The sequence below is a fragment of the Vibrio sp. J383 genome, assembly GCF_023503985.1.
In the GTDB taxonomy this organism is placed as follows: domain Bacteria; phylum Pseudomonadota; class Gammaproteobacteria; order Enterobacterales; family Vibrionaceae; genus Vibrio; species Vibrio splendidus.
Window position 1 is genome coordinate 1,556,863 of record NZ_CP097293.1, and the last position, 57,671, is coordinate 1,614,533.

Sequence of the window (57,671 nt, forward strand, 5' to 3'; positions counted from 1 at the left end):
CTATGACTAACAATATCGCCATTAACATTGACCATTTTTCTGCCATGCGCCTTTTTTTCACTGCAATAGAGAAACAGGTCGATAGCATCAAGGGCTGAAGGGTCTACCTTTGTATATTGTGAAATCAGCTTTATTCTATCTATTATTGCTTTGTCATTCTGATCTGTCATCAATGGCATGATCTGACAGTCGCAGCCCTCTTCTATTTCCCCTTTAGTGATAGACGATATTCGGCTTTGAAACGAAAAGAACCTCTCACGAAGGAAGTCTTCAAGTAGTGCACGGTCTTCGTTATCTTCTGAATCAAAGGATTTCAACGTTGTATACAAGTCCAGACCAAGGCAGTCCAATAGCTTTAGGGCTTTGTAATTACTTGGCTTTACTTTGCTATTTTCCCATCGATTTATCGTTACGACATCTACAGAGCTGAATTCATCATCTAAGTGATTAATGTATGCCGCAAAATCCTTTTGCGTTAACTTCAATTTCTTGCGCGCTTCGCGCAGTAATTGCGGAAATTTCATCATGGTAGAATATTCATCTTTGATTAGTGACATTACGTTCCGATTCGTCAGATAGTCTATTTTATCAATCGTTAATATACAGTAGCTATAATGTTTATTTTTGAATGTGATATTACACTTTTTAGCAGAAGGTTCTGAAAATTTAAATACTTCAAACCCCACGCCCTTCAAGAGTTTCATCATGTTGGGGTCTTTTACTAAAACAGAGTATCTTTTTATATTTTCATTCTGAGAAAGTAACTGTATATCTGAAACTATATGCTCAATAACATGATATTTTGTCTCTGAGTGTGAGCTTATATTAAAATAATTTATGCTTTTGCTTGAATTTAAAGAGCAGGCCATTCTTAGATCTAGCTCTTGAGTTTTTAATGTCTCAAATTGATGGTCTTCAAAGAAAAAGCCTATGTTGTGACTCACAATGTCGCCATCTGTATTGATGAGCTTGTGACCATGTGCTTTTTTCTCACAGTAATAGAGATATAAATCAATTTGGTCCAGTGGCGATATATCGACTTTTGTGAATTTAGAAAGTAGTTTGATTCTGTCGATAACGCCAGTGTCACATGGCTCTGACATTAAAGGCAGTGACTTAAAGTTGCGTTCGCCTTGCTGTTGATTCAGGCCTGATAGAGCTGAAATTCTACTTTGAAATGAGCCATAGGATTCGTTTAAAAACAGTTCGATTAGTGTGTCTTTTTGTTCGGACTTAAAGCTCTTTATTGTCTCAAACAAATCTCCGCCAAGGTACTGTAAGATCTTGAGTGCTTTGTATGTACTAGGTTTTACCTTACTGTTTTCCCAACGATTTATCGTTACGACGTCAACCGCATTAAACTCATCGTCCAGCTGATTTAAGTAGGTTGCAAACTCTGTTTGTGTAAATTGAAGTTCCTTTCTGAAGTTACGTAACAACTGTGAAAACTCACTCATTAAAACATTAACCTTCTGATAATTAACTCAATGTCTTGATTCTAATTTAGACATCAGACTCTCTATTTAACATCTTCAGTAATTTGTTTTTTACGGATGTTAATTGTTCGGATTATTTGAACTGTATGTTGCGCATGTCCCTAACTGGCTGAGTGCCAAATTGGTGACGTCAAATCTATGGCTTTTTGCCTAGACACTTGTCAATCTACTGTGAAGTGCGCGTTAATGTTCAGATACAATCTTGCCTTTTTCTTATCCATTCTATTGTTTCCATTTGCCTCCTATGCGGATACAACGGGTCTTGTTATGGATCTGTCTGTTGACAGCGTGTCTTACGACAACGACCAAGAGGTGGCTTATACGCTTGTTTTAACGAATGAGTCGGATAAAGCTATCGCTGAGTTGGACGTTAAAGATGAGCTGTTAAATATCTTAACGACAGATGATCAAGGAAATAATGTTAACGCGTTCTCGCAAGTTTCGACTCAAGCGCAATACTCCTTCCTGTCATCTCCAGGTGATTACAGTCGCTTCGGAAACTTAGATGCATCAGGTGTGCGTATTGCGGCTGGTGGGTCGGTGACCTATACCATGGTCGCCACCGTTTCTGCCGACGCAGCCGGTACGATTGATAACGTCGCAAGTGCGAGCACTGGACTGTTGGATGCTGTTGAATCAAATACAGAATCCATTCAGCGTGGTGTGTACCAACATGATGTTGTTGTTTCGGTCGATAAGACGAACTATCAACTCAATAACAAACTCACCTATAAGATTAAGGTTTCGAATACTGGCGATACCTTTATTCAGACGCTCGACGTTCAAGATGTCCTTTCAGACATAAAGGCACTCAATATTGAAGGGGCTTTGCAACAAGCCTTTACTGACAACGTTAACTCAGTCAGCAAGGTTGAAGGTAGCAAGAGCGAACCAGGTACCTTCGCCGAATCAGGGGACTTATCAGTAAGTGGTGCGTCGATTGATATTGGCGGGTCTGTGACTTACGAAATTCAAGCGACCGTTGCCGACAGTTTAGTCGGCGACATTGTTAATGACGACATAATTGCTGAAACACGCGATGACTTGGTCACAGTTGATGACGTTATCACTCCACCCACTGAGCCTAGTATCACCCTGACACATACCTTGAACCAATCGGATAGCTACCTAGTCGATGATGAGTTTTCCTATACGGTCACGGTTGCCAACCAAGCAAGTACTGGTATCGCGTACCATTATTCTGTTCAGCAGTTTCTTGCGGATCTTGAAACCGATCTAGGCAACGATGTCAGCAACGAAAAGAATGCAACTGACACGGTTGGTAACCCCTACGATTTTTGGACCAATGAAGTGACCTCGATTGGTTCTCATAGCCTTTCTGAACTCAATGTATCTGGAAAGGAGTCCAACAAGTCACTAGAAGACAAAGTGTCTATCTATCCCGGTGAGCAGATTGTTTATTCCGTTGTAGTGGACGTTAGCCCTGTGTCTATTGGTCAAATTCCCCAAGTTGCAGCCCGAGTGGTTGATGCTGATGGCCTCGCAGATTCTGGCGATGCTTTGGCTAATATTCTTGATTCGAAAGGCGTTCTGACGACGTCATCAAGTCAAATTACACGTAATAAAAACACCACCGATACTACTTATGTCCCGGGGATAGCCGGTGATAACGAAGTAGTTTATGACATTGTTATTTCTAACAAGGACACAGAGTTTTTCGCCAACGATATTGAAGTCATCGATAAATTTGCTTGTATCGTGACAGAACAAGCGGATGGCTCCAACGCTTCAGCATTTTCCGAGTGGAAGCTTGAAGTCGCCGATAGAAGTGGTGATGGCTCGAATTATGGTTCATTTAATTACAATACTTGGACAACAAACGACATCAATTTGAAAGTCGACCTCGCACCTGAGGGTTTCGTTCATTATAAGCTGACCGTAAAAGTGGCAGACACCAGTGTGGGGCAGATTGTTGATGATGGTACCGATGCGGGCTTGTGTTTAGGGGATAACTTAGGCGAGTCAGGCTCTGGTGTCCAAATGCCAAACTCGAAATTAAAAGTCCAAAAGGAAGTGGATTCTCGTTACTACTCAGCTGGCGGTACCCTGAACTACGACATCACGGTAGAGAATAACGGTGACGGCTACGCGATTGATGTACCGGTTTATGATGATTTAGTCTCTGTCATGACTCAGTCTATTAACGATACACCGACTAAAGCATATTTGAGCTGGGTTATTACTGCGAAATCCTATGCCTCTGACGGCTCAATTTCGACAAACAGTGATCCCGGCTTTACTGGTCAAATTGAAGGTAATCAAAGCAATAAACTTATCTTGGACGAGAAGGCTAAGTTGGCCCCACACGATAAGATCGTTTATAGCATTGCAGCGGTCGTAAACCCCATTGCCGATGATGAAATTCGTAATGAAGTGACGGTCGACAGCGTGCTTTATTCTGACAGAGGCTCATACCCACGAGATTACTACTTAGTATTGGATAAGCGTGTTGATGATCATAACGAACAAAGCGCGTATACCGACACCACCAATACTGTCACTTATACGATCAGCATTACCAACCCAGCAGGGAATGGCTTCGCCTCTAACATCAATGTTAAAGATGAAATCAGTACCATAGAAGCGGAGTTACTTCATGAGCCGGGTGAAACCAAGCCCGTGTTCTCTTCGTGGACGATCAATGCAGAAAGAGAGGCAGACTCCCCGTGGGTGAAAGCCGTGACTGACCCAGGGGATTTTTCGGATAACAATGATCTGGATGCCACCGCTCAGATCCCGCCAGGTGCAACGATTACCTATACCATTGTTGGGACACTCGATCGAAATGTCGACAGTGAGATTCTTTGGGGATCATTCACCAATACTGCAACAGTGACGGGGCCTGAAACTAACCTATCGGATACGGTACGCACCTATCCTAGCGAACCGAACCTTGTGGTTGCTAAGACCGCTCGAAACACCGACTTTGTTGTAGGTGAGCGCGCTACGTTCGATATTTATATCTATAACCGAGGCATCGGCTACGCAAATGACGCAACGGTACAAGATAGCATTTCAGCACTTAATTTCTTTGATAGCTGGACAATTGTAGGTTCGACCGACACCGATAAACCGGGTTCTCGTTACGGTGACATTGCTAACGACACTGACATCAATACCGACGTTGATATCACTCCCGGAGGGTGGGTTCACTATGAGGTGAGCGGTATTGTTAAGTCTGACTATGAAGAAGAACAAGTATCGAACCGTGTTGATGTTTACGATCCTATTACAGACCGTGACCACAGCTCTTCCGCTCAGATAGATAACTCACACAGTACCTATGACATCAATGTCTCACTAGCTAAAACGACCGATGTAGTCCGTTACACGCCGGGTGAAGATCTCACCTACACCATCGTTATTGGCAATAATAGCGACACTGATGAGACCGATCTTATCTTCATGGATCGCCTGAGTGAGATCACCACTACGCTAGCGAATGATAAAGATGGTGAAGTAGAAGATGTTCTTGACCAAAACCCGTTTGACTATTGGTCTGTGGATACTGGCTCTGGTTTCGGTCCTCAAACGACTGAAGATGTGGAGTTCCCAGTTTCAATTCCTGCCAAAGACTTTGTCACGGTGCGCATTAAGGCGCATGTCAAAGACAGTGCGGTGTCTAACGGTGTCGCTGACAGAGACGGCGGCATAATCCGCAACGAAGCAGTGCTGATTCATGACGATAATGCCGGTTGTACTGACGATTGTGAGTATGCCAAACGTGCTGTGGCTGAAAACCATCAAGTGCACAACAGTGGCGGAGTAGTTCGTACAACCAATATTAACCGTTACTCCCCGGGCGATGAGTTGACCTATACCATCAAGTACAACTCTCAAGATGGACACGGTTATCGAAACAACGTTGACGTTAACGAACTGATTAATGGCATATCAGTGGAGCTACAAGATGGCAATTCAGGCAATCCATTTTTCGATGATTCGGTAGGTTCAAACAAGTTTACGGTGGCGGTTGCTAAGAGCGACCCTACGAACGCGGGTACAACAGATGGTACCAAAGACGGTGATGTTGCGAACGACACTGACATCGTAACCTCGATTGATATCGATGCTGGCGAAGACGTGACTTACACAGTAACAGGTACCGTAAGACCGGATGCGGTCGGTGATATTCATTATCGAGATACCGTCGTGATTCCCGATGACTACCATTTAGATTTTGATAAAACGACTGATGAAGCGGTGTACGAGCCCGCTCAAACCGTGACCTATCACTTAGTGATTGAGAATGACGGCAAAGGTAACGCTCACGATATTCCAATCGTCGATAACCTCGAAGATATTACGGTCAGCTTAGTGGATGGTAATACAGGACCAGCGTATTCAGATTGGACTATCACATCGATAGCAACTGGAACCGATTCTGAGTATGTGGATGCGGGCGCAGGTGCTGGCAATGTTTACACATCAACCAACAGTAACCTAAATGTTGAAGCCGATATTCCGATGGGCGCTAAGCTTGAGTACCAAGTTGTCGCGACCATCAATGACAAAGCCAATGGTGATGTTGTTAACGTTCTAACCGTTGATGGCGACACGATATCTAATGATATTCGTCAAGAAGCTCGAAAAGTTGATTTTGAAAAGAACATTCTGGCGTATTACGACACGGATGAAAACGAACTGGTTGGCGCAACTAACTACATGCCAGGTGGTTATGTTGAGTATGAAATTTTAATTGAGAACATTGCGAGCGCCCACGTTGATGATATGAGCTTGCGTGATGACATCGACCAAATTAACACTCAATACTTTGATGGAACGCGTGGCCCTGCATTTGATAGCTGGACGATTGAAACATTCACTGATAGCTCAGGTATTTCCAACCCAGATGTTGATAACTCAATCCAAGACAATAAGCCGATTGATACTCACTTCGATGTCTCGGCAGACAACTTTGGCCGAGCTGCATCGTCAGCGTTTGTCCGCTATGTCATAAAAGCCAAGATCAGTCCGAAAGCGGTAGGTTCTTTTACTAATAAAGCTTACATCGATGAAGACAATGGCAATGAGTTGATCGCGGTATCGCCACCATCAACGATGGCGGACCCTGAAGTCACGTTCTCTAAAAAAGCCTTTTATGATGCAGGCTTCTCTTCGCAAAAAACTGAATACTCTCAAGCTTTTGGCGAGAGTGAGGTTTATTACCGCATTGAGATTAAGAATGCGGGTGATGGTATTGAATATGGTTCTCGCCTAGAAGATGCGATTTCGGAAATTCAAACTCGTATTGCAGAAGACAGCACCACTTCAGGTGGTGATCCTGTCGGCCAACCATTCTTGGCTGGCTGGGAAGTGAGCCTAGATAAAACGGCTGCGACAGGTTCTATTACCGACGCGATTGACTTTGTACTGGGCAATAACATCAATATTGATAACGACATTGTTATCGCGCCTCAAGAAAGCCTAACGTTCACTATTCATGCTCAAATTCGTGAAGATGCATTGGGTGACATTCAAAATAAAGCGACGTACGACGGTAGTGCTCGAACAGCGAATTTAATGCCACTTGAAAATAATACCAGTGTTGAAAAACGTGTGGTGTCGATCAACGGTAACCCGTTCAGTGATGGTGATACCTATCTTCCGGGTGACGAAGTTGAGTATGAATTTGTAGTCACAAACCCTGAAAACGGTTGGGCGAATGATATTCAGATCAAAGACACAATCACAGACATTCAAGTCGAAGTGATTGGCGGTAAAACGGAATCCGCTTTTGTTTCTGACGATATCACCCATGAAGTCAGCAATGGTATTGATGCCAACGCTGATACTTATGTACCAAGCTACAACACCAGCGGCAACCTTGATATTGATACCGATATTGCCGCGGGAGAAGTGCTGACCTTTAACTTAACAGGTATCGTTCGTGACGACGCTTTGGGCACGATTGATGCGAACCAAGTGACCGCAGGAAGCGACTCTGCAACATCGCAAGTGATACCACCTAAAGATGCCGAGCTCGATTACTTCAAAACCTTGGTGTATACCGATGGTGAATCGGCAGGGTGTTCTGTTCCTTCAAACGATGGCAGCGGTTGTACTTACGCACCACGTGGTGATGTTGAGTATCAAGTTACGTTAGATAACACAGGCGATAGCATCGCAAATGATGTGAGCGTTATTGATGCGATTCACACCATCAAAACCGAAGATGGCGATGATGCGTTCTCTAGCTGGACAACGGCTATTGCGGTTGAACCTGTTGGCACTTACGACGTGCAAGGTAACTACAACGGTAGCGTACCATTGAATGCAACTGTCGATCTTCGTCCTGGTGAGCGTATTGTGTTTGACGTGAAAGGCACCGTGTCGACTTCAGCGACAGGCACTATTACCAACACGGCGCAAGTGAACGGTGATAACACCAACGACATCGTACTTGATCCAGGCCGCTCGAATATCCTGATTGATAAATGGACGGATACGCCTGAGTACGTGCCGGGCGGTACTGTGAATTACTACATCGGCATCACCAACGACGATGTGGATTCTGGCCTGTTTTCGATTCGTGACATCATCAGCGGCTTTGAAGTCGAGACTGTCGATGGCTCAATGAAAACGGCACTGACAGAATGGACGGTTGATTACGATGTGCTTTATAACTCGGCGCCGTCAGACCCTGACGCTAATGATTTTTCAGAGTTAGATAAGCTCGTTGGTCAAAACAGTCCAGACATCGATTTACCTGTTGAATCGATCAAGATGGCTGGGCGTGACGATGCCGGTACGGGTGGTGGTGATAAGTACACAGCTGTCCGTATTCACGTTCAAGGTAAGGTTCGTGATGATGCGATTGGGCGCTTTACCAATACGGCTTACCTGCGACATGGTTTGGACGATTCGAAGATTGCTCGCTTGCGAGAAGGCTTTATCACTCCGAAGTCGGGTCAATTGGTTCTAACCAAAGAAACGACGCCAATTGCAGAACCTGATGCCAAATACCAACCGGGTCAACCAATCTCCTACAAGATCACTGTGGCTAACACGGGTGAAGGTTACCTTGTCGATCAAATTCTAACCGATCGTATCGACACCATCATGACAGAGGTGGCTAACAACCCAGATCAAGAGCAAGCGTTGACAGGCAGTTGGATCATTAGCGACGAACAGCTTGATGGCAGTGGCGATCCTGCCCTGAACGCTCGCAAAGATGTGGTTAGTAACGCACAGGGTTATAGTGCGACTTACAGCATTCACCCGGGTGACAGTTATTCATTTGTCGTGACCAACACTGTTAATGATAAGGCCAAAGGCGAGATCACTAACGTCGTTAAAGTTGATAGCGACGACGGTGAGCACTCAGCCGACGCGACCTACATTCCAGAAGACGCGCAAGTTGAGATCACTAAAGACGTCGATAAAGCAGAGTACCTTCCGGGAGAGGCGCTTCAGTACACCGTGACCGTTAAGAATAACGGCTTAGGTTGGGCAGAAGATGTCGCTATTCAAGATGCGCTGAAGTCGGTTGAAACCACGATCGCAGGCGGTGCGACTGAGCAAGCTTTTGACCCTGCTTCAATCCAAATATCTGCGGTATCGACAACCGGTGAAACCCCAGTACCGGATGCAACCCGTGGTGAAGACCTTAATGAGACGCTCGATATTGCGCCTCAAGACAGCATTGTTTTCACTATTCAAGTGACGACTAATCCGTTGGCGACAGGCGATATTACTAACATCACATCAGCGACCTTTGACGGCACAACATTTGATGACAGTGCTACCAGTACACCAGTGTTGGCGACGGTTTCGGTCAAGAAGACGGTTGATACGCCATCGTATGAAGTAACCAAGCTGATTAACTACGACATCACCGTAACCAACAGCTCTGATGCGTTTGCATCTGGTGTTCAACTTCAAGACATCATCAGTGACATTAAAGTCGACACGACCGCGGATAAACAAGAGTCGGCATTCCTACTATGGGAAGTGAGTTTTGACGCCTCGGATGATCGCTCTGTTGTCACTCCCAAGACGTTCGACTTGAGTGAAGACATCGATGTGAGTATGGATGTTGCGCCACAGAGCACTGTGACTTTCCATGTTAAGGCGTTAATTCGCACGACAGCGATTGGTGATATCAGCAATACGGCCACCATCACTTACAACGGTGCCCCACAAGACTCTACCGTTACGATTACACCGAAAGACTCTGAGTTTGTTGCGACCAAAACCAATGTGCAAACAGAGTATGAGCCGGGTGGTGAGCTGGAGTTCTTGATCACCATTGAAAACACCTCGAACAACTACATCAGTGACTTAAGTGTTGTTGATGATATGGAGTCGATTGAGGTCGCATACTACGACGGTTCGACGGGACCTGCTTTTGTGGCTGGTTCCACCTCTTTGGTGGTCGATTCAACCACAATAGGCACCACCACCGAGCAAGTTAGCCCGACGGAATACAACGTAGATATCGCCCCACACGGCACAGTTGTGTTCCGCTCAAAAGGCACCGTAGTCGACACCGCAACTGGACACATCATTAATACCGCGCAAGTAGACGGCGGCGATGTTATCAGTCCTCCAGTTCACACCGTGGCGGCTGTGGTTCAAGCTGAGTTGTTTACCGATGCCCCGTATTACGTACCGGGAGAACAAGTTGAGTATCACTTAGTGGTGCAAAATATTGGTCGTGGTATAGCTAAAGATGTCGCGCTTTACACTCAGTTCTCTGAATCCATGGGTGATCATATTGATGGTGATTTTAGTAATGCGTTTGATAAATGGACACTAACGGCAACATCAGAAGGGGCTGAAACTCAACCGGGCACCTTTGATAACGACAAAGACCTGTTCACCTTGGTCGACATCGCGCCGGGCGGCAAGATTGATTACACGTTCACATTGACGGTCAATGAAGACATGCTGACTAACATCGATGTGCTTGGTTACTACCTCGACTTAACTGGTAGTCCAGCGATGCGCGCTCGTTCTAAGGGCATGTTGGCGTCTGAAACCTCGATGCAGGCAGTGGCAGACCAAGTATCTGCTTTGGATTTGCCGCCAGTGGGTGCTGATCTGGTTGTTGAAAAACGTTCTGATAAGCCTGAATACACCGAAGATGACGACAGTGTCACTTATTACTTAGCCGTGACCAACAACGGTCAAGGTAACGCGGCTAATGTTCGTCTAACCGATGAGATCAGTGAACTACAAAACAGCACAGGTAATAAAGTCTTTATCGATTGGACAATTGAAGGTGTGGAAGTCGACGACTCGGGCGCGGTTATTCAGCGTCATTCTTTCCCGTCGAATAAAGACTTAGACACCACAGTTAACCTGAAATCCAACAAACGAAATGCTTACGCGTTTGAGGTCGTGGGTACGCTAGGTAAGGGCTTGGATGACGACATTACCAATACCTTTACGGCGACCGAATCTGACGGTACCGAAACCAGCGACAGTGTAACTACTCATATCAAGAAGATTCCTGATAATTCTGGGGAGTTGGAGCTGACCAAGTCTGCGTTGCAAGATACCGCGCAAGTGGGTGATGCGGTTGAGTACGAGATCATCGTTGAGAACAACAATGAATCTTACTTTAAGAACGTGACGGTGGAAGACCGTTACCCAGGTGGCCTGAAATACATCGTGGATACATCAGAAGTTGTGCTAAGCGGCATTGATGGTGAGTTTGGTACGGAAGACGATCAGGTTATCTCTCAAGAGCCATCAGATACGGGCAAGTTAATGTTCACATCGTTGAACTTTGATCCGGGCGAGAAGCTGCGTATTCGTTACTTATTGCGTGTCTCGGTAGGTGCCACCTTTGGTGATTACATCAACACCGCAGTAGCGAAGGTTGATGGCTCGGCTGTTTCTAATGAAGACACCGCCAAAGTGACCATTGAGCCGGACAAGGTGTTCGATACCTCATCGATCATCGGTAAAGTTTTTGAAGATCATAACAAAGATGGATTCCAAGCTGATGCAACCGCGTTTGATGTTGAGCTAACTGCGAACTTAGCAACACAAGGCTACATCGCTGATTCGACGCACATCATTCGTGATGGTCAAGACGTTGCTATTCAAGATGGTGCGATAACCACTGCACTTGAACAAGGTTTGGAGCTTGGTGACCTTTGGGGACATTCAGTGAACCGAACACTGCCAGAAACCAGCAAAGTGGTTATTCAATTTAAAACTCGTACACAGCAAAGCTTTGATTTCTACGTCACGACCGATGCGGGCTCTCGCATCGAGTTCGACGCACAAGGTCAGATTCAGTTTAAGCATGAATCGGACAAGAAAAAGGGAATGAGCGCGGAAAGCCTCAATGTAACCAGAAACCTATATCGCGATGGCGAGGATTACCTGTGGGAAATCGTTATCGAGAACAAAGGTATTTACGAAGATGGTATTCCGGGCGTTAAGTTGATGACGGTTGAGGGAATCGTTATTTACACAGACCAGTACGGTCGTTACCACGTGCCCGACCAATGGGTACTCAATAAGAAAGGTAAGAACTTCCTAGTGAAGTTGGACACTGATTCGCTCTCTACCTCCATGGAAGTGGTGAGCGAAAACCCAAAAGTGTTGCGAATTACCCCGAACAAGCTCACCAAGTTCAACTTTAGCGTTCATCGCAAAGACCAACAAAGTGAACAGAAGTAAGCCATTGGAACCGTATCTGGAAATTGTATGAAAGTATTTAGTAAGTCTCGTTTAGCTACGTGTGTGTTGACTGCCATTCCTGTGATGGCGGTAGCGAAAGACACAGGTAAGCTTGAAAAACTCGGTTCTGAGACGACTGGCATTGAAATCACTAAGCCGAACCAAGACCAAGATAGTTCGCGTATTTACCTAGAACAAGGCGCTATTTGGGCAAGCCGCGACATCACTCGCTTTGACCCAGTGCTCGACGTCAGTGTCAGCGATGAGTTGGAAGTCGAGCAGGGCGCACTGCGAGACAGCGTAGGTTTCACCATTACCACCAACTATGGTTACTACATCAAAAAGTACCAGTTGGAAGTGTACCGAGTGGGTGACTTTGGCTTGTCTGAGCCAATCGCTGTACTTGATGGCGACAAACTGGCGAACGACTCTGACATCAATTGGGATGGTCAAACCGATGTTGATTACCAGTTTAATGTCGGTGAGCAGCTGATGTTCCGCCTAAAAGCGTGGGACAAAGATGGCAACATGGATGTGACCACCGTTGGTGTGACTGACTTAGTCAAGCCGGACTCTGAAGTCGAGATCGATCGAAACGATAACGACGATGAAGAGAGTAAAGATAAAAGCTATGGCCAAGCTAAGTTGATGCGTCACAACATCCCTACCAATGCGGGCTTAGCGAAATTCATCGGCACTGGCTTAAAGGGCGTAGATAAAGTCATCATCGGTGAAGATGAATTTGATGTAGAAGATGGCAACTTATACGCAGAACAATACTTACCAACAGACTCCTACATTTTCCCAACCAAGGTTGTGTTTGATAACGGTGATGAACGTCGTTACAAGCTGTACGTTCGTATTCCAGATACGTACTACGCACAAACCGGCTTGGCTGATCTTTATGTTGGTAAGAATAATGTGTCTGGTAATAGCGATGCATTAAGTGTCGATGACCAGTACCAAGATGACATCTATAACCAAGGTCGTTTAGCGTACTTTGGTCAGGGTAAATTTGGCGACAAACTTGGTGTAACGACTCACTTTGATACGCGAGAAAGTGAAATCAAAGACATGTTCAAACATCCGTTCGCCTCCGACGATTCGGATGTGTTCGATATCCTCGAAGACGACGATGAGCTTTATTACGGTAACTATGGTGACAGCTCAAACATCGAAAAAGTGGTCAACACCAAAGGCAAGGTTTACCTCAATGTTGAATACGATAAGTCTCAATACTTGTGGGGTAACTACAACACGGGTTTAACAGGCACCGAAAACAACGATTACAACCGCAGTCTCTATGGTTTCAAAGCTGATTATCGTACTCGCGATACTACACAATACGGTGAAGATCGTTTGAACGTGGTCGGTTTTACTGCCGAAGCAGACTCTTTGTATGCACACGATGAGTTCTTAGGTACGGGCGGTTCTCTGTACTTCCTTCGTCATGGTGAAGCAGTACCGGGAAGTGACAAAGTTTACGTCAAAGTAAAAGATGAATCTGGCCTAGTGCAGAATGAAATCCCACTTGAGCCTGGCGTCGACTATGACTTTGACCCATACCAAGGTCGCATTATTTTGACCAAACCACTCGACAACATCCTATCCGATAGCTTTGGTAGCGTGATTGAAAACGGCGATGATTACGAAAACTTTCTGGTTGTCGATTATGAGTATGTTCCACAAGGTTCAGATTCATTAGATGCGATGTCTTACGGTGGTCGTGCTAAAGGTTGGATCAACGATTACGTTGGTGTTGGCGTGACGTATGCGACTCAAGAAAAGGACAACCAAGACTACGAGTCTTACGGTACGGACTTAACGCTACGTGCCACTGAAGGGACCTACATTAAGGCTGAGTTTGCGCATAGTGAAGGTAGGCAAACCGAGTCGAATTTCTTCTCTACTGATGGTGGTTTAACCTTTACGCCCATTGGCGACACGTTGGAAGACCGCGAGGGTGATAGTGTCCAAATCACAGCTGTCACCAGCCTTTATGATCTTGCTCCAACCATCTTTGGTGCCGTTGGTAATGACCTGAAGCTTTGGTATCGAGACAAAGACGCGGGATACAGCTACGCAAGCAGCAGCGATGACCTTGAACAAGAAGCTTACGGTGCAGAGCTCCGTTTGCAAGCCACCGATCGCTTGGCGGTTCTCTCTCGCTTCTCGACCAATGAAGAGCGCGATGTCGATGGTAATCTAGAAACAGATACTGAAACGATTGAGATCGAGACTCAAGTTAAAATCACCGAGCACATCAAAGTTTCGGCGGCAGGGCAACAAACTGAAGAGCTTAACCAAAGCGACGAGCACAGTGATGCCACCTTAGCGGGTGTGCGTTTGGAATACATGTGGGACAGTGAGAACAGCGTTTACGTCAAAGGGCAAAAGACCGTCGACCAGTCGGATGACTATGATGAAAACGACAGCGCGTCGATTGGTGCTGAATTCCAAGTGTTGGAAGACTTGTCTCTTGGTGGCGAATACACCGATGGCGACCGAGGCCAAGTAGCAGAAGCGACTGTGACTTACGATGTATCCGATGACCACTCAACCTACGTAACTTATGTAGATGATAACTACGAAGGCCAAAACAACGTGATTGTTGGTCAGCGTGCAGACCTCACCAGCAGTGTCGATTTTTACCAAGAGAACCAGTTTGTTGATGAAAATGATGGTCATGGCCGTATCGACTCATACGGCTTTGGCTACGATGTGACGGAAGATGTCGAGATGGGGATTGGTTATCAGCTTGGTGAAATTGAAGATGACCAGAACATTACCACAGAGCGTGAATCTATCAGCTTCAATGCCTCAATTGACCTAGATGACATAACCCTTAGCCACAAATTTGAATACCGAGTGGATAAGAGTGAAGACGACCCTGACATCGCTCAGCGAGAACTTCAACAAATCGTGACGACCAACCGTTATACGCATCACTTAACGGAAGAGTACACATTGTTCGGCAAGTACAACTACTCCATTACCGAAAGCGAGACTACGGGCGAAACCATGGCGCAATTTACTGAAGCCACTGGCGGCCTCGCGTATCGTCCGATCTACAACGATCGACTCAATTTACTGAGCCGCTACACGTATATTGCAGATTTCGATCAACTGGATCGCGATGTGGATTATCAAGACGAAACCAGTCAGATCATTGAAGTTGAAGCGATCTATTCGATTGACCAACATTGGGACGTCGGTACTAAGTACGCCCATAAAGACAAACAGCAAGCTTTTGAACGAGCATCTGGTGCGAATGAGATGGTTAAAAGTGACATCGACCTATATGGACTTAGCGCTTCTTATCGCGTGATGAAAGAGTGGGATGTGACGGGTGAATACCACTGGAAAACAGACACACTCAACGATGAGCTAGAACACGGTGCGCTAGTTTCGGTGAACAAGCACATTGGCGAGAACTTTAAAATGGGGATTGGTTATAACTTCTCTGCGTTTGATCGTGACTTAACCAATGATGACGACTACGACGCATCCGGTGTGTTCATTAACTTAGTCGGTAAGATCTAAGCCAGCCCCAAAGTGGGTTGAAAGTTAAGAGTTGAGAATTCGAAGTGACAGTTAAGAGTAAGATGAAAACAATTATTTTCCTAATAAGCGCAGTGATGAGTACTTTGCTGCTGTCCGGCTGTGCAACCGACACCTATGTGAGTCAGGAGAACCGAGACAAGTTTGCTGGTATCGATGTGTCTAAGTTTTTAATCAGCGAGTGTTTGGCGCCAGAGCGTGAGGTGCATATCGCCATCGCAGAGCATTTTGCGTTTGATAGATATCAATTACGCGACCTCGACAAGATCAACTTAGATACCTTTGTTAAAGAGATCAGAGGCTTAAAAGGGCGCATCACGATTGTCGGCCATACTGATTACAAAGGTTCTCTGGAATACAACGAACGTCTTTCACAGCGCCGTTCTAAATCGGTCGCAGATTATTTGAAAGGGCAATTAGACCCAACGCAATATGACTGGGAAGTGAAACACCTTGGTGAGACTCAACCCCTTCTGCTTGGTAAGACAGATAAAGACCTAGCGGAGAACCGCCGTGCATTTATTGTGTTTGAAGAAGCTCAGAAGTACGAAGATATGCCTTTCTGTGAGCCACCAAAACCAGAACGTAAAGTTTATATGGCAATGACGCCGCACTTCGATTTCGACAAATCAGTACTCAAGCAAGAAGATCTAACTCAGTTAGATGACTTCACAACTAAATTGAGCGGCCTGCAAGGTAGTATTATGGTGGCAGGGCACACCGACCAATCGGGTTCACTTTCTTACAATGAAAAGCTGGCAGAGCGCCGCGCAGAAACGGTGGTTGAATACCTCAAAACCAAACTCGACCCTAAGCAATTCATCTGGGAAGTGAAGTCATTTGGTAAGTTGCAGCCTGCGATTAATGAACGCTCTGAAAAAGCCGATGCATTAAACCGCCGCGCGTTCATTGTGTTCAAAGAGTCTGATATTACCGCCGAACAGTAAGCGCTTGCTGGCAGCGAGCAGGGAGTGATCAGCACTGAGAGCAAATAGGAAATACTAACGATTAGATCACTCTAGATTCAACTGCAAAAAAGCCCCTACGTTGGGGCTTTTTGTTGCTCGCTCTAGGGATTAAGTCAGGTCGAATATCTATTCAGATGGCAAATTTTGCTTTAACTCTAAAAGCATTCGGTAAGCACTTTCGCCAGACATTTCGTACGGGTTAAATTGGCCTGACGTTGAAAACTGTAAGTTCAACAGATCGGTTAAATTGGACTGCGGAATGTCTCCCATCGACCAATCTCCAAATTCTCTGCTATCAATCTCTTTAAAATAAAGTATTGCGACGTGATTGTGTCTCTCGTCGTTAAGAATATGATTGTACGTGTGGTTAACGGCCTCTCTAGACCCTTCAATACATTGAAGAAAGTACTTTTGATTATGGCTGAGGAGCCCCGTTAAATGGCTTTGCCGATTATGATCTCGCGAGATAGCGAGTATCTCCTCCAATGCTTTGGAATCACAACATTCGGAAAGCGTACTGACATAAATTAACCGAGTTAGGAACATAGGCATCATTTCGAATTTTTGTTCAAAGGGTATTAATAAATATAAGCCAAGCTCATGGAATTGCTAGTTATTGATTTAATTGTCACTCGGTGGCTTTTGGAAGAGAGAGGATGGGGATGAAGTAGAAAAGGGCAGGTCGCAAGATACGCTAAAATGACTCGAATGTTGGCCATTCAATTATTTTAGCGACCTGCTTGTGAGCTCGTTAGTTGTTTAGAATTGAAATCGATTCAACGTTTGAAGACGCATCAAAACGAACATTGACCAACACACTCTCTCGTTCGAAAGTCACATCATCAAAGTCAGTAGCCGCAATCTTGAATCCATTTCTTGCGAATAAACTCGTCACTGTTGTTCGTTGTTTCTGTTCCATAGCGCATGTCAGTAGTTCATTCATCGTGATCTCCATTAGGTAACCGTGTGCATAATGTAAGCGTACAGTCTCTTTGTTATGAGATCAATTGCTTAATCGATAAGCTATGTTGATATGTTCAATTGAATGATTTTGGCATTCAAAAAATCAATGATCAAGAGGGAGGGTGGTTGTTCTGATTATGGAAGATGGAGCGTTATGTGACCGTGGTTCAGCATTCCTAGAGCGTGAGATTCATTGCAAAAATCTCTTTGAAATAAGTAGTTACAAAGCAGGGTGAACCATGCCCGCCGTTTAGTCTGTTTGGTCGATTATCGGAATCACTATCGGCCTATATCTAACTTAACTAAAGTACACCGATTTATGATGAGTAGGTTCCTTAATGAGCCTTCTTTATATTGAAATTTAAAATGTAAGACGGTGTTGTTATAAGTGTTATTAATTGCATAAGCTTGATTTTAATATTAGTTTGATTTATAAAATGAGCACTCGTTCATTAACTTCATGATTATATTAGTTTTTACTAACCTTTAATAACATGGAGAAAGGCGATGAAAAAGAATCAAACACGCAACAGGTTAGCGAATTTAGTGCGACTTCGTAGGTCATACAAAGCATCAGATTTTCTGGTGAGCTCTAACGAACTCCGAGTTAAGAAAGATGTGTATAGCTTACGTAAAATCAAACAGTTAGAAATTCGTCAATTGGGTCTTAAAGAAAACGCAATCAATATTGTTTCGTTGGCTTTAGTCCTCTCGGCTGCGACTTGGGCATTCGTGCCTCAGTTCGGTTTACCGATGCTCGCACTGACCTTTATTTTGGCGTTTGTTACATGGCGAAGATATGAGTTGCGTGCAGAGTTTAAAGGAGCCGATGAAACTGGCGACCATTGGGTTTCCGTGGCGCGCGGCTGTACTCGAGAAGAGTTCAAAGTGCTGAAAAACGTTGAATTGGCTTTACGAGACCAAGTTTCTTAGTAAGCAGGGTGTCGTAATAAGTTAGGTTTAATAATAAACAAGGCTCGTCACTCGTTGGCGAGCTTTTTATTTTCTGAAAAGCATAGATAGAGCAGGTTACTTTTGTACGCCAACGACGATGTTGGTAATGGTGATCTTTATGAATCTTAAGTCACGGCATTTATAATGGTCTTTAGGACTTTGAACTTAGGGAGACGGTGGCGGTGAATACACAAGTAAATAAGAGTTTCTTCAAAAGGCTCATCCAGTTAGTTGGTTGTGTTTTGATTATAGTGTTGAGCAATAGTCGACTCTCCAATGCTCAAAGCATCGAGTTTCCTACTTGTGTGAAGAGTGAGGTTTTGAATACAGAGATCCATCTTTATGTTGATGAATCTGTATTAGCCGAATATTCCAAAGCATTTGTTGCCTCTAAAATAGCGACATGGGAAAGCTATTCGAATCTGGTGTTGAAAAACTCCTGCATTCCTATGACGCGAAAAGTCACCAAGGTGATTTATACGTCTGAAATCGACAGCCTTTGGTTTCAAGATTTGGGCGCAGCAGAGAGGTTATTAAAACTCTCGATGGAAGAACCGATTCCAGAAACAACAGAAGACGGCGTCCCCATTTTTACTGGGATAGTATTTTCTAATTATAATTTTAGCTTTGAGTCTGATTACTGTGGTATGTCATCTTCGGTATCCTACTTTTTTTCTTTAGCGATAAACTGCCCTGATTACTTAATGGAGCATGAAATTGGCCATTTAAGTGGTGCTAATCATGACTATAAAACGTTATTGAAAGATTTTGATAGTATAGAAAGTTACATTTCTGGAACGTATCCAAGAGCTCCTCAATATTCCTTCGGTGCAATTTGTGCTGACAGAGGGACAGTGATGTCTTATGAGCGAGATGTTATACCTGCATATTCCAGCCCGGACATCAGAGTAGATGGCACAAAGTGCGGGGATAGCAAATACCACAATAATGCGAGAGTGCTTAGAGAGTTCGCACAAGCTTATTTAACCCCATGATTGCCTAGTTGGTAGCCTGTTGTTTTATCGAGCGTTATACCGCGTTCAATTCAAAGTGTTTGTCCTGTGATCTTTAAATCTAAAACGAGCGTATTTCTTCCAGTTTATAAAGGAAGAGTATGCATGATGCTATCTAAAGAGAATGAATCAAGAATTATCGAAATGGCGTGGGAAGACAGAACGCCGTTTGAAGCAATAGAACAGCAATTTGGTTTGAATGAATCGCAAGTGATTCGTTTTATGCGTAGCCATCTCAAGCTTGGCAGTTTTAAGCTGTGGCGCTCACGTGTTTCTGGGCGCTCGACCAAGCATGTAAAACTGCGCAGTTTGGACGTTTCGAGAGGTTATTGTCCGACTCAGTACAAGCACCGCTAGATAGGGACTTATTTAGTCAGCCCAATGACATTTCATTATGGAACAAGAAAGGTGGCGTAATGCACTGGACGCACAAAGACCCTTGTAATCATCACACTCATGGTTGGTTGAAGCATAACGGGAAAGTATACGAGTAAACACCTCCGAAGCTTTTCCCTTCATGGCTATAAAATAAAAAGGAATTTTGATGTTTAAGCTGGAAACTGACAGGTTGATTCTTCGAGATATGAGTCTTGAAGACGAGTGTGCCTTTGTTGCGATGTCTCAAGACGCTAAGTATCAGCGTTTCTATGATGAAAGTGATTGCGAACCTAACAAATATCGAGAGCTAACTCAGTTGTTTGTTGCGCAGGCTTTGGAAGTTCCGCGCCAGTCTTTTCAATTAGCGGTTGAAAGCAAAGACTCGGGGAAGTTTATTGGAACCGTTTGTTTGCGCCTTGAGGGTGATCGACAAGCTTCGATGGGCAGTGCTTTCTCAAGGGAAACTCAGGGAAAAGGGCTTTCTATAGAAGCATCTGAAGCCCTCGCTGATTTTGGTTTCTCAGAGTTAGGCATACACCGTATCTACGCCGAAACCATCAGCAAGAACTTGGCTGCGATTAAATTATGTAAGTCACTGGGAATGAAACAAGAGGCGTGTTTTAAAGATCATCGATTCTTCAAAGGTCAATGGTGTGATACCGTTGTGTTGGCGGTTCTACGTTCTGAATGGGAAAAGGCTTAGTGATGGAAAGTGGCATACAGAAGCTAGATAGAGGGCTCGATAAAGACGGATTCATTGAAAATCTTTATTTGCCAAAGAACATTGCGCCAGAATTTCAAGACGTGGTGTCAGCAGTCGTTGATTCGCTGCTAAGAGAACTTCCAGGTCAAGTTGACGGCATCTACTTATATGGAAGCGTGCCGAGAGGGGCAGCCATTGTTGGTCACTCTGATTTGGATGTTTCTATCGTACTCGTTACGCCTATTCGTCAGAGAGAAAAGGAAGTATTTAACCTACTTTCCGACACCATACCCCAAATCTATCCTCAAGTGACTAAGCTTGATATTGATCCAGGATCTCTCTCAGAGGTTCTGCAGCCCAGCGAAGAATTCCATTGGCAGTTTTGGCTCAAGCATTGTTGCTGTTGTATTTGGGGGAATGATTTATCTATAAAGTTTCCACGATATAAGCCCAGTAATGAAATAGCCCAAGCTCTTAATGGCGATTTATCGACTTTTCTTAAGCAAATGACCCCGAGTTTTAAAACAATGGTTGATACAGATGTCGCTAAGGTGATTGGCAAGAGGCTAGTTCGAGCGGCGTATTACTTTGTGGCCGAGCAAGACGGCAGTTGGTACACAAACTTGACCCTATGCGCTGCAGTCGCCAAGCGTTATTACCCCAATCAAAGCGACGATATTGAGCTAGCTCATCAATACGCTCTCGGAAATTTGATATCTAAAACAGAGGCCTTTGAGCTTTATGAAAGACTAAGTAAAAAGCTTGTTCTGCGTTAAGTATTGACACAAGTTAGAAAATCAAACTTAACCACCGTGCAACGGTTCAAGGAAACCCCGATGTTGGTAGTTTCTTAACTGACCGTACAGAAACTGAATATAATCCAATGTTTTACCTAACTGATTCTTACGAAATTTAGCGAGAAAATACAAATCATCTTAACTTAAATTATTGATTTATAAGTTTTAGTTTGAGGTGTTAGCGCGGTACTTTCCAAAAAGTTAAACAGTAAAAAATGTAAATTCGATACAATAATCTCCCCTGTTTTGTTTAGGCAGCCCTAGTAATTCATATAAGTATAAATATATGAATTACTAAAACCAAGAGACGCCTTCATCTCGGTGCATGCCACCACACTCTCAATCTACTCAGAGCGTCCAGCGCTTGCAAGTTGATCACATCTGTCACTAGAAGAGCGGCTGTTAGCAAAATCTTAGAGCTTATCTATCAAGACTTCATATATCACGACCTTGCACTCACTTGAAATGAAGCACCTTATATCTAGCTAGCAAGTTTAAAGCTAATGGATAGGCTTATCTCTAAGAGTGAATAAAACAGATGAGCATCACATTTTCCTAATGATGATGTTGGTAATGGTTTCATATGTGGTAAATTCCACATGTGAAACGCAAGGATGTGTTGACCAATAATGTATTTACGTTGTTTTGAGCATGAGATCCTATGAGTTTAACTAAGTTCCACATTATGGCTAAACCAGCCAGTTTCAAATGTAATCTGAAGTGTGATTACTGTTTTTATTTAGAGAAAGAAGCTTTCATTCAAGAGACCAATGAACACTACTTAATGTCAGATAATAGCTTGAGAAATTACATAAAAAATTATATTCGAGAGTGTGATTTAGATGTAATTGACTTTGCTTGGCAAGGTGGTGAGCCAACATTAGCGGGCTTAGATTTTTTTGAACGAGCAGTTAAATATCAAAATAAATATGCTAATGGAAAGAAGATTACGAATAGTTTCCAAACAAATGCAATTTCAATAAATAGTAAATGGGCAAAGTTTTTTTACGAAAATAATTTCTTACTTGGAGTTTCCATTGATGGTATTTCTGATGTACACGATAGGTATCGTATATCTATTAACGGCAATCCAACTTTTGATAAAGTAAAAAGCTCGATAGAGCTATTGATAAAGCATAATGTTGAATTTAATACCTTAACTGTTGTAAACGATAAGAATTGGTATCGCGGAAAAGAAACCTATCAGGCATTAAAATCGATGGGGGTTGAACATATGCAGTTCATTCCTATTGTAGAGGTAGATCAAAGTCTTACTCGATGCAGCGGCGCCAATCAGACAATTAAAGACACCAGTGAAATGGCTTCTTTTTCTGTGCCTCCTCATGGTTTTGGGGTCTTTCTATCTGATGTGTTTGACCAGTGGGTTCGCACGGACATAGGTAAAATTTATGTCCAAACCTTTGAGAGCATACTGTCTACTTGGATTGGTCATGGTGCAACTATCTGTCACCATTTGAACGAGTGTGGGACGTCATTAGTGCTTGAGCATGATGGTGATCTCTATTCTTGTGACCATTATGTTTATCCATCACATAAGCTTGGCAACATTCACGATACAAGCATTAAAAAATTGGCTTCAAGCAAAAGACAGAGTCAGTTTGGTAAAGCTAAAAATAAAAAGATCTCAGACTATTGTCGTCAATGTGAATATTATTCACTTTGTAATTCTGGTTGCCCAAAACACAGAGTATTTAAGTCAACTAGTGGGAAATATAAAGACAACTATCTTTGTGAATCTTATAAGTTAATATTTTCTAAGACGTCGCCTGCAATGAAGATGATGGTTCATCAAATTCAAAGTGGGGGGGCTCCTCAAAATATAATGGCTTTGTATGCCATGAGTAATTAAATAAAAGCAATTAAATACAGAACGTAACAAGTTATGCAGTGAATAAATATCTGCAGGGCTTTTTACGTCTTAAAAATAGAATTTATTCATTTAGTCGGAGATAAAACTGATGAAAACCACTCTAAAGCGAAGCCTTTTGGCGCTTAGTATTTCAGTAAGCTTGCCTGTAATGGCTCAAACCATGTTTAGCGATGTTATTAATGTTGAGCCAACAGAGCCTGTCTCAACTTCAATTTGGAACGATGACAAATCACAGATGAATGCTTTCATTTCGGACCTAATTTCGAAAATGACCATTGAAGAAAAAATCGGCCAGCTTGATTTGCAAAGTGGTACGCGAAATGTAACGGGTCCTTCTGTCAACGAAGAGTATGAGGGGCAAATTCGTCGAGGTGAGGTAGGTGCAATTTTCAACTCTTATGGCGCCGAATGGACTAAGAAGCTACAAACAATGGCGGTGGAAGAGACTCGATTAGGGATTCCTCTTATTGTTGGTCATGACATTATTCATGGTCACCACACAATTTTCCCTCAATCTATCGGTGAAGCTGCTTCTTGGGATCTTGAAGCTATCAAACTTGCTTCCCGTATTGCAGCGCGAGAGGCGGCAGCTGATGGTATTAGTTGGACGTTCGCGCCAATGGCGGACATCACGCGAGATCCACGTTGGGGTCGTGTATCAGAAGGTGCTGGGGAAGATGCATTCTTAGGCTCTGCGATCGCGGCTGCTCGTGTAAAAGGTTTCCAAGGTGAAGACCTTTCTGATGTTGATACTGTGATGGCAACGGCAAAACACTTTGTTGGTTACGGCTTGTCTCAAGGTGGTCGTGATTACCACACTACAGATGTATCAGACCACGAACTGTGGACCACTCAAATGCCTCCATTCAAAGCGATGGTTGATGCGGGTGTTGCCACCTTCATGACCTCGTTCAACGACCTGAACGGTATTCCTGCATCAGGCTCTAAAATGCTTTTAACTGACGTGTTACGTGAACAGTGGGGTTTTGAAGGGTTTGTTGTTACTGACTACACCGCAATCAATGAACTCGTTCCTCACGGTTATGCTAAGGACGATAAACATGCTGCAGAAATTGCGTTTAACGCTGGTGCAGACATGGACATGGTAGGTCTTCTTTACCTCAACTACATGAAGCAGTTGGTAGAGGAAGGCAAGGTGAACATGGAGCAGATCGATAACTCTGTTCGTCTGATTCTTGAGATGAAGTGGCGTCTAGGTCTATTCGAAGACCCATACCGTTACTCAAGTGGTGAGCGTGCTGAAGCTGAACTTCTTAAACAAGAGAATTTAGACGCCGCACGAGATGTCGCGAGAAAGTCGTTTGTTCTATTAAAGAATGAGCAGAATGCACTTCCTCTTGATATCAATAATATTGACTCAATTGCACTGATTGGCCCAATGGCTGACCGCACTAACGACATGATTGGTAACTGGTCAGCAACGGGTGATCGTCAGACAGTGCCGGTCACGATTCGCCAAGGCTTGGAAGAGCGTTTAGGTGATGATGTTCAAATTAACTATGCGCAAGGTGCGACCCACTCATACATCTACAACGCTGAAGACTATGAAGTTAAGAAGCACCTAAGAATGCTTCCTTCTATCTATGAGAATGATCCAACTCTGGAGCAAAACATCCAAGAAGCGATTGAAGTGGCGAATAAGTCAGACGTGATTGTATTGGTTGTTGGTGAAGATTGGCGTATGTCAGGTGAGGCGGCAAGTCGTACGGATATTACTCTACCAGGTAATCAGCAGCGTCTAATGGAAGAGCTAAAGAAGCTTGATAAACCAATGAACGTAGTTGTTATGAGTGGCCGACCAAATGACCTTTCTTGGTTAGACGACAACGCAGATAGTATTTTACACACATGGTATCCAGGTACTTCTGGCGGTCACGCTGTATCTGACGTGTTGGTTGGTGACTACTCGCCATCGGGCAAGCTTCCGATGAGTTTCCCGCGTTCAGTAGGTCAAGTTCCTGTGTTCTATAACGAGAAAAATACGGGACGCCCATATGACGCTGAAAACCCTAATCAGCGTGCTGAACACTACAAGTCACGTTATGACGATTCAGATAACACACCGCTGTACGCATTCGGTCACGGCATGTCTTACGCATCATTTGAATACAGCGATATCAAGCTTTCATCAGCGACAATGTCGATCGACGGCGAAATCAAAGTATCGGTTGATGTTACCAATAACGGAGCTCATGCAGGTGAAGAGGTAGTGCAACTCTACACGCGCCAAATGGTTGGATCGATTACTCGACCAGTTAAAGAGCTGAAAGGTTTTGAGAAGGTTCATTTTGAAAAAGGTGAAACCAAGACAATTAGCTTTACTTTGAAATCTGAAGATCTTGCCTTCTACCGCGCGGGCATGGATTGGGGTGTAGAGCCTGGTGAATTCCAAGTCTTCGTTGGCACGGCTTCGGACGATGTTAAAGATGCAAACTTCGTCGTCACTAAGTAATTAAGAACAAAGAACCACGTGTTTTGTAGAACGCGTGGTTAACAAAACCCCTGTAGCAACACACGTACTTCTTAAAAGGTATATATCTTGAAAAAAAAAATACTCTCGCTGGTAGTGGCCGGTGCGTTAGCGCAAACTGGTTGCGCCACAGACACAGACACAGATAACAAGGAGACATTGGCGGTTCAGCAAGAAAATGAACGGCCAAATATCCTTTTCATCATGACGGATGATCATGCTGTACAAGCTTTAAGTGCATATGGCCATGAAATCTCAAAAATTGCGCCGACACCTAATATCGATAGAATCGCAGAAAGTGGCGTTAAGTTCACGAGTTCGTATGTAACTAACTCCCTTTGTGGTCCTTCTCGTGCAGCTATGTTTACAGGTAAGTTTGGCCATAAAAATGGTTTTAATTATAACGGTCAAACGTTTGATGGTACTCAAGACCACTGGGCCAACAAACTTCAAGATTCTGGCTATACAACGGCCATGATTGGTAAGTGGCACATCAACCGAATTCCAGATGATTTTAAGTTTGACCATTGGGATATCTTGAACGATCAGGGGGAGTATTATAACCCTGATTTTATTACGGAAGATGGCGTTCAAATGGAGATGGGTTATACAACAGACCTGATCACAGAGAAAACCATTAAGTGGCTTGATGAGCAGAGAGACAAAGACAAGCCGTTTGCGCTCTTAATGCACCATAAAGCGCCGCACCGAAATTGGATGCCAGCCCCGCGTCATACTCAGACTTTTGCCGAAACTGAGTTCCCGGTCCCTGAGACGTACTTCGACGATTACGATGGTCGAGTCGCTGCCCAAAAGCAAAAACTGAATATCTATCGGGATACGCAGGAAGGCCACGACTTAAAGATGACCATAGGTGTTGGTGAAACCGAGTGGCGTCGTGATATTTGGCCGCACTTGCTGGAAAGACTCACCCCAGAGCAACGCGCAGAATGGGATGCAGCATACCAAGAACGCAATGATTGGTTTAACGCCAATGAAGCAGATATGACCGAAGAAGAGATCGCAATTTGGAAGTATCAACGCTATATGCAGGACTACCTAGCGACGATCATATCGGTCGATGAAAGTGTCGGTGAAGTGCTTGATTACTTAGAAGAGAACGATCTTACTGACAACACCTTGGTTGTATACACATCTGATCAAGGCTTCTTCTTAGGTGAGCACGGTTTCTTCGATAAGCGATTCATGTATGAAGAGACATTCTCTACTCCGCTTGTGATGCAGCTTCCAGGGCGTATCGCGCCAGGTACAGTTGTAGATGAACTTGTACAAAACATCGACTACGCACCAACATTTATGGATCTAGCGGGTGTTGAGGCTTACCCAGATATTGATGGTAAGTCACTGGTTGAGTTAATGACAACAGGTGAAGCGCAAGAGTGGCGTTCGAGCTTGTACTACCACTTCTATGAGATGCCAGGTTTCCACCGCGTCGCACGCCATTACGGTGTGAGTGATGGTGACTACAAGTTGATTCATTTCTACTTCCCTGATGATAACTGGGAGTTTTATGACTTAAGCAAAGATCCTAACGAGATGAATAACGCGATTGATGATCCTGCCTACAAGCAAGAGATCGCGCGTATGCAAGAAGAGTTAGAGTCTTTGAAGAAGCAGTACTCGGTACCACCAAAAGAAGAGTGGGAATCGATGGATCTAAAACGTAAGCCAAAAGAACGTTTAGAAGATCTGTTCCCTCACAGCTTCGAAAACAAAAAGTAGTTTCCCTATCTACGTAAAGGTGGTGGCAATACCACCTTTTTATCTCAGGAATTCAAATGGTTAATCAATATAGAGCAGTGTTATGCGCACTGTTACCCTTTATGCTGTTCTCCGTTCCGAGCCAAGCTTCGAATTTTGGTATGGAGAATATCTTCGGCGATCGATTGGAAGATGTCGCAGCAGATTCAGAAAATACACCTAGATTTCGATTTTTCTCTGGCTTGGAGTATGAAGATGTCGGATTGAGCAATGCGCTTGATGAAGTAGAAATGACAACGGTTCATTTTGATGGCTGGGGAACAATTAACAAAAACTGGCAGCTTGGCTTGGTATCGGAAAGGCTTCAATTTTATCGAGATGGAAATCGACTTAATGACGCCGATATTATCGAGTTTAAGCCTAGATATGAGAACGCTATTTCTAGTAACCTCAGATACAACGTCATGGTTGGGTACCGGCATGTAGAGGGAAACAGAGAGCGTAACATGTTTAAGCTTCGCCCTGCGTTTTTCTATCAAAATGGCGATCATGCCCTAAATGTCAATGGCTTGTACATCTACCGACATGGAGAAATGAACGCTCGCGGCGAACGGATAGACAAATTTGAAAGTGAACCGAATTATAACTATCGCATCAATGATTCGTTTAGTACCGGTGCTGGAGGCTTGTACGAATCTGAGTTCAACCAACATGGTGATAATACATTCCGTAAGTGGGGGATAAAGCCTTTCATTACTTATCGCGTTAATCCGGGTTTTACGGTGACATTACGTCAAGATATTTTTCAAGTAACTCGCCGTAATAATAGTGGATGGAATCAGTTTAATACCAATATTCAAACAACCACTCGATTAACTGACTCAATCCGTTTAGTCGCGAATGTTGCATACAGGCATTTCAACGAATTTGATGGCCGAGAAACGTCGGAAGGTAATAAAGATGTGCTCTTTGGGCGCGTAGGCCTCAGTTGGTCATTTTAATAAGAACTCGGTGAACAATCATGAAAAAAATAACAATGGGTCTATGCGCTTTAGTTAGCACATGCTCTGGATTTGCTACGGCCGCTCCAATTTATATTACCGATGACAATAAGCTAAATATGAATGGTGATATCTATAGCGGTTTTCTTCGAACAAGCGAATTCAAACAAGATAACGAAGTCAGTCAGAATCAACTTGATTCTTACTTCCGATTGGGGTTTCAAGGCGCTTCTTATGTGAATGAGTCCGTGTTAGCAATAGGTGAGGCAGAGCTGGAAGTTGATATTGCAGATACTTCAATTAATGACGGAATTGATACTCGTTTGGGTTATGTCGGATTGATGTCTCAGGAATATGGAACATTAACTTTTGGCAAGCAATATACCTCGGGTCGTTTACTTACCTCTTGGACCGACACCGGTGTATCTCGCATGTCGAATAACGATGCTGTTATGGCACCTTCGAGAGTTTCAAACGTACTCAAGTTTGAGTTGTCTCTTCTTAATGACCGCCTGACCCTTGGCGCAGACAAGATCTTGGACTTCTCAACAGAAGAATATGACGAGCGTAAAGGTTCGAACGCAGCTGCAACGTATCATATCACTGATAATTTCAGCGTTGGCTTAGGGTACCTCGCGCAAAGGGTCAGCTTCATTGAAGAACCGGAATCAATTCCAGCTGTAGAGCAATACGGCACAGGTGATGTTTGGGACAGTCAGTCTTACCTTACGGCTGCGAGATACAATAATGGAGGCTTTAGCGCGGCATTGGTCTTAGACAAAACGAAGGACAAAGCGCAATTGGGCGATCATAAAGCACTGGAGGCATCGGTTATGTACGATATCGAACGCTATCGATTTGTCACCCGTTTCATGAAGAGAAATGCTGATCTTGAAGAGCGAGACGTTGAAACGATTACCTTCGGTGTGCAATACCGTGTTAATAAACACCTAGATCTGCTATCAGAGTTTAATTCTTCCATTCAGAATCACGATTACAATCAATTTAGTGTCGCTGCACACTATCAGTTTTAGTACGGAACGCCCTCCAAGTACGCCAATGCAGTGCGTGCTTGGAGGAGGAACTTGGATAGGAGTTTAAAGAGTCGGAGGCGTGCAGTCATGATTTAATGTATAATTCAGCAATTGAAATTTGGCTAGAACTTATATGAATTACAACAAATACGATAGTTACCCAACACCTGCTTGCGCACGTGGTTTATGGGTATTGAAATGTCTGTCGACAAAAGCCGAAGGCGCGAGCTTAGATCAATTACACAAGATTTCTGAAGTACCGAAGGCGACGCTGTCCAGAATTTTAGAGACGTTAGAAATGTTAGGCTTAGTCGTTAAAGATGAAGCTAAAATGTACAAAACCGATTATCAGATCGTTCTAGCATCCGACTCTAGCTCTAGTTTCGATGACAAGTTGTTTGAGGCCATGAACTATCTGAGTAAACAACTGGGTTATACCGCTGAGTGGTATGTTCCAACGTTGAGCGGCATGGTGATGAAAAAAACAATGAGCCCTTTGAAGGAACGCCGTGTTTGGGCTCAAGAAGGCTTCGTGAGGAACTGGGGTGGAGAAGTGGACGCGGTTTACCGAGTGGGTAAGCGCTGCTACGGAGACAAAGCACCTACAAATGACGTTGCTTGGACGTATGGCAAGAAAGGTAAGAAGATTTCAATACCTTTAGAAAAGCTTGAAGAAGAGATCAATGAGCTAAGCGAAGAGGCATTATTTGCCGACAACAACTTCAATGAAAATGGAGTTCGACGCAGTGCAATATCCGTATTCGCTGATAACAAGTTCGTCGGTGTGCTTGCGTTAGCGGAATGTTGGACGCCAAAAACAGATCTCAACGTTAACTCATCTTTACCCCAACTGATTAATGCTTATAAGGATTTCTTTTAGAAAAAATGGGTAGTTCAACTAAAGCTTTAACGAAAGCTGAAATTGTCCAGTTTGGTGCTGGTGGGGGCGCATCCAGTGCTATATTTCAGTTTACGACTACTTACCTGTTATTTTTTTTTACTAATATAGCGGGAATTGAAGCTTCACAAGCAGCCCAATTGATTTTAGTAATGAAGGTCGTTGATGCTATATTTGACATTACTGCAGCGTATATTGTTGATAATGTTGACTTGAAATTTGGTCAAGGAAAATATCGCCCTTATATCGCTGCCTTTGCCCCACTTCTTGGTTTAAGTATTTATATTATTTTTTCAAGTCATAACTTTGGTGATGACATATCAACCTTCTTCATTTATCTTGCTATAGCTGTTTTTTCAATAGCTTTGTCTTTTTGTAACATGGCTTACAATGGTTTGACTGTAAAAATGTCGTCAAATTATGATGAAAGGGCTTCAATGATTACTTGTAAACAGCTCATTGGCGTCGGAGTTGGTTTTTTTGCTAGCTTTCTTCCATTGTATATTGCAGCTTATTTTGGTGGTGGTCATAAAGGCTGGGAAGTCACCGCTCTCATGATGTCAGTTTTAGTAGTCAGCCTATTTTATGTTTCATGGTATGGTTCCAGAAAAAAAGACTACTCAGTTAATAAATCGAAACAATGCAATAAACAGTTTTCTATTTCTAGTTACCAGACGATCTTGATGCAGAATAAGCCGTTAGTTGCATTGATGATTTGTCAAAGTTGTTTAATGTTCTCTGTTACTTTAGAGGGAGCAACTGCCATTTATTTTTTTATTTACTATCTAAAAGGGGAATCACTTTTTCCACTGTATCAAGGCCTTGTGGTAGCTTTATCGTCAGTTGCTATTTTAGTTGCTCCTAAGTTGATCCGCCATTCAGATAAAAGGTATGTATATATTTCAAGTTGCAAGTTAGCAATAGTTATTCTCTGTATAGCGCTCTATTCTTCGTTAAACTTCTCTGCGAATGTAAGCTTGGTATTTCTTGTGCTTTTAAAAGTGCTTATTGTTTTTTGTGCAAATCTAGTGTGGATGTTACTGCCGGACTGTGTAGACTACGGCGAGAAAAAATATGGTATTTCTGCAGCTGCGGTAACTCAAAGTTTATTGACATTTTTTGCGAAGATATGCAGTGGATTGGGTGTGTTCTTTGCGGGGGTTGTTTTGACGTATATTGGTTTTGAGGCCGAAAGTGCAACCATGACGAGGGAAATTAATTTGGTATTTGTCACATTTAAATTCTTTCCTTTTCTTCTGTCTCTACTTATCTCAATTCTAGTTATGAGGAATTACAGTATTACTCGAAGTAGTTTGTATTAGATAGAACTACACCGTTTCGTATATTCCTTAGTCAATACGAAAAGTTTCAAGCATCCCTAACCCTGTAAGCTTATTATTTATTGTTGGGCTATATGACTGATTTTTTGAATTACCTCTTTAATGACAAATTTAAAATCCTGAACGCTTATTCTGCTCATAAAAATCGCGGTAACATTAACTTTCCGAAAATTAGCCCCTTTTATTGTATTAATTTTTTATGTTTTTGCATTGTACTATTCATATGAATAGATGTTTGAAGTTCAATGAAGATTTTGGCGGGGTTTACGACGTTTTTGAGGGCTCAAAAACGGTGAAACCCCGATGTTGGTAGTAATCTTAGCTGTATGGTATTGATTTATATGAATTTCATGTGTTTAGAGCTGGTGGTTAAGCTCTAATTGGCCTAAAAAATGGTTAAAAAGGTCAATGAAATAGTCAAATAAAATCAATAGATTAGCAACTTGGTACTACTGTATTAGTCCACCCTAAAGTGGGCTTGAAATCGATTCGTTGAATCGTTTTACGCTTCGGGAATCCTTTTCGTTAATTGCTGCGCAAATAGAATGTCACTGAAAAAATCGTGCATAGTTTTTCTACCAGTAGATGAAAAATCTTAATTTTCATGTAGTGAGAAAGGTAAGGAGAACGACATGGCGACGCGTAAAATCAGACCTAGACAATTTATTGATGAGTTTTACCCTGATTCAGGGATATGCAATACCACCATCATAAACTGGATTAAACATGGCAAGCTTGAGGGCACTAGAACGCCAACGGGCCGATATTTAGTCTGTGTTGACGACGATATAGGGAACCCTGCAGATAGGGTCAGTGAACTTCTAAGATTCTTGGAGTCATAAATGGTTGGTAGAGCTAGAAGCAAAGAAACGGCTCATTACCCTCCATTCTTGGTGAAAATGAGCCATAGGGGTCAATCTCGATTTCGGTTTACAACCGTAGATGGTGTGAAGAAGCTATTTCCTATCGGGACTGTAGAGCAAGAAGCGATACAAGCTGCACATGTTTATAACTTGCAGTATCGCCCTGAGCTAGGAAGCGCGTTTTCGCTTTCAGAAATGACCCCATTTCGCAAAGCTGTCTCTAAAGGTCGAAAGGATAAATTCAATCGGCCTTTAAAAGAGTGGCTTCCATTAGTGTTGTCTCGTGTGAAGAAAGAAGAACGGCTTTCCAAAGACGTTTATCGAAATTTGGAAAGGGACTGTTACCGCCTTGATGAGTTCATGGGGCGGTTGCCAACCAAATCGATCAAGTTACAGCACATCAATGAGTTCCTTTCGAAATACTATTCAGAGTTAAGTAATCGTCAGCTCAACAATAAGATCAGTAACCTTAAAAAGGTGTTTTCCTACCTTGCCGATGAAAGCGCTATAGAGAGTAATTTTGTTCTCAATAAAAAACAGCGTCGATTGACCAGAGAAGATTACACCAAAGCTCGCCACGACCTAGATATCGAAAACTACCAAAAGGTTTACGATGCAGCGCCACTGTTTCTTAAGGTCGCAATGAGCCTAACTCTTGAGACGACTCATGCTGTGAGAGAGATCTATAGGCTTCGTTATCGTATATACAAACCACGGGAAGGCGTGTGTGGGATTCTTTGGAACCCTGATAAAGAGGTGGAGTATGTTGATGGGCATGCTGTGTATGGAATGCTTTATGTTCACCGAGAGAAGGTGAAAAAGTCCGATGCTTCCACGGTGGCCATTCCTGTCACCCAGACGATTAAAGACATTGTCGATCTTTCTAAAACATCGAGATTGATTTGTCCTTACATCGTTCACCGTAAACCCAAACAGCAGCAACGTGGCATTTCAAAAGAGACCGACCATCTTTACCAAGTACATCACCACAATATAAGTAAAGAGTTCAGTAAGGTTCGAGACTCTTTAGGGCTTTATAGCCACCTAAAGAAACCGCTAAGGCCGACCTATCATGAAATTCGAGGACTAGCTGCCCGAATGATTGAACAGCAAGGGCAGAGTGCTACCGAGCGAATGGCGCATGCGAACGCGAAAACAACAAAAATCTATACAGGCACAAGTGACATTATTTGGCACCAAGTACCACCTGTTGAGGTTATGCCGAAAAGTGGCCAGAAGTGATATGTGTTAGTTGTTTAGTTTTGGAGGAATTCGGAATCCGAATTTGAATCCGTACTGCTTTACATGGTGGCACAATTCGGATTCCGAATTATTAGATTAAGGAAATACGACTTGAGTTCCTTCACCACAAGAGCATGCAATTGAGTACGTGTTCTTTTTCTTACTGACTTTAGCTGAATTAGATTGGCAAGAATGGCAACTAATACGCATTGCAGTATTCACCTTACATTGTGGGCAGTAGACGTAATACCCATACTTTCCATACCTCGGCTCGGTCTGAGGGCTTTGACACTTCTTACAATTAAAACCATGCCTTATTTGTGGAACTTTGGCCTCTTCAATTGTTTCTTGAGCTGGAATCAAGTCTACCTTTTTAGTTTCGCTTAATTCTGCGATATGTACTTTGGGAGCTGGAGAAGACGTAGGCACATGTTGTTCGTTTAGAAAGTGAACTAGGCGGTACAGTTCATCACGATTAAACGTAGGATTCGGATTTAGTATTGAACCTACGCGGTGCTTTTTGATGAGACTCTTAGCGCAGCTACCAATAGATTCGGCTTTAATGAGCTTTTTCGATATATCTTTAGGGATAGAAGTTCGATCGATTAGAGCGTCATTGGACGCGGCACAGAGTTGATCCCAACAGCGACCACCAAAGTACCCTTGTAAAAATGCAATCCGGTCTAGTAACGACTTAGCGTTGTCATTTAAAAGTGCTTTCAATAGTTTGGTTTGCAACTTAGCTTGCTCGATAGGCGAGGGCATTCCTGTCCATTTGCCTCTTACGGTTCGACTCCATTCGAGTTGATTGTTGACCTTAACCTCACCACGAATCGATTTTGACTCAATAATGATAAATCCTTTGTTATAAAGGACTAAGTGATCGATCTGAGCCGTTTCATTTTTAAACTGTATGCGTAAGTCATTGATAATGAAAACGTCATTTGCATCTCCAAACTCTCTGCGTAAGTAAAACGCAACATCTTGCTCTACTTTTGCGCCAGCTTTCTGTTGAAGACTGTTGTCGATTTTTGAATCTCTATCCTTAGTAATCATTCTTTATTCCTGCTTTTTTATAAAAGCAGTTTACCATGCAGTCTTGTTCATATTGATGGTGTGTATGTTTTTGAGACATATGTTCTTTTTCGAACACTGTTATTGATGAAAATTGTGAAATATCTCTTTTCGAAAGCTCGAAGTAGAGAGTAGGAAACCTGCAACCCGCTGTTTAATAATGTGTTTGTTAGGCATCCTGTTATTGTGCGTGTTAGGGCGTTGTGAGCGCCATGAAAGTTGTAAATAGGCAATGGTGGCGTAACAATAAGAGGTGATACGCAGCCATTGCTGCAGAGAAAAACATACACATAAATTGTTATTGAGTTTTGGAGTGACTAGAGGCCTCAGCCCTAAGAGCAGGTGATAGTGCCCTGTTTCGTGATTATGAAGTCATTTCAGAATTCGGAATCCGAATTTCACCTATCAAGAACTTATTAGAGGACACCAGCAGTAGTGGGTTATTTATCTCGATATTGAGATCGTATCGAGTTAAATCCAAACCAGTTAAGTTATAACGTGGATGGCCGTATCTCGATGAGTTACAAAGACTATCCAACCAATGGGACTCAAAGAATGTGTTTTAATGCGGGCGCGTTACTTCGACGTTTACTTTTACATGTATTGCCTAAAGGGCTAATGCGGTACGGGTAAAAGCGATAGCGGAAATTAGGCAAAGCTTACGAAAGCGACCCGCAGAGAAGTCGGAAGTGTTGAAAGAGAAACTGTGTTGTCCGAACTGCCATTACAACACTACGGTACTTGTGTGCATCAATATCAGACCTAGAATAGTCGTTTCAGAGCACCGACTGACCTAGTTGTCTGATTGTAATGAATAAAATTATCGTTGTGTTATGGCGAGAGAGGGCATTGTTCGCTTTTAAAAAGATTATGCAACGGGTATATTAGATGTAGATAAATTGGCGGCTAGAAGTGGGAAATGGACGGCTGACGGGGTATCGGTCTTAATGATAAGAGTAGAACGCAAGTCAGTCCTAAAAAGCAAATTCCATAGATAGAAGCGGCCAAGTCCAACAGGTATTTATCCATTGTGCTACGACAACGGATAGATACTTAAGCGTTATGTTACCTTGAATTACACCTTAGACATACTATGACGTGTGCCCCAAAACAAGCATAAAACTCTTTATGATTCGAAGAGCCTTTATAATGTTCAATTTTGAAATCTAAGTGGAGATAAGTGCATGTTTAATTCTAGCATATCGGTTCCAACGGACCACCTAGCAAAGTTCTTAGCGATCTTTGGTCTGGTTGTTTTTGTTGTGAGCTCTCTTTCATGGCACCTGAACTTTAGTAGTCATCGTCAGAGTTTGTTTGAGCATGCTATGTCGGTATCGAAACTTAGTTCTGATGATGAGCTAGGGCACTCTGAAGATATGCAGGTTAAAGCTCTCAATATCGGGATGAAACAAATAACTAGAGAGACTCATCGGGTGAATACATTTATGGCAATTTTCAGTGTCGCCGGTTTTTTGACTATGTTGTACGGTTTTTATCAGTGGGTCGTAGTTTTACAGCCCAAATTAGATAGATTGTTGGATATCCAAATCGAAATTGCTTATGAAGAACTTAACAAGAGCAGAAGTGTTGATAACAAAAAAGTTTACATAACAAACGACTATGGCGTCAATGATTAATTTTTGGCAGTGTTTTCATCCCACATGGCGCCATCTCTCAGCATAGAGTTAAGGGTCACAACCATCTTTCGAACACACGCGATTATTGCGACTTTCTTAGGCTTTCCCGCAGCTACAAGTCGAGCATAAGTTGCTTTGAATACGGGGTTACATTGCATGGCTGACATCATTGCCATATATAATACTGTGCGTACTTGCGCTCGACCGCCTTGGATCACGCGCTTACCTTTGTAGCGCCCACTTTCGCGTGTTATTGGAGCGACACCAATTAGTGATGCCGCTTGTTTATTTGTGATGTAGCCAAGTTCTGGTACGTTGCTAATTATTGATGCAGCGGCAATGTTTCCTATTCCAGGGACGCTCTGCAATATTTTGTTTTTAGCCTGATATTCAGGGCTATCTTCAATGAGTTTAACGAGCTTTTCTTCTAACTTGGTGATTTGATTTTTTATCGTGGTTAGCATCGGTTTGATAGTCGGATGGAGAGAAGCGGGAAGTATCTGGATTCGGTTCTTTTCCATGGTTTGCATGGATAACAACTGGTTTCGGCGAATGACTAAGTCGCTCATTAGGCGTATGTTTTTTGGCTTTATGACAGTAAGAGCTGGTTTGATTGCTTCTCCATAGTGAGCAATCAATTCTGCATCTAAACGATCATTTTTGGCTCTGCGGCCAATAGCACCAGCGAACCGTTTTATGTGGACAGGGTTTGCTCTGACAATAGGTAATTGAGCCTCTGCACATGCAAGAACAAAAGGCATTTCTAATCGGCCTGTTGCTTCAATAACGATTCGTTCAGGACTGTGACTCTTAATCGTTTTGAGTGCTTTTTTGATGCCTTTATCATTGTTCTCTACTGAGAAAAATAGGTCTAGTGGCCTGATGTGGATGTCTAATTGTGTTTTGCCGGTATCAACTCCAACGTTGATGCTTTGATTGATTTTGGTATTCATAATAAGCTAACTCATGCTTGCGTAATGCGGGTTCGAGACCCAGTCGACTATTCGAGGTTTATGCTTGAAGTCCTATGTAGCGTTCATGTTTGTTATCGGTCTCTCGATAGAGGAGCCAGCGTTTAAACGAACTACTACATAGAAAGCTTTTGTTGCAGCTAAAGCCTGGGTCTCACATTACCCGATTGGAGTGCTTATTATCCATACAAATCGTTTAAGGAAGATTCGCAACGTTCGGCATTTTTAGTTTAAGTCGAGTTTTGTGCTTACGGTGTAATGATTTAGGTTAACTGGTAGTGCTGCTCACTACTTAACGCGGCGTTATGTGCATTGCCTCCATGAACCAATGAAGACTTAAGTATTGATTTAAAAGCGCTTTAATGTAGTCTGTCAACGTGTTTTGTCAATGTTGGGATGCATCATGGTAAAGAAATTTGAACCGAGTAATTTTCCAAAATTTATTCGTATAGAAGGAAAAGACGTAAACCTAAAGTTTGTGTTTGATAACATCAGGAATATTGGTATAGCTGCTTTACTCTTTACGATCGGAGTTTCTGTAGCTAAAGGTGAACCGCTAAACAGTTTGTCATTTGTACCTTATTCTGAAGTAGTACTAGGGATTATGATAGCTATTTTAGGTTTCATCCTTATGATACTTAATTTAGTTCAAGGCATTTTGGCAGTGCTAGCAACTGAAAAGTTTAATATAGTGCTGTATTCAATAATTTCTGTTTTTCTACAAATAGCTGTGGGCGAAATATTTTTTAGACAGGTGTTCAAGATACTTGGTTAACAATTCACACAACAAGCGTTTAAGACAGGTTCCCAACGCATGGAATTTTTCATTCTATTGGGTTCTTGTGTTTAAGGTGTAATGGTTTGGGTTAGGTAGTAGCGTTGCTCACTACTCAACGCGGCGTTAGCTCACAGCGGAAAGTTTAGCAATCAAGGATGTATATGTTTTGGATTTTTTTATTGGGAATGGTTTGCCCAACATTACACTTCGCAGTGTTTATGAAACATGGTTCTAATAAGAACAAAGTGATTAGATGCCTTAATTGGGGTTATTTTTTAATCTCGACAATGTCTTTTCTCGTGCTAGTTTTTTGCCTCAATGTGTCTACGTCTACTGAACAAGAAGTGGAAAACTTGTCATTTATCGAGAAGTTCTGGATGGTTTTCTTGCTATCACGATGTTTTGAAATATTTTATGCATTTTTAAGAGATGCTTTAGACAAAATTTCAGATAGAGACTCAAAAGAACGCTCAGAATACCCCAGAACAGCCCAGCTAGTAAATTGGTTTTTAGACACTAAACTACTTTCTAAATTTAAGGAAAGTATAACGTTGGTTTTTAGTTTTCCTAGTAAAGTAAAATCGAAACTATTAAGTATTTGTCCTGGAGCTGAGTCAGTCGACGGATCTAAACTTAAAAATCATGATCGTCTGGTACTTTCTTTTCGAAGTTATTTTGAATTAATAATTAATTTTGCAATCATTTACAGTCTATTACCCAAAGACTTCTGGAAAGGGGGGGATAGTTTAAATATCCTTGAAGCAATGTATTTCAGTGGGGTAACGATCACAACTCTCGGTTATGGTGATGTATCACCAGAAAATTGGTTTTCACAATTTCTATCAGTATTTGAAGTTTTGTGTGGCTTTTCGTTAATTGTGGTCTGCTTAGCCATTTACCTCAAAGATGAAAAATAGTGAGCGAACAAACAATTTAAGCGTGATTCCCCACGCTTGGCATTTTTGATTTGGGTCTAATTCGGTGTTTACGGCGTCCAATTTGAGTGTAGTGGCAGCGTGGCTCACACCTTAATTGGGCTACATGGACTCCCTCTTTTGTCAACAATAGCTCCCGCTGACAACAGTGGATCGGACAGCAGCTCTACATTCGGTGTTTAATCGGATTCGTTCCGTCACCTTGATGATATTCGCTTGATGCCTGCCTCATTCGTTAAACAGTATTTATTACTTCCCAATTAAACAGGTTTAGGCATCTCGGTCTGGGCGACCCCGTCTGGTCGTATTGTCATCATTTGCTATTGCTTTGACTCGGTGAGTGTTAACCGTTTACATAGTTAATCTTGTACTCTTTTCCTGTTGTTAATAATGCCCATATTATACGAGCGTTTTTTGCTGCTAGGGCGACAGCTGCTCGTTTATAACCTCGTCGTTCAACGAGTTGATTTAACCAAATACTGTTGCGATTGGTTTTCTCTTTACATCGTGCAATAACGGCTCTTGCACCATGAATAAGTAGAGTGCGAATATGTTTTTCGCCTCTTTTGCTGATGCGACCAAGATGAACATGACCACCTGTTGAGTATTGTCTTGGAACCAACCCTATCCAAGCGGCAAATTGGCGGCTAGAGCCAAATTTTTTGGTGTCATTGACGGTCGCGACAATGGCACTTGCACTGTGTTCACCGACACTTGGAACATCCATGAGGGCTTTGGCTGAAGCCATCTCACGAACTAAAGCAGAGACTCTACGATCATAGTGCAGTACTTCTAGGTTAAGGTGTTGAATCTTGCTCGATAAATCTTGAAGTAGCTCTCGAGCGAGTATAGGCAGCCCATTTTCTGCATCTTCAAGGACACTACCAATGGTGTTTTGAGCCGAGTAGTGACCCTGCGGCATCACAATGCCAAATTCAGAGAGCAAACCTCTGAGTTGGTTAATAGTCGCCGTTCTTGTTTTAATTAGCCCCTGTCGAATACGATGCAGGCAAAGCACAGCTTGTTGCTCTTCACTTTTGATAGTGACAAATCGTGTTTTGGGTTTAGATACTGCTTCGCAGATGGCCTCCGCGTCATTGGCATCGTTTTTCTCATTTTGTCGATATGGGATAACGAATTTGGACGCCATAATTTTCGGGTTATGACCGAGTTTCAGCAGCTCTCTTGCCCAGTGGTGTGCACCAGAGCACGCCTCCATACCGATGAGGCAGGACGATAACTTAGCGAATGTGTCTAAGAGTTTGTTTCTTTTGACAGTTTTGCGTAGGACGCACTTGTCATATGCATCAACGCCGTGAATACTGAACACATTCTTGGCGAGGTCAACGCCAATAGTTTTAATGGTGGACATAGTAACCTCCAGTTCTTCAGCGTGTACTAAGTAAGTATGGCACGCAGAGTGTAAGGTAGAGGGAGTCCATATCATTCGTTAGGTTTCTCAACAAATCCCAATTGGAGTTAGATATTGACATATTGTATTGCATGGAAAACAGATAGCTCGGCATATATATTTGCCGATAGCGCAATAACCAGACTTTCAGGGAATGGTAGTTCTGAGCCAGAAACTACCTCATTCCTTGAGAAACAAGGCCAAGTTGAGCAGCAAAAACATGTTATTGAAGGTGCTTACAAAATCTTGAGTGGTGATCATTATGCTATTGGAATGGCTGGTGATGCAGGTTTTGCCATTCAGGTCGTTGAGTTATTACATTTGCATTTAAGTTGTGGTCGAACTGTAGAGCAATCAATTGATATGACAATTGGTAATTTCACGGATTTTTTCCATAGACCATATATTGAACTAGTAATAGCTGCTTTTGAAGGCGCTCCTTTAGTCGTTACCCTCAAAAATAGAGGGGATAAATTTAAATTAGAGCGTGATGATCTAGTATTGTTGGGTTCTCCAACAAGTGAGCTTGTAACGTATACAACAAGTTTCTTTAATTCTTTCATTGAGTCATGGAACAACGAAAGCCATCTAATAGATCGTGATGAAATGTTATTCGCAAGAATGTTAGGGTTACTTCAAAGTTATGGAATTCATCGTTACACAATAGATAAGGGGATTGGCGGTACATACTCAGGTGTAATGATTAACCAAAATGGAGCTGGAAATCAACCTGATACTTGCTTTTTGATCTCTGGAGAGAGCCCTGCTTTTGATGCGAAGAAAGTTGCTAGTGTGTCCTCGAAAGAAAATTGTTTATGTATAGTCAACTCAGATATGGCAGAAATTGTTATACCAAATAAAGCTGCCGATGTTGATAGTGAAACAGCAATGAATGTTGCAGAACATAATAGGAATGTTTTTGATAGCGGAAAATTTAAATATATAATACTTCTAAACTTAAGTATGCATACCGTTTGTATAGTTAATATGAACTATGAGCTAAATCACCTTCTAATTAATTTAGATATACGGGAAGATAAACAAGGGACAATAGGTTTTCTTATTAGTGATAAACTGGAAATTGACTTGAACAATGGATATGAAACTTCAGATGACACAGCAATTTATTATTATCCGTTTATTCCAGTCCAGAATGAACAGCTATCAATTATTGAAGAGAATATTGAGAAAATAAGATTGGGAAAGTTGTTTAATCCGGTCGTTGAAAAATATAAGTTCCTTATTTATGAGTCTGAAGAATTAGTTGACTGGTTTTATGGCAACGAAGAGTCAATTCTTGCTTTTTTCAAACACTACCAGGACCGTGAATACTTACGAGTTGTTGATCTATCGACAGATTTTGTTGTAGGTGAGTTTAAAAATGGTGATCTATTGTATCCTAAATTAGATTTTCCAATAAAAGAAGTTTTTGACAAAATACCAAGTAAAACTAGAAAAGAAGATATGTTTATATTTGATGCCTATCTTCCTCACAGTTCAGAACCATATGAAATGAATGTTCTTGGCCATAGTGTAGAGGATGCAAAACAACAAGCTCATGTTACGTTGCTATCAGAATATGATGAATCTTGTGGGCTGATTTTTTCAGGTAAACGATTCTATCACCCTGCGTTTTATTGGACATCCGAAACCTAACAAATTGTTCAAGAGTGATTCGGCACACGTGGTATTTTTACTATGCGTTGGTTTTAGTGGTTAAGGTGGTATGCGGAAGCTTCGGTATTGCGTGCCTCACACCTTAACAAGGCGTTAGATTTCAAAGGAACATATGGCAATTTCAAACGAACATTTTAATACAATTGTTTATCTAAGTGACATCAACACACAATGTCTCCTTTTCAAACGGAGTTATGAGCAATTGAAAATAGCAGCGGCGCATTGGATTAACATATCCAATGGAATTGATGACGGTACCAAGTTTTCGCCCTTAAACATCATCGCTGAGTGTACTGTTTGCCTATCCGCTATGTCAGCAATCAAACGAGTTTTAAACTCCGATAGACCAGCATCAGCGAAAAAGCGTAGTGATGAACTGCTTGAGTTACTGGGAAACCCGTCTCTAGACCATACTTTTACCAAGAAAGTGCGAAATTCATGGGAGCATCATGATGAAAGACTCGATAAGATTTTGAATACCAATAGTGAATGTAAAAGGTTGTGCGAAATACATGTAGCAGTAAATCCGCCTAAGGAAGGTACTCTAACATTAAAGCGTTTTGACCCTACAAAAATGACTATTCACTTTTTGAACGATGTAATTGAGTTGACACCATGCCTCCATGAAATGCTTCAGCTCACAGAAAGCATTAATCAAGCAATACAGAAGTTACATCGCTAAAAATCTAACAAGTTACTTAACAGGGACTCCTAACGCTTGGCGACTCCAGTCGCAATTTTAGCTCCGTGTTTATGTCACAATATTCAAGTTGGGCGGTATCGCGTTATCGCCCGTTAGTAAGGCGCTGACGGATCCCCTCATAATTTCCCTAGTCCTGCGTTGTGTGTGAGCCTTTGATATTCGAACATTCCCCATTGATATTGGGATTCATTAATTTGATATCGCCGATGATTTCGTACTTCTCTCCCTAGACGAGGTATGGATAGAACTCGGCGGTGTTTAATGCTGTTGGCTTGGAAGTAAAAATGCCATTTGGCTTGTACTGCAATGAGGCCATTCCACCACATCAAGATTTCAGCGAGCAACGCAATAAGAAGCAGGATATCTAATCGCTTAGTACAACGAGTTCTATTGTGACGAAGTGCGATTCCATAGGCGGTACTCTTTAGATCGCGGAAGGCTTCTTCTATTTGCATGCGCTTGGCGTACAGGTTGGTAATTTGTACTTCATTTAAGACATGTCTAGGGACATTGGTCGCGAGTAACCACGGCTCCTTTGCACTGCGTTGATAGAGGTGTGTAGCGGAGTGTTTTTGGCTGGTTCTGCTATGGCGCTGGGCTTTTCTGCCTTTTTCTAATCCCTTATAAACATAGGCTTCACAAGATATCGGTGATCTCTTTGCTAATAAGCAGTGACCAATATATTTGGGTTTATGGACGGCGTTTGGATAAAAGGTTTTATTTGAGACCCAAGGTTTTTGAGGTTGTTTGATTGATACTTCACCTCGGACACGACCTAACCAAAACCAACCTTTCTCCTGAACTTGGCGGAACCAAGTATTTCTAAAACCCGCGTCAGAAACGATGATCGGACTGATTTTATTCGGCAAAATACTTTGCAATTTATCGAGGAATGTTTGGTGACTTTTCGGTGAATTGTATTGGCCATACTCAAAAACTTGCTCAAAGATTGTGATGGCTCGACCATCAAGTGCAACGGATGCTCTTAACGTCATATAACGAAGTTGTTCACGAACATCAGACCAATCCACAAGGATCACAGGGCATGGGTTGGCGCCCGTTATTAAGTAGGCATGCCATTTATAAATAAGGTCTTTTTCACGATGTAGTTGGCGGTTTCCAAGCAGTCTATCAACGCGTTTGATCGCATGTTTTACCGTGGTATTAGTTTCCAGTTTCCGACCTAGTTTAGTCAGCGTTAAGTCTGAGCCGTCAAGTACACTTTTCGTAGCAAGTATCAGAGAACTAACGCGTTTTTTGTGAATGAAGGGGCATTGGTTTTGTATGGTTTGTTGTAAAATCTGAATATCGCGCATCGTTAGTTCACTTGTTCGAAATGTGTGTTCAGCGATATTCATTAGATCAAAGACGGCGATGCGCGTCTACCTCATTGTTTTTACGTCTGATTATGAGGGGATTCGCAAGAGTAAGGCGTTATGTTGTAACTCATAGTTAGGAGAATATTGTGAATGTAGAGGCTCGTTTGTACGTAAGTTCAAAACAAGGGACAGACTATATCGTGGGAACTCTTTTGGATTTTTGTGGCACTGTATCCGCATGGAATGAAGATTCTCAACATTACTTTAATCACATCAACCACAGCCCCGACCCTAGAAGAATAAGAGTCGATGCAGCAATTATATTCAATGATCAATATGGTGTTGTTTTCAACAACCATGGAACATCAAACCAGATGCATGTTTGCAATGTTGTCCGATTACATCAAGTCGAACAAGTATCTATCAACGAATATAATGAAATCGTTAAGAGATTTTATTCAGACTACAATAGGTGGGCTCGAAGCAACCGGGTTGATGTGAATGTCAATATTTCAAAGACAGAATACGAGCTGCATGAAATAATCACAGCTCACGAGCCAAGAAAATCATTTGAACATTATTTAAGTAGTCCTTGTAGTTGGGGGCATAGTGATCAAGAACGATTAGATCGCTTTATTGCCTTATATATAAGGCATGCAAGAAAGCCGTTTCCAAATTATTACATTTCTCAGTATCTTCAATCTAATCTTTCTTGGAGTGAGGAGCGTGCACAGCAACTAGTTAACTATATTGACAGTGCAATTGAGACTATAAAGAAATATAACAAAAACCGATGGTAACAACATAACAAGCAATTTAAGAAGGATTCTGTAGTTGACCCGATCTAGTGGACACCTTCAATTGTAATTGGAGGTGTTTATGCCAGCTTATAAATCAGGTAAAAAAACTCAACAATATCTCACGGAATTTAAGGTAACTACCGTCCGACTTTCGCTTCGAGAAGGAGCTACAGTTAAAAGCGTGGCGCTATCATTGGATATCCATCCTTATATGCTTTCTAAATGGCGAAAGGACTATAGAGAAGGGGTTATTTTGGAAGATAAACGTAAGAAAAGGACTAAGATCCCGAGTCAGAAAACTGAGTCTAGTCGGATTGCAGAGCTTGAACGTCAGAACGAACAACTTAAGCTCGAGAATGACTTGCTAAAAAAGTGGCAACGATTCGTTGCCCAAGAAAATCGACAAAATTCCGATTCATAGCCCATTACAAAACGCGTTATTCCATTGTATTGATGTGCCGTTTTCTATCTGTTTCTAAGTCGGGTTACTACGCATGGCTTGATAGAGAACCAAGCCGCTACGATCAAGAAGAGCAGGCTTTGAAGAAGCGTATAATTAAAGTGTTTACCCAGAGTCGAGAGACTTACGGCAGCCCACGAGTTCATGCAGAACTGAGGCGCCAAGGAGTTTTGGTTAGCCGCAAGCGTGTGGCTCGGATCATGAGAGAGCAAGGGCTAAGAGCACGAAGTTATCGCATTTACATGAAAATGGCCAAGCTACATCGGTTCTATCAATCGATTAAGAATATTAAAAAAGACACACCAAAACCAACGGCAGTTAATCAACAGTGGTCTGGAGATCTAACGTATATCAGGCAAGGCAAACGTTGGATGTATCTAGCGGTCGTTATCGATCTTTACTCGCGTAAAGTCGTCGGTTGGTCGCTTGGTAGTAAGAAGAGTACACAGCTAACGATGAGTTCGTTGAGAATGGCCATTAGAAATCGAAAGCCACAAGAGCGCTTATTGTTTCATACCGACAGAGGCTCTGAATATCGAGCCCATGAAGTTCAAGCTTTACTATCAAAAAATGGAATTGTCCCAAGCATGAATCGCCCAGGTCATTGTACTGATAATGCAGAGGTGGAGTCGTTCTTCCATACGCTCAAAGGCGACATAATTAGGAAAAATAGCTTTAAAAGTGAGAAGCAGCTTAGAGATAAAATTGTCGGTTATATCCAGCATTTTTATAACCGTTATAGACTGCACTCAAGTCTTGGATATCGAAGCCCGCATGAATATGAAGTCATGACGGGTTAAAGAAGATAGGGTGTCCATTTTATCGGGTGAAGATCACATGGTGCCTCCGGTGCATTTAAGTACCACATAAGTGTGGCAGATCCTCGGGAGGGGGAATCCATGTCATTCGTTATGTCTCAACGGGTATGTGACTTTGATAGGAAAACCTCTATGGGTAGAGAGAAAGAAGAAATGATGCGGCAGGAAGAGCTGCAGCCGATGTATGACTGGATCGAAGAAAACTATGGTGATGACGCTGGTGAAGAAGGATCAGACGAATGGGAGGAAGCGGTATTAGCTTTCGAGGTATATTGTGAGGATCGATCTCGATATGAAGAAGAGTGGTATAGGCACGATGAATTGGAATGGTATATTTATAGCCAATCTCAAATTGGAATGTTTAATACTCAAATACAGAGTGTTAAAGCTCTTCTAAATGTCCAAGTCTATAATGAAACTCAATTTAGCCTGTTAGTGATGTTGCATGGTCATACTGTAGCTTCGCTTGAGTCGTATTTAGCATCCAAGTTCATTCAAAATGTAACTAACTCTCAAGAGTTGATACGAAAATTGGTAGAGACTGACCCAACGTTCTCAAAAATGAAGTTTACTCTGAAAGAGATATACGAAAAACAAGAGAGTTTAAAACTAACAGTGGCAACTTATCTAAAGGATCTTATATTCCATGATCTGAAGAAGGTTAAGCCGATGTTCAAAGATGTATTAGGTTGTGATTTTGGTGATATTTCATGGTTATTTTCAGCGGTAAACCTTCGCCATCACTGTGTACATCGAGCTGGTTTGGACAAAGAGGGTAATCGAATAGCCATATCAGTTGAATCAGTAAAGCTGTTGGTCGAAAAGTCTGAGTTACTTGTAGATTCTATTGAAAATCAGCTTTCTAAGCTTAAAAAAGCAGAGTTTTGGTAAGACAGAGACATAACAAACGACTATGGCGTCAATGATTAATTTTTGGCAGTGTTTTCATCCCACATGGCGCCATCTCTCAGCATAGAGTTAAGAGTCACAACCATCTTTCGAACACACGCGATTATTGCGACTTTCTTAGGCTTTCCGGCAGCTACAAGTCGAGCATAAGTTGCTTTGAATACGGGGTTACATTGCATGGCTGACATCATTGCCATATATAACACTGTGCGTACTTGCGCTCGACCGCCTTGGATCACGCGCTTACCTTTGTAGCGCCCACTTTCGCGTGTTATTGGAGCGACACCAATTAGTGATGCCGCTTGTTTATTTGTGATGTAGCCAAGTTCTGGTACGTTGCTAATTATTGATGCAGCGGCAATGTTTCCTATTCCAGGGACGCTCTGCAATATTGTGTTTTTAGCCTGATATTCAGGGCTATCTTCAATGAGTTTAACGAGCTTTTCTTCTAACTTGGTGATTTGATTTTTTATCGTGGTTAGCATCGGTTTGATAGTCGGATGGAGAGAAGCGGGAAGTATCTGGATTCGGTTCTTTTCCATGGTTTGCATGGATAACAACTGGTTTCGGCGAATGACTAAGTCACTCATTAGGCGTATGTTTTTTGGCTTTATGACAGTAAGAGCTGGTTTGATTGCTTCTCCATAGTGAGCAATCAATTCTGCATCTAAACGATCATTTTTGGCTCTGCGGCCAATAGCACCAGCGAACCGTTTTATGTGGACAGGGTTTGCTCTGACAATAGGTAATTGAGCCTCTGCACATGCAAGAACAAAAGGCATTTCTAATCGGCCTGTTGCTTCAATAACGATTCGTTCAGGACTGTGACTCTTAATCGTTTTGAGTGCTTTTTTGATGCCTTTATCATTGTTCTCTACTGAGAAAAATAGGTCTAGTGGCCTGATGTGGATGTCTAATTGTGTTTTGCCGGTATCAACTCCAACGTTGATGCTTTGATTGATTTTGGTATTCATAATAAGCTAACTCATGCTTGCGTAATGCGGGTTCGAGACCCAGTCGACTATTCGAGGTTTATGCTTGAAGTCCTATGTAGCGTTCATGTTTGTTATCGGTCTCTCGATAGAGGAGCCAGCGTTTAAACGAACTACTACATAGAAAGCTTTAGTTGCAGCTAAAGCCTGGGTCTCACATTACCCGATTGGAGTGCTTATTATCCATACAAAACGTTTAAGAGTGATTCCAAACGCGTGCCGGTTTCGCTTCGCTCACCATTATGGCACACGGTTGTCACACCTTAACGTGGCGTTAAATTGCAGGAGATAGAATTGACAACATATTATACAGTGGATCGAGCACAACACTTAGTTGAGGGAATACAGTTGAACCTCGATAATAACTATGAACCTATGACAATTTATCAAGTTGAAGACGTTTGTAGTGCACTAGAAACCCGGAATCGATTGGCGCAACTGTATCCAGAAGGCTTATCGCGACATGGCGTTAAATATTTAACAGATTGCACAGTTCTTTTTGATCACGTTGGAGCGCCAATGGATGTAGCGCCATTCTCACACATGATTGAAAGTGTGTTTGAGTTAGTACGTCAGAAGGAGTTTCCAAATAGACCTTCTCGAATGCAATCGATTTATGCGTGGGTCAATATTGAGGATGCAGTAGAGTTTTCAGGTGGACAGGTTCCCACTTATGAAGTTGAACCAGATCATGCATTTATTGCTGACCAAACTTACTTAACTTTAGGTGCTTGTGTTGCTGGCTCTTATGAACTAGCGCGAAAATATTGGGAAGGTGAACAGTCAAATAATCCGAAGTTAGAAGCTCTTATCCCTTTACCTGTAGTGGTTGGGAAAGCAATTTAACAATCTGTTCAAGAATGATTCGCCATGCGTGGCATTTTTACCCTGCATCAGGTTAAGTGGTTAAGTGGTGTACGGCGGCTTTGGTATTGCGTGCCTCACACCTTAACAAGGCGTTAGGCATATAGGAGTTTCCTTTGGAAAAAGAAGTTTTTACGTTACTTGATACCGCTCTAAAAATTGGCCTTGGAGCATTAATTAGTGGGTTTTCTGCATACTTTCTTGCTAAAAATAGCTTTAACCAAGCGCAAGTAGCAGATAAAAGGGCTAGAACTATTCAATTCTTACAAGACATTGCAACAAGCATTGAGTCTGCGAGAATTAACCATGAAAAATCAACACATCCGTATTGGTATCGAGCTATAGAGGAGAGTGCTAAATTTGAAGATGCTACAAAAGAGTCACTAGATTATTTATCTAAATCAATGGCTGATGTAGGAAAGGCTCGTGCGATAGCAAGCTTGTTAGACTTGGCTTCAATAACTCAGTCTTTAAAACTCGCCGATGAGATCCTCGAAAGTCTATTTGAAGATGTGGCAACATTTGATGCTACAAAAATTGCAGATGATCTAAACGTTCAAAGTAGTGCTTTTAGAAGCCAGTTGGACTCCGCGCTAAATGAACTTGCGTGTTGCTACAAAAATGCCTAACAAATTGTTTAAGAGAGATTCGGCACGCGTGGCATTTTTACTATGCGGTGGCTTTAGTGGTTAAGGTGGTATGCGAAAGCATAGGTATTAGGTGCCGCACACCTTAACAAGGCGTTATGTTTTTGGAGAAAATATTGATACTTATACAGATGTTTGGAGTGTTTTTAGGGGGAGTGATTGCTTGTATAGCAATAGGTAAACCTAATAATGCTAAAAGATATTCAGTGCTATTCTTAGCATTGGTTGTGGCTATAATCAGTGGTACAAGCCTGTATTCGGCAGATAAGGAATCAAAAGAGTCTATTGATAGGCTATCTAGATTCGGAAGTTATATTGATTGGGATAAATCATTTATAAAGTATCAAGCTTATCGTGAATATGAGCGCTTAAATCAACTTCAACTTAGTGCACGTGTAAAAGTAATCTCAAATTCGAAAAGTGTATTGGGTTCAAAAATAGACAAACAGAACATTATAAGAAGATCTAAGTCCATACATGCGTTTGAGTTTAAAGAGCTTCTCTTGCAAGATGCTGAAGAGCTGTTTCTATCTCATAGTATTTATACTCCGGAGCTAGATGGCAATACCATATACAAAAAAACAGAAACTGACTCAAATATATATACTTTCAATTTCTATACTAGTGAAGTAACCAAGAATCACAATGGTCATCATGAGAACCTGCTCAAGTATCATTCTGGTGCAAATGCTCGTACTGGTTTTAGGTCTTTGTATGATTTGAATGACTCGTTTATTTTGGTGCATATTGGTGGTAATAAGCCCCTTTCAGCTGGTTCAATATTTATAAATCTGAAAACAAATTTAGGTAACGACCTAATTTTGTTTAATATTACTGAACAAATGACTGCGGAATATAAAAACAAAGCTCTTACTCTAGGAGTGTACATACCAGAGCAATACTGGTCACTAGAGTAAAACATAACAAACAATTTAAGAGTGATTCTTAACACTTGGCATTTTCATCATGCGTTGGCTTTAGTGTTTAAGGTGGTTTGTCGAGGCTGTGGTGTAGGGCGTCGCTCACCTCTTAATACGGAGTTATATGCAAGTGTTTACATTTGAGGCACAGATAACATCTAGCTTTTGAAGGTGCGTCTATCTTTTGTATGTTGACTAGGAGGTTTTTATGAAACTGATTAAGTACATACTTATAATGATAGCTGTATTGCCAATGATTTCACTCGCTAGCTCTAGCGTTGAAGATTTAGAAAAGGAAAATGAAGAACTTAAACAAGAGTGTATTGATGGGAGTTGTTCGAAAGAAAAGCTTTCGAAAATAGAAGAGAATAATCGTTCAATAGGCTCTTTGATGGACAGCTTTAAGTTTGGAGTGGCTATTGGTTATGAATACTACAAAGATTCATATATAAATGAAGCTCAAATTGTAGGGACAGACCGAATTGTACGAGTAAGTGATAGGCAAGATTACAAACCATCCATATGGCTTGAGACTCACTATATTTGGGATGGTATCGGCCAGAAATGGGGCTTCACTCACTCGGCACCAGGGTTTTATGTAGGCGCTAGGCTTTTAGGTCCTGACTCTGATGTATTTCAAGCATTTAGTCTGGGTCTTATGTGGTCCTTTAAGAGGACGGCTCTCGGTACTCCTAAGCCTGAAGGGAGTATTGCTGAGTCTATAAATATTGGTGTTGGTCCAGTGTGGCACCGTACAAAAGTTTTAGCTGATGGTATTAAAGAGGGAGAGTCGCTGCCCGCTAGATACGACGACATTCAGTTAGATGAAGAAGATGAAATTAGCTGGATGTTAATGGCTTCAGTTGGCTTCTAGCTCTAACTAGCATATAACAATCTGTTTAAGAGTGAATCGCAACGCTTGGCATTTTTGCTATGCGTTGCGTTTAGTGTTTAAGGTTGTATGCGGGAGCTTCGGTATTGCGTTGCTCACACCTAAACAGGGCGTTATGCCTCACGGAGGAAATATGAGAGATTTGGCAAAGGATACCAAATTGGCAGAAAGGAATGTGGCTAAATTACAGTCATTAATTCCGAGAAAGCTTCTAGTGAAAGAAGACAAAATTGCTAAGAAACAAGCTAAAAGTTCTGAAGGAGAAATTGATAAACTCAAGCAATTATTCAAATTAGTAGATGAACTTACGTCCAAATTATCGAGTATTACCTCATGTAAATCTGGTTGTGGAAACTGTTGTCATATCAATGTGTCTATAACTGAGCATGAAGCTAAAATACTTGCAGACTTTACTGGTTCAGAACTCGAGAGTTCTTCGTCTTTGGTTAGACCTGATTTTCATGGTTCACCTTGCCCATTTCTGTCGAATGAGAAATGTTCTGTGTATTCAGTTCGTCCTTTTGTATGTCGAAGACAAGTATCAGTGATGCCGAGTGAGTATTGGTGTGATCCAAGCATAAGTCTAGATGCTGAAGTACCAATGGTTGAATTTTCAGAATTGTCGAACGCCTTTTACGCTATCGCTGCAAGAAGTGAAGTGAAAGATATTCGGCAATGGTTTGGTTTAAAGGCACAACAAAGCGCTTAAGACAGACTCGCAACGCTTGGTATTTGGGGTTTGAATCAGTTTTAGTGTTCACGGCTCAATAGGTTAGGTTCAGTGGTGATGTTGCTCACTACTTAATGCGGCGTTAGTTGCTTTGATTATTAACCGGTAAATATATGAGTAAAAAGGTAGTTTCGTTTAATTTAGAAACAGATTTATCCATGTCTCTGGAATGTTTATCTGATGCTTTAGAACGCATAAACAATGGTGATGATGCCTACTTTAAATGGGCTGTGATATACAGTCATAATTCGATCCAAACAGCGATGTGTCTAGCTCTGATAACGTCAAGTAATTGCTTAGTTTATAGCAAATTCGACACTGAATCTGGTCATTTAACTAACATTGGGTGGCTGTATGAGCGCTTATTAGATGAACGATATGTTTCGTATGTTGATGGTCTAATTATTGATAGTGATCGTTTTGAAAAGAAACATGTTTGCCGTTTACAGACCATTAGGAATACATTCATTCATCAACACCCAATTAGTTATACTTTCGCATCGGAAGAACTAATTGAATTAATCAGCTTCGCTATTAATGTCGTAGCGTTTTTTGTCAATGAAAGCGAGCGTATGGCTCTAGATTATGCACTAAAATCAAAAATAATAGGTTTATTGACAAAATTGACCATGCAGATAACAAGTGTTTAACGAGCAATGTCCTACCCTAAGAAGTGTCACTTTATGGAGGTCGGTATGAATATCAAAGAATCTGATTGGAAAATATTTTGTGAAATAAAGAGTGAAGCAGTGAAAGTGTTTTGTACTCGACAGCTAGATGAAGCAATCAAAACGATTACTGATGAATCAGAACCTGCAGGGGAAAGGTTCAACTTTATGTGTCAGCATTCCAAAGAATCTCAAAAGCAAATGAAGCTTATTTTTGATGGCCACTCTCGAAGCCGAGCATTTATCCAGCTCATGCAAATGTGTGAGGAAGGTTTGGTTGCACCAGAACAATTCGAACGCCTTTCAGAGGAACTCAAAAAAGACATTACGAGTATTCTAGAAAGAAGAGCCTAAGGAAGGTTAGCTAATCAGGCCGCTTCTTTTTCATAGCTGCAATCATCTCAATATTACTCCTTTTTATTCGCGAATTCGGATATCCGCTACAATTTTGCCTCGGCAACCTCACTTATACGAGTTTTATTATACGAGTTGTATTGAAACTCCTAGAGTTACTCGTTTTTTTCCCCTTCAAAATGCCGTTGATTTTTAAGAATTAGCACTAGAATCTGGATTGAGATTTCTTCCAAAAAAGTGTCAACATTACTTGGTCAATAAAATCTCTCGTTAGCCCTTTAAATTCGTGCACTCTAGGTGAACTGAAAGTGTCACCTAGAGTGCATGAGGGTGGGGGTTGCGGGAGTTTATGCTTGTGATGCGACCAGAGCCCCACCATCACAAATTCTTGGCCCCAAATTCTTCAATATTTTTGGTTTGCATAGACGTTCATTAATTATTCGGATTCCGAATCCGTGATTTTTGGCCAGAGAAACCGAGTGCTATGTTTTGAAAGTGAGTGTGCGGATCATAGAGTGCCTAAAGGCCTTTAAAGTTCTTAATACTGGATGAGTAGGTTTACTTGCTGGTGGGTAGTTCAGGCATGTTATGTCATTAAATGAGAGTTGAAGGATTAGGTTGGAAGGTGGTGTTAAGAATGAACGAAAGGCTAGAAGTGTTTTCTTGATCGCCTTTCAGTGTTGTTTGATTAGCCTGGAGTATATTACGCGGTAGTAACGTCTTATCCAATAAGCAGGAACACAAATAGGTGGCTCTTAGCTGACGTCAGTTGCCGCAAAGGAATGGTTCTTATTCTTGATGACTATATTCGTTTAGAAGTGCGTACAAGGCCATACAAGTAACATTCTAGATGCTAGTCGGTTTTGTCTTTTTGTTTGTGTAGTGTGTTGAACCTAGTGAAAAAGCGGTCTAGTCTTACTGTTAGAAAAACTACTGTATAAGTCCACCTTTCGTCCACCCTTAATCCACCCAAGCAAGATTGGGATAAAGTGGGGAAGGGGAAAGTTGATTCTTTTCAGTGTATTGCGCGAGATTTACGACGTTTTTGAGGGCTCAAAAACGGTGAAACCCCGATGTTGGTAGCATCGGGGTTTCGAATTTCTAGATTTCTCGACTGGTAAGATCGATTATCTTTTCTATGCAGAAGGCTTGGATTAATCCAATCTTATTCCTTGGTAGGGAATTAGATACGGATGAAGTCCATGTGCTCAACTTTAGGCTTGAACGCGTGACGTTGAACGTCTTGCGGCTTAACCTTAACTTCTGCGCCGTCAATCAACAGAGTGATTGCTTCGTAGAATTCAGGCTTATCCATTTGGTTGATCACTTCAGCGTGAACAAGTTCGATAGCTACAGCTGCTGCTTCGCCACCGTAGATTACTGCTGGGAATTTACCAGTGTGACGTAGGCGGCGGCTCGCACCTTTACCTAGTTCAGTACGTACTACTGCTTCAAATTTCATAGTTTTACTCTCAAATTAGTAAAAATTAACTTCACACCTCAATGCGACCTTGAGTGTGTGGTAATGCTTAGGCATAAACGAGTTCATGCTTAAGCGAGCGCGGATACTAACATCACATTCAAATCTGAGCAAGTCAGAAGCCCATCTCAAAGTGAATTTCCTTCGATAAATGATTCGTTTGGAGATAAAACGTTCACTAACTCTTATTTACCCCATTTTATCGTCTTTTACATTGCCTATCTTATCTATTTATAGCGCTGCTAAATCATCAAGTTAATGAACGGAAAATGAATGTTTGCCTAAGACTTGGTTAAGGCTTGGTTGGTTAATCTAAGTGTTAATTAAACAGCAGAATGAATAGGTGAAAATATGGAACCGGTAAGCATTGTCGTAATTACGCTAAACGAAGAGAAACGCATTAGCCGCTTAATGGAAGAGTTGAGTGTGCAAACCCACCAAGAGTTTGAAGTGATTGTTGTCGACTCGAACAGTGAAGACAACACAAGAGGAGTGGCACAAGCTTATGAAAACGCGTTGCCAAAATTAACGGTTCATCATATGGAAAATCGTGGTGTGAGCCTTGGACGAAACACAGGTGCTTCATTGGCGCAATACAACAGAATCCTTTTCTTAGATGCTGACGTGAGCTTGCCCCGAAACTTTCTTGCGAAAGCGCTTTATGAACTAGAGGAGAAGAAGCTTGAAGTGGCGGGTGTGTACATGAGCTCGAAAGGTCTGCCGCTTGTACACAAGTTTGGTTACGGCTTATTTAACGCAGGCTTGTTCACTACCCAGTTCTTTTTCCCGACGGCGATTGGCGCATGTATTTTCTCGACTAAACGCGCGCATGATGAGATCGGCGGTTTCGATGAAGAGATCGTCCTGTGTGAAGACTGTGACTACGTAAAACGTGCGAGCAAGACATGGCGATTTAGATTCCTGAATATGACCTTTGGTTTTGACCCACGTCGACTAGACCAAGATGGCGTTGTGAAGACAGGCTCAACTTACCTCAAAGCCAATGTAAGACGCTTCTTCAAAGGCGAAATGCGTAACAACGAGATGAACTACAAGTTTGGTCACTACAAAGAACAGTAAGTATTGAGGTTGTTATGTTTGATGGACTAGGGCTGTTTCTGGGGGCATTGGGTGATGCTCTCATTGGCCCAAACCTATTTGTACCGGGAGAGCCCTTCTTTATCGCAGCGGGCTTTCAACTGTATTCAGGTGCATGGATGGCGTTGGTTTTGGTGATGCTAGGTGGTTTGCTTGGTGACCAACTCAGTTATTTCATTGGTTATAAATACGGTGCTAAGGCGCAACGAAGGCTCATTAAGTTTCGTCCTAAAACCAAAAGATTAATTGCGCGCTGCCGCTATCTAGTTGCTCGCAAAGGCACATACATCATTCTTTTTGCCCGTTTATTAGGGCCTATCGCTTGGGTTGTGCCATTTATAGCTGGCTCGCATCGTGTACCGTGGCGTAATTTTAGTGTGTTGGCGTTTATCGGCTTGGCTCTTGGTGGTGGACAGTTCATTGCTTGGGGCATGTTACTGGCGCACGGCGTTGCAAACTTCCCGTGGTTTAATAGTCTTAAGATATTTATCTCTGAGCATAATAGCTTGATCGTCGGTGTGTTCGCAGTATCGGTTTTCACCATTATTGGTTATCGGATGAAGTGGCGACGCTTGGTACTTAAGTCGAGTGCGCTGTTGTTGGCGTGGGTATTGTTTGCGAACTACGCTCACTTTTTCTGGAAGGCCGATGATTTTCAGAATCAACCAGAGACGGCTCAAATTAACAAAGTCGACTGGAATTCAGTTACCTATAAAGCGTTCCCTGGCAAATCTTCGTTCTACTCGGCACAAGCGATCAACGTAATTTATGTTGGAGCAACTCCAAGAGATTTAATGAAGCAATTAGACTGGATAGAGAATCAGACGTTCTCTCGAAATGAGATTGAATGGGCTGGTTATCTCGCATTGCTTAGAGACAAAACGCCGCCAGTATCCGATTTATATTGGAGAGACAAGCCGCAAGATATGGCGTTTCAATTGCGGGGTAACTTGATGAAGCGTAGCCATATTCGCTGGTGGCGTGCTGGTGTTGATATTAAAACTAACCAGCCTCAGTGGTTAGGCGCAATTAGTTATGATGATGGCCTTAAAGTCACGCCTTACTCAGGCATTGTGACCGTACTTCATAACATTGACCCTAATGTTGATGAAGAGCGAGATAGGCTCGCTAATCAGATACGAACGTCATTACCAGATATTGATATAGACAAGTACCCATTGGCTACGGTGGAAGTGATCGATGACGATCATGACTATTATACTGATGGCAGGATTTTGATGATCGGAGTAGCAACCTACCGCGATGATTCACAAGCTTTGGATGTTGCTGTGAACGATATACAGAGTGATATATAAGAGCGACCAGCTCGAGCCTTGTTTGAACCCTCCGTCAAACAAGGCTTTGCAATTTCTACTGGACTGTATCTATACAAACATAACCCCTCTCATGTAATTCCTCGGCTATAAATTTTTCAATTTTGACTATGCTGATTAAGGGCGAACAAGCAGCGAAAGCTGAGGATAACGTTATGCAAATGAATCCGATTGGTTGGTTTGAAATATATGTTGATGACATGTCGAGAGCAAAAACTTTTTA

Annotated in this window: 44 protein-coding genes and 2 pseudogenes (2 of these 46 only partly in view); 37 read left to right on the forward strand and 9 right to left on the reverse strand. The window is 42.1% G+C overall.

The annotated features are described in order from the left end of the window. On the reverse strand, nucleotides 1-1,457 hold the 5' portion of the coding sequence (locus M4S28_RS07080; protein WP_102495844.1) for a helix-turn-helix domain-containing protein. It extends 403 nt beyond the left edge of the window; only the first 1,457 of its 1,860 coding nucleotides appear in the window; its start codon is at nucleotides 1,455-1,457; its stop codon lies beyond the left edge, outside the window. Between the two features lie 306 nt (nucleotides 1,458-1,763). Here M4S28_RS07080 and M4S28_RS07085 point away from each other — a divergent pair, with 306 nt between their 5' ends. The 3 genes from M4S28_RS07085 (at nucleotide 1,764) to M4S28_RS07095 (ending at nucleotide 16,666) form a co-directional block, all read left to right on the forward strand. Beyond that, entirely contained in the window at nucleotides 1,764-12,158 is a 10,395-nt protein-coding gene (locus M4S28_RS07085) for a DUF11 domain-containing protein (protein ID WP_249632708.1), read from the forward strand. Nucleotides 12,159-12,185: 27 nt separating this feature from the next. Next, on the forward strand, nucleotides 12,186-15,701 hold the full coding sequence (locus M4S28_RS07090; protein ID WP_249632569.1) for a hypothetical protein: 3,516 nt from the start codon (nucleotides 12,186-12,188) through the stop codon (nucleotides 15,699-15,701). Nucleotides 15,702-15,763: 62 nt separating this feature from the next. Then, nucleotides 15,764-16,666: an OmpA family protein gene (locus tag M4S28_RS07095; RefSeq protein WP_249632570.1), complete on the forward strand. Its 903-nt coding sequence runs from the start codon at nucleotides 15,764-15,766 to the stop codon at nucleotides 16,664-16,666. 147 nt (nucleotides 16,667-16,813) lie between these two features. On the opposite strand, the gene M4S28_RS07100 is transcribed toward M4S28_RS07095, so the two are convergent. Beyond that, nucleotides 16,814-17,233 carry a BLUF domain-containing protein gene (locus M4S28_RS07100; RefSeq protein WP_249632709.1) on the reverse strand — a complete coding sequence of 140 codons (420 nt, stop codon included), beginning with the start codon at nucleotides 17,231-17,233 and terminating at the stop codon, nucleotides 16,814-16,816. 205 nt (nucleotides 17,234-17,438) lie between these two features. Further along, the gene (locus M4S28_RS07105; RefSeq protein WP_004734640.1) at nucleotides 17,439-17,630 is read right to left on the reverse strand and encodes a hypothetical protein; all 192 of its coding nucleotides are present in this window, start codon (nucleotides 17,628-17,630) and stop codon (nucleotides 17,439-17,441) included. A gap of 527 nt (nucleotides 17,631-18,157) precedes the next feature. Between M4S28_RS07105 and M4S28_RS07110 the strand changes: the two genes are divergently transcribed. The 15 genes and pseudogenes from M4S28_RS07110 (at nucleotide 18,158) to M4S28_RS07180 (ending at nucleotide 33,977) form a co-directional block, all read left to right on the forward strand. Next, nucleotides 18,158-18,583, forward strand: a complete 426-nt coding sequence (locus M4S28_RS07110; protein ID WP_004734639.1) for a hypothetical protein — start codon at nucleotides 18,158-18,160, stop codon at nucleotides 18,581-18,583. Between the two features lie 203 nt (nucleotides 18,584-18,786). Continuing rightward, a complete protein-coding gene (locus M4S28_RS07115) occupies nucleotides 18,787-19,599 on the forward strand; it encodes a hypothetical protein (protein WP_249632571.1) in 813 nt (270 codons plus the stop codon). Nucleotides 19,600-19,722: 123 nt separating this feature from the next. Next, entirely contained in the window at nucleotides 19,723-19,974 is a 252-nt protein-coding gene (locus tag M4S28_RS07120) for a TIGR03643 family protein (RefSeq protein WP_249632572.1), read from the forward strand. Nucleotides 19,975-20,012: 38 nt separating this feature from the next. Continuing rightward, nucleotides 20,013-20,111 (forward strand): annotated as a pseudogene (locus M4S28_RS07125) (DUF3465 domain-containing protein); the annotation flags it as partial. Nucleotides 20,112-20,161: 50 nt separating this feature from the next. Further along, nucleotides 20,162-20,698, forward strand: coding sequence for a GNAT family N-acetyltransferase (locus M4S28_RS07130; protein WP_249632573.1), 537 nt, complete (start codon nucleotides 20,162-20,164; stop codon nucleotides 20,696-20,698). 14 nt (nucleotides 20,699-20,712) lie between these two features. Beyond that, entirely contained in the window at nucleotides 20,713-21,474 is a 762-nt protein-coding gene (locus M4S28_RS07135) for a nucleotidyltransferase domain-containing protein (RefSeq protein ID WP_249632710.1), read from the forward strand. A gap of 706 nt (nucleotides 21,475-22,180) precedes the next feature. Next, complete coding sequence (locus tag M4S28_RS07140; RefSeq protein ID WP_249632574.1) at nucleotides 22,181-23,365, forward strand: anaerobic sulfatase maturase; 1,185 nt, start codon at nucleotides 22,181-22,183, stop codon at nucleotides 23,363-23,365. 109 nt (nucleotides 23,366-23,474) lie between these two features. Next, nucleotides 23,475-25,859 carry a beta-glucosidase BglX gene (bglX, locus tag M4S28_RS07145; protein ID WP_249632575.1) on the forward strand — a complete coding sequence of 795 codons (2,385 nt, stop codon included), beginning with the start codon at nucleotides 23,475-23,477 and terminating at the stop codon, nucleotides 25,857-25,859. Between the two features lie 87 nt (nucleotides 25,860-25,946). Further along, nucleotides 25,947-27,620: a sulfatase family protein gene (locus tag M4S28_RS07150; protein ID WP_249632576.1), complete on the forward strand. Its 1,674-nt coding sequence runs from the start codon at nucleotides 25,947-25,949 to the stop codon at nucleotides 27,618-27,620. 56 nt (nucleotides 27,621-27,676) lie between these two features. Next, nucleotides 27,677-28,600, forward strand: a complete 924-nt coding sequence (locus M4S28_RS07155; protein WP_249632577.1) for a TonB-dependent receptor — start codon at nucleotides 27,677-27,679, stop codon at nucleotides 28,598-28,600. Nucleotides 28,601-28,620: 20 nt separating this feature from the next. Then, nucleotides 28,621-29,634 carry a porin gene (locus M4S28_RS07160; protein ID WP_081279962.1) on the forward strand — a complete coding sequence of 338 codons (1,014 nt, stop codon included), beginning with the start codon at nucleotides 28,621-28,623 and terminating at the stop codon, nucleotides 29,632-29,634. Between the two features lie 133 nt (nucleotides 29,635-29,767). After that, on the forward strand, nucleotides 29,768-30,514 hold the full coding sequence (locus tag M4S28_RS07165) for a helix-turn-helix domain-containing protein (RefSeq protein ID WP_065205495.1): 747 nt from the start codon (nucleotides 29,768-29,770) through the stop codon (nucleotides 30,512-30,514). Nucleotides 30,515-30,519: 5 nt separating this feature from the next. After that, nucleotides 30,520-31,854, forward strand: coding sequence for an MFS transporter (locus M4S28_RS07170; protein ID WP_249632578.1), 1,335 nt, complete (start codon nucleotides 30,520-30,522; stop codon nucleotides 31,852-31,854). 650 nt (nucleotides 31,855-32,504) lie between these two features. Then, nucleotides 32,505-32,714 (forward strand): MerR family transcriptional regulator, encoded by a 210-nt coding sequence (locus tag M4S28_RS07175; RefSeq protein WP_102516744.1) that lies wholly within the window; start codon nucleotides 32,505-32,507, stop codon nucleotides 32,712-32,714. Further along, on the forward strand, nucleotides 32,715-33,977 hold the full coding sequence (locus M4S28_RS07180) for a site-specific integrase (RefSeq protein ID WP_249632579.1): 1,263 nt from the start codon (nucleotides 32,715-32,717) through the stop codon (nucleotides 33,975-33,977). 96 nt (nucleotides 33,978-34,073) lie between these two features. Here the strand turns inward: M4S28_RS07180 and M4S28_RS07185 are convergent, their stop codons facing one another. After that, nucleotides 34,074-35,033, reverse strand: a complete 960-nt coding sequence (locus M4S28_RS07185; protein ID WP_102384131.1) for a nuclease-related domain-containing protein — start codon at nucleotides 35,031-35,033, stop codon at nucleotides 34,074-34,076. 447 nt (nucleotides 35,034-35,480) lie between these two features. Between M4S28_RS07185 and M4S28_RS26605 the strand changes: the two are divergent. Both M4S28_RS26605 and M4S28_RS07195 read left to right on the forward strand, forming a co-directional pair. Then, nucleotides 35,481-35,848: pseudogene (locus M4S28_RS26605) on the forward strand (transposase); the annotation flags it as partial. Between the two features lie 387 nt (nucleotides 35,849-36,235). Continuing rightward, nucleotides 36,236-36,688 (forward strand): hypothetical protein, encoded by a 453-nt coding sequence (locus M4S28_RS07195; RefSeq protein ID WP_249632581.1) that lies wholly within the window; start codon nucleotides 36,236-36,238, stop codon nucleotides 36,686-36,688. Here the strand turns inward: M4S28_RS07195 and M4S28_RS07200 are convergent. After that, on the reverse strand, nucleotides 36,685-37,641 hold the full coding sequence (locus M4S28_RS07200; protein WP_198593672.1) for an IS110 family RNA-guided transposase: 957 nt from the start codon (nucleotides 37,639-37,641) through the stop codon (nucleotides 36,685-36,687). The genes M4S28_RS07195 and M4S28_RS07200 overlap by 4 nt on opposite strands. 421 nt (nucleotides 37,642-38,062) lie before the next feature. Here M4S28_RS07200 and M4S28_RS07205 point away from each other — a divergent pair, with 421 nt between their 5' ends. Next, nucleotides 38,063-38,434: a hypothetical protein gene (locus M4S28_RS07205; protein WP_249632582.1), complete on the forward strand. Its 372-nt coding sequence runs from the start codon at nucleotides 38,063-38,065 to the stop codon at nucleotides 38,432-38,434. 164 nt (nucleotides 38,435-38,598) lie between these two features. Then, entirely contained in the window at nucleotides 38,599-39,354 is a 756-nt protein-coding gene (locus M4S28_RS07210) for a potassium channel family protein (protein ID WP_249632583.1), read from the forward strand. A gap of 361 nt (nucleotides 39,355-39,715) precedes the next feature. Here M4S28_RS07210 and M4S28_RS07215 read toward each other — a convergent pair whose 3' ends face one another. Further along, nucleotides 39,716-40,744, reverse strand: a complete 1,029-nt coding sequence (locus tag M4S28_RS07215; protein ID WP_249632584.1) for an IS110 family RNA-guided transposase — start codon at nucleotides 40,742-40,744, stop codon at nucleotides 39,716-39,718. A gap of 114 nt (nucleotides 40,745-40,858) precedes the next feature. Here M4S28_RS07215 and M4S28_RS07220 point away from each other — a divergent pair, with 114 nt between their 5' ends. After that, a complete protein-coding gene (locus tag M4S28_RS07220; protein WP_249632585.1) occupies nucleotides 40,859-42,439 on the forward strand; it encodes a hypothetical protein in 1,581 nt (526 codons plus the stop codon). Nucleotides 42,440-42,572: 133 nt separating this feature from the next. Continuing rightward, nucleotides 42,573-43,142 (forward strand): hypothetical protein, encoded by a 570-nt coding sequence (locus M4S28_RS07230; RefSeq protein ID WP_249632587.1) that lies wholly within the window; start codon nucleotides 42,573-42,575, stop codon nucleotides 43,140-43,142. Nucleotides 43,143-43,279: 137 nt separating this feature from the next. Here the strand turns inward: M4S28_RS07230 and M4S28_RS07235 are convergent, their stop codons facing one another. Further along, on the reverse strand, nucleotides 43,280-44,479 hold the full coding sequence (locus M4S28_RS07235; RefSeq protein WP_249632588.1) for an IS4 family transposase: 1,200 nt from the start codon (nucleotides 44,477-44,479) through the stop codon (nucleotides 43,280-43,282). A gap of 149 nt (nucleotides 44,480-44,628) precedes the next feature. Here M4S28_RS07235 and M4S28_RS07240 point away from each other — a divergent pair, with 149 nt between their 5' ends. From M4S28_RS07240 to M4S28_RS07250, 3 genes are all read left to right on the forward strand, one after another. Next, nucleotides 44,629-45,282, forward strand: coding sequence for a hypothetical protein (locus M4S28_RS07240; protein WP_249632589.1), 654 nt, complete (start codon nucleotides 44,629-44,631; stop codon nucleotides 45,280-45,282). 79 nt (nucleotides 45,283-45,361) lie between these two features. After that, a protein-coding gene (locus M4S28_RS07245; RefSeq protein ID WP_249632590.1) for an IS3 family transposase occupies nucleotides 45,362-46,542 on the forward strand; the annotation gives its coding sequence in 2 pieces (ribosomal slippage) (nucleotides 45,362-45,647 and nucleotides 45,647-46,542; 1,182 coding nt in all). A 150-nt stretch (nucleotides 46,543-46,692) separates the two neighbouring features. Beyond that, a complete protein-coding gene (locus tag M4S28_RS07250) occupies nucleotides 46,693-47,451 on the forward strand; it encodes a hypothetical protein (RefSeq protein WP_249632591.1) in 759 nt (252 codons plus the stop codon). Between the two features lie 35 nt (nucleotides 47,452-47,486). Here M4S28_RS07250 and M4S28_RS07255 read toward each other — a convergent pair whose 3' ends face one another. Next, entirely contained in the window at nucleotides 47,487-48,443 is a 957-nt protein-coding gene (locus tag M4S28_RS07255) for an IS110 family RNA-guided transposase (RefSeq protein ID WP_017064050.1), read from the reverse strand. A 366-nt stretch (nucleotides 48,444-48,809) separates the two neighbouring features. Here M4S28_RS07255 and M4S28_RS07260 point away from each other — a divergent pair, with 366 nt between their 5' ends. The 7 genes from M4S28_RS07260 (at nucleotide 48,810) to M4S28_RS07305 (ending at nucleotide 53,536) form a co-directional block, all read left to right on the forward strand. After that, nucleotides 48,810-49,307, forward strand: a complete 498-nt coding sequence (locus tag M4S28_RS07260; RefSeq protein ID WP_249632592.1) for a DUF2441 domain-containing protein — start codon at nucleotides 48,810-48,812, stop codon at nucleotides 49,305-49,307. A gap of 134 nt (nucleotides 49,308-49,441) precedes the next feature. Then, nucleotides 49,442-49,954, forward strand: a complete 513-nt coding sequence (locus tag M4S28_RS07265; protein ID WP_048664005.1) for a hypothetical protein — start codon at nucleotides 49,442-49,444, stop codon at nucleotides 49,952-49,954. A gap of 134 nt (nucleotides 49,955-50,088) precedes the next feature. Beyond that, the gene (locus tag M4S28_RS07275; RefSeq protein WP_249632593.1) at nucleotides 50,089-50,889 is read left to right on the forward strand and encodes a hypothetical protein; all 801 of its coding nucleotides are present in this window, start codon (nucleotides 50,089-50,091) and stop codon (nucleotides 50,887-50,889) included. Between the two features lie 211 nt (nucleotides 50,890-51,100). Then, nucleotides 51,101-51,766: a hypothetical protein gene (locus M4S28_RS07285; protein ID WP_249632594.1), complete on the forward strand. Its 666-nt coding sequence runs from the start codon at nucleotides 51,101-51,103 to the stop codon at nucleotides 51,764-51,766. Between the two features lie 151 nt (nucleotides 51,767-51,917). Continuing rightward, the gene (locus M4S28_RS07295; RefSeq protein ID WP_061031674.1) at nucleotides 51,918-52,493 is read left to right on the forward strand and encodes a YkgJ family cysteine cluster protein; all 576 of its coding nucleotides are present in this window, start codon (nucleotides 51,918-51,920) and stop codon (nucleotides 52,491-52,493) included. A gap of 134 nt (nucleotides 52,494-52,627) precedes the next feature. Further along, on the forward strand, nucleotides 52,628-53,164 hold the full coding sequence (locus M4S28_RS07300; RefSeq protein WP_249632595.1) for a hypothetical protein: 537 nt from the start codon (nucleotides 52,628-52,630) through the stop codon (nucleotides 53,162-53,164). 45 nt (nucleotides 53,165-53,209) lie between these two features. Continuing rightward, the gene (locus tag M4S28_RS07305; protein ID WP_249632596.1) at nucleotides 53,210-53,536 is read left to right on the forward strand and encodes a hypothetical protein; all 327 of its coding nucleotides are present in this window, start codon (nucleotides 53,210-53,212) and stop codon (nucleotides 53,534-53,536) included. 1,183 nt (nucleotides 53,537-54,719) lie between these two features. On the opposite strand, the gene rplY is transcribed toward M4S28_RS07305, so the two are convergent. Then, nucleotides 54,720-54,998 (reverse strand): 50S ribosomal protein L25, encoded by a 279-nt coding sequence (gene rplY / locus M4S28_RS07310; RefSeq protein ID WP_004734628.1) that lies wholly within the window; start codon nucleotides 54,996-54,998, stop codon nucleotides 54,720-54,722. A 369-nt stretch (nucleotides 54,999-55,367) separates the two neighbouring features. Between rplY and M4S28_RS07315 the strand changes: the two genes are divergently transcribed. The 3 genes from M4S28_RS07315 to M4S28_RS07325 form a co-directional block, all read left to right on the forward strand. Next, nucleotides 55,368-56,096, forward strand: a complete 729-nt coding sequence (locus M4S28_RS07315; RefSeq protein ID WP_108196015.1) for a glycosyltransferase family 2 protein — start codon at nucleotides 55,368-55,370, stop codon at nucleotides 56,094-56,096. 14 nt (nucleotides 56,097-56,110) lie between these two features. Then, nucleotides 56,111-57,430, forward strand: coding sequence for an LssY C-terminal domain-containing protein (locus M4S28_RS07320; protein WP_249632597.1), 1,320 nt, complete (start codon nucleotides 56,111-56,113; stop codon nucleotides 57,428-57,430). Nucleotides 57,431-57,603: 173 nt separating this feature from the next. Beyond that, a protein-coding gene (locus M4S28_RS07325) for a VOC family protein (RefSeq protein ID WP_029224509.1) crosses the window boundary here: on the forward strand, nucleotides 57,604-57,671 show its start. Its footprint extends 313 nt past the window's final position; only the first 68 of its 381 coding nucleotides appear in the window; it begins with the start codon at nucleotides 57,604-57,606; its stop codon lies beyond the right edge, outside the window.

What these genes read in the sequence shown, in the direction of transcription:
- M4S28_RS07085 (WP_249632708.1), top strand. Translation starts at nt 1,764, where the DNA reads ATGGATCTGTCTGTTGACAGCGTGTCTTACGACAACGACCAAGAGGTG.
- M4S28_RS07090 (WP_249632569.1), top strand. Translation starts at nt 12,186, where the DNA reads ATGAAAGTATTTAGTAAGTCTCGTTTAGCTACGTGTGTGTTGACTGCC.
- M4S28_RS07095 (WP_249632570.1), top strand. Translation starts at nt 15,764, where the DNA reads ATGAAAACAATTATTTTCCTAATAAGCGCAGTGATGAGTACTTTGCTG.
- M4S28_RS07100 (WP_249632709.1), bottom strand. Translation starts at nt 17,233, where the DNA reads ATGTTCCTAACTCGGTTAATTTATGTCAGTACGCTTTCCGAATGTTGT.
- M4S28_RS07105 (WP_004734640.1), bottom strand. Translation starts at nt 17,630, where the DNA reads ATGAATGAACTACTGACATGCGCTATGGAACAGAAACAACGAACAACA.
- M4S28_RS07110 (WP_004734639.1), top strand. Translation starts at nt 18,158, where the DNA reads ATGAAAAAGAATCAAACACGCAACAGGTTAGCGAATTTAGTGCGACTT.
- M4S28_RS07120 (WP_249632572.1), top strand. Translation starts at nt 19,723, where the DNA reads ATGATGCTATCTAAAGAGAATGAATCAAGAATTATCGAAATGGCGTGG.
- M4S28_RS07130 (WP_249632573.1), top strand. Translation starts at nt 20,162, where the DNA reads ATGTTTAAGCTGGAAACTGACAGGTTGATTCTTCGAGATATGAGTCTT.
- M4S28_RS07140 (WP_249632574.1), top strand. Translation starts at nt 22,181, where the DNA reads ATGGCTAAACCAGCCAGTTTCAAATGTAATCTGAAGTGTGATTACTGT.
- bglX (WP_249632575.1), top strand. Translation starts at nt 23,475, where the DNA reads ATGAAAACCACTCTAAAGCGAAGCCTTTTGGCGCTTAGTATTTCAGTA.
- M4S28_RS07155 (WP_249632577.1), top strand. Translation starts at nt 27,677, where the DNA reads ATGGTTAATCAATATAGAGCAGTGTTATGCGCACTGTTACCCTTTATG.
- M4S28_RS07160 (WP_081279962.1), top strand. Translation starts at nt 28,621, where the DNA reads ATGAAAAAAATAACAATGGGTCTATGCGCTTTAGTTAGCACATGCTCT.
- M4S28_RS07165 (WP_065205495.1), top strand. Translation starts at nt 29,768, where the DNA reads ATGAATTACAACAAATACGATAGTTACCCAACACCTGCTTGCGCACGT.
- M4S28_RS07170 (WP_249632578.1), top strand. Translation starts at nt 30,520, where the DNA reads ATGGGTAGTTCAACTAAAGCTTTAACGAAAGCTGAAATTGTCCAGTTT.
- M4S28_RS07175 (WP_102516744.1), top strand. Translation starts at nt 32,505, where the DNA reads ATGGCGACGCGTAAAATCAGACCTAGACAATTTATTGATGAGTTTTAC.
- M4S28_RS07180 (WP_249632579.1), top strand. Translation starts at nt 32,715, where the DNA reads ATGGTTGGTAGAGCTAGAAGCAAAGAAACGGCTCATTACCCTCCATTC.
- M4S28_RS07185 (WP_102384131.1), bottom strand. Translation starts at nt 35,033, where the DNA reads ATGATTACTAAGGATAGAGATTCAAAAATCGACAACAGTCTTCAACAG.
- M4S28_RS07195 (WP_249632581.1), top strand. Translation starts at nt 36,236, where the DNA reads ATGTTTAATTCTAGCATATCGGTTCCAACGGACCACCTAGCAAAGTTC.
- M4S28_RS07200 (WP_198593672.1), bottom strand. Translation starts at nt 37,641, where the DNA reads ATGAATACCAAAATCAATCAAAGCATCAACGTTGGAGTTGATACCGGC.
- M4S28_RS07205 (WP_249632582.1), top strand. Translation starts at nt 38,063, where the DNA reads ATGGTAAAGAAATTTGAACCGAGTAATTTTCCAAAATTTATTCGTATA.
- M4S28_RS07210 (WP_249632583.1), top strand. Translation starts at nt 38,599, where the DNA reads ATGTTTTGGATTTTTTTATTGGGAATGGTTTGCCCAACATTACACTTC.
- M4S28_RS07215 (WP_249632584.1), bottom strand. Translation starts at nt 40,744, where the DNA reads ATGTCCACCATTAAAACTATTGGCGTTGACCTCGCCAAGAATGTGTTC.
- M4S28_RS07230 (WP_249632587.1), top strand. Translation starts at nt 42,573, where the DNA reads ATGGCAATTTCAAACGAACATTTTAATACAATTGTTTATCTAAGTGAC.
- M4S28_RS07235 (WP_249632588.1), bottom strand. Translation starts at nt 44,479, where the DNA reads ATGCGCGATATTCAGATTTTACAACAAACCATACAAAACCAATGCCCC.
- M4S28_RS07250 (WP_249632591.1), top strand. Translation starts at nt 46,693, where the DNA reads ATGGGTAGAGAGAAAGAAGAAATGATGCGGCAGGAAGAGCTGCAGCCG.
- M4S28_RS07255 (WP_017064050.1), bottom strand. Translation starts at nt 48,443, where the DNA reads ATGAATACCAAAATCAATCAAAGCATCAACGTTGGAGTTGATACCGGC.
- M4S28_RS07285 (WP_249632594.1), top strand. Translation starts at nt 51,101, where the DNA reads ATGAAACTGATTAAGTACATACTTATAATGATAGCTGTATTGCCAATG.
- M4S28_RS07295 (WP_061031674.1), top strand. Translation starts at nt 51,918, where the DNA reads ATGAGAGATTTGGCAAAGGATACCAAATTGGCAGAAAGGAATGTGGCT.
- M4S28_RS07300 (WP_249632595.1), top strand. Translation starts at nt 52,628, where the DNA reads ATGAGTAAAAAGGTAGTTTCGTTTAATTTAGAAACAGATTTATCCATG.
- M4S28_RS07305 (WP_249632596.1), top strand. Translation starts at nt 53,210, where the DNA reads ATGAATATCAAAGAATCTGATTGGAAAATATTTTGTGAAATAAAGAGT.
- rplY (WP_004734628.1), bottom strand. Translation starts at nt 54,998, where the DNA reads ATGAAATTTGAAGCAGTAGTACGTACTGAACTAGGTAAAGGTGCGAGC.
- M4S28_RS07315 (WP_108196015.1), top strand. Translation starts at nt 55,368, where the DNA reads ATGGAACCGGTAAGCATTGTCGTAATTACGCTAAACGAAGAGAAACGC.
- M4S28_RS07320 (WP_249632597.1), top strand. Translation starts at nt 56,111, where the DNA reads ATGTTTGATGGACTAGGGCTGTTTCTGGGGGCATTGGGTGATGCTCTC.